The organism is Gemmatimonas sp. (assembly GCF_031426495.1).
Classification (GTDB): domain Bacteria; phylum Gemmatimonadota; class Gemmatimonadetes; order Gemmatimonadales; family Gemmatimonadaceae; genus Gemmatimonas.
Genome location: NZ_JANPLK010000051.1, coordinates 114,239 through 164,533, shown reverse-complemented (window position 1 = coordinate 164,533; position 50,295 = coordinate 114,239). Strand labels below are relative to the sequence as shown.

General features: G+C 65.5%; 43 protein-coding genes (1 of these 43 running past the window's edge). 14 read left to right on the top strand and 29 right to left on the bottom strand.

Annotated features, from left to right (window positions below; translation table 11 throughout):
* Nucleotides 1–288: 288 nt before the first annotated feature.
* The 9 genes from RMP10_RS14235 to RMP10_RS14195 all read right to left on the bottom strand — a co-directional run bounded on the left by RMP10_RS14235 (nt 289) and on the right by RMP10_RS14195 (nt 9,810).
* Nucleotides 289–1,446, bottom strand: a complete 1,158-nt coding sequence (locus RMP10_RS14235; RefSeq protein WP_310570874.1) for a glycine cleavage T C-terminal barrel domain-containing protein — start codon at nt 1,444–1,446, stop codon at nt 289–291.
* A gap of 149 nt (nt 1,447–1,595) precedes the next feature.
* Nucleotides 1,596–2,240: a hypothetical protein gene (locus tag RMP10_RS14230; RefSeq protein WP_309670504.1), complete on the bottom strand. Its 645-nt coding sequence runs from the start codon at nt 2,238–2,240 to the stop codon at nt 1,596–1,598.
* Nucleotides 2,237–3,580, bottom strand: a complete 1,344-nt coding sequence (locus tag RMP10_RS14225; protein WP_310570873.1) for a heterodisulfide reductase-related iron-sulfur binding cluster — start codon at nt 3,578–3,580, stop codon at nt 2,237–2,239. Before RMP10_RS14225 ends, RMP10_RS14230 begins: the two co-directional genes overlap by 4 nt.
* Nucleotides 3,577–4,704, bottom strand: a complete 1,128-nt coding sequence (locus RMP10_RS14220; protein ID WP_310570872.1) for an FAD-binding protein — start codon at nt 4,702–4,704, stop codon at nt 3,577–3,579. Before RMP10_RS14220 ends, RMP10_RS14225 begins: the two co-directional genes overlap by 4 nt.
* Nucleotides 4,705–4,881: 177 nt before the next feature.
* Entirely contained in the window at nt 4,882–6,294 is a 1,413-nt protein-coding gene (locus RMP10_RS14215; protein ID WP_310570871.1) for an FAD-linked oxidase C-terminal domain-containing protein, read from the bottom strand.
* Nucleotides 6,295–6,322: 28 nt separating this feature from the next.
* On the bottom strand, nt 6,323–6,703 hold the full coding sequence (locus RMP10_RS14210) for a response regulator (RefSeq protein WP_310570870.1): 381 nt from the start codon (nt 6,701–6,703) through the stop codon (nt 6,323–6,325).
* A 119-nt stretch (nt 6,704–6,822) separates the two neighbouring features.
* Nucleotides 6,823–7,731 carry an RNA polymerase sigma factor RpoD/SigA gene (locus tag RMP10_RS14205; RefSeq protein ID WP_310570869.1) on the bottom strand — a complete coding sequence of 303 codons (909 nt, stop codon included), beginning with the start codon at nt 7,729–7,731 and terminating at the stop codon, nt 6,823–6,825.
* 427 nt (nt 7,732–8,158) lie between these two features.
* Nucleotides 8,159–9,265: a 3-dehydroquinate synthase gene (gene aroB, locus RMP10_RS14200; protein ID WP_310570868.1), complete on the bottom strand. Its 1,107-nt coding sequence runs from the start codon at nt 9,263–9,265 to the stop codon at nt 8,159–8,161.
* Nucleotides 9,265–9,810: a cob(I)yrinic acid a,c-diamide adenosyltransferase gene (locus RMP10_RS14195; RefSeq protein WP_171225607.1), complete on the bottom strand. Its 546-nt coding sequence runs from the start codon at nt 9,808–9,810 to the stop codon at nt 9,265–9,267. The genes aroB and RMP10_RS14195 overlap by 1 nt, the downstream gene beginning before the upstream one ends.
* Before the next feature lie 247 nt (nt 9,811–10,057).
* Here RMP10_RS14195 and RMP10_RS14190 point away from each other — a divergent pair, with 247 nt between their 5' ends.
* Complete coding sequence (locus RMP10_RS14190; RefSeq protein WP_310570867.1) at nt 10,058–10,507, top strand: hypothetical protein; 450 nt, start codon at nt 10,058–10,060, stop codon at nt 10,505–10,507.
* Here RMP10_RS14190 and RMP10_RS14185 read toward each other — a convergent pair.
* Nucleotides 10,504–11,421, bottom strand: a complete 918-nt coding sequence (locus tag RMP10_RS14185; RefSeq protein WP_310570866.1) for an ABC transporter permease — start codon at nt 11,419–11,421, stop codon at nt 10,504–10,506. The genes RMP10_RS14190 and RMP10_RS14185 overlap by 4 nt on opposite strands.
* A gap of 98 nt (nt 11,422–11,519) precedes the next feature.
* Between RMP10_RS14185 and RMP10_RS14180 the strand changes: the two genes are divergently transcribed.
* Nucleotides 11,520–12,662: a GGDEF domain-containing protein gene (locus RMP10_RS14180; RefSeq protein ID WP_310570865.1), complete on the top strand. Its 1,143-nt coding sequence runs from the start codon at nt 11,520–11,522 to the stop codon at nt 12,660–12,662.
* Nucleotides 12,663–12,746: 84 nt separating this feature from the next.
* On the opposite strand, the gene RMP10_RS14175 is transcribed toward RMP10_RS14180, so the two are convergent.
* Entirely contained in the window at nt 12,747–13,130 is a 384-nt protein-coding gene (locus RMP10_RS14175; protein ID WP_310570864.1) for a four helix bundle protein, read from the bottom strand.
* Between the two features lie 140 nt (nt 13,131–13,270).
* On the bottom strand, nt 13,271–14,905 hold the full coding sequence (locus RMP10_RS14170; protein ID WP_310570863.1) for an ABC transporter substrate-binding protein: 1,635 nt from the start codon (nt 14,903–14,905) through the stop codon (nt 13,271–13,273).
* A gap of 49 nt (nt 14,906–14,954) precedes the next feature.
* Between RMP10_RS14170 and RMP10_RS14165 the strand changes: the two genes are divergently transcribed.
* From RMP10_RS14165 to RMP10_RS14145, 5 genes are all read left to right on the top strand, one after another.
* Nucleotides 14,955–17,195: a BamA/TamA family outer membrane protein gene (locus RMP10_RS14165; protein ID WP_310570862.1), complete on the top strand. Its 2,241-nt coding sequence runs from the start codon at nt 14,955–14,957 to the stop codon at nt 17,193–17,195.
* Nucleotides 17,195–21,922, top strand: a complete 4,728-nt coding sequence (locus tag RMP10_RS14160) for a translocation/assembly module TamB domain-containing protein (RefSeq protein ID WP_310570861.1) — start codon at nt 17,195–17,197, stop codon at nt 21,920–21,922. Before RMP10_RS14165 ends, RMP10_RS14160 begins: the two co-directional genes overlap by 1 nt.
* A 63-nt stretch (nt 21,923–21,985) precedes the next feature.
* Nucleotides 21,986–25,774: a PAS domain S-box protein gene (locus RMP10_RS14155; protein WP_310570860.1), complete on the top strand. Its 3,789-nt coding sequence runs from the start codon at nt 21,986–21,988 to the stop codon at nt 25,772–25,774.
* A gap of 9 nt (nt 25,775–25,783) precedes the next feature.
* A complete protein-coding gene (locus RMP10_RS14150) occupies nt 25,784–26,776 on the top strand; it encodes a P1 family peptidase (protein WP_310570859.1) in 993 nt (330 codons plus the stop codon).
* A gap of 33 nt (nt 26,777–26,809) precedes the next feature.
* Nucleotides 26,810–27,568, top strand: coding sequence for an NlpC/P60 family protein (locus RMP10_RS14145; RefSeq protein WP_310570858.1), 759 nt, complete (start codon nt 26,810–26,812; stop codon nt 27,566–27,568).
* Between the two features lie 188 nt (nt 27,569–27,756).
* Here RMP10_RS14145 and RMP10_RS14140 read toward each other — a convergent pair whose 3' ends face one another.
* The gene (locus RMP10_RS14140; protein ID WP_310570857.1) at nt 27,757–28,182 is read right to left on the bottom strand and encodes a hypothetical protein; all 426 of its coding nucleotides are present in this window, start codon (nt 28,180–28,182) and stop codon (nt 27,757–27,759) included.
* Nucleotides 28,183–28,252: 70 nt separating this feature from the next.
* Here RMP10_RS14140 and RMP10_RS14135 point away from each other — a divergent pair, with 70 nt between their 5' ends.
* From RMP10_RS14135 to RMP10_RS14125, 3 genes are read left to right on the top strand one after another with little or no spacing between them, the layout of a single operon-like run.
* Entirely contained in the window at nt 28,253–29,215 is a 963-nt protein-coding gene (locus RMP10_RS14135) for a DMT family transporter (protein WP_309672234.1), read from the top strand.
* Nucleotides 29,212–29,904, top strand: a complete 693-nt coding sequence (locus RMP10_RS14130) for an HAD hydrolase-like protein (protein WP_310570856.1) — start codon at nt 29,212–29,214, stop codon at nt 29,902–29,904. The genes RMP10_RS14135 and RMP10_RS14130 overlap by 4 nt, the downstream gene beginning before the upstream one ends.
* Entirely contained in the window at nt 29,904–30,608 is a 705-nt protein-coding gene (locus tag RMP10_RS14125) for a hypothetical protein (protein ID WP_309672236.1), read from the top strand. Before RMP10_RS14130 ends, RMP10_RS14125 begins: the two co-directional genes overlap by 1 nt.
* Before the next feature lie 19 nt (nt 30,609–30,627).
* Here RMP10_RS14125 and RMP10_RS14120 read toward each other — a convergent pair whose 3' ends face one another.
* The 16 genes from RMP10_RS14120 to ruvB form a co-directional block, all read right to left on the bottom strand.
* A complete protein-coding gene (locus RMP10_RS14120; protein WP_309672237.1) occupies nt 30,628–30,774 on the bottom strand; it encodes a FeoB-associated Cys-rich membrane protein in 147 nt (48 codons plus the stop codon).
* Nucleotides 30,771–32,972 carry a ferrous iron transport protein B gene (gene feoB / locus RMP10_RS14115; RefSeq protein WP_310570855.1) on the bottom strand — a complete coding sequence of 734 codons (2,202 nt, stop codon included), beginning with the start codon at nt 32,970–32,972 and terminating at the stop codon, nt 30,771–30,773. Before feoB ends, RMP10_RS14120 begins: the two co-directional genes overlap by 4 nt.
* A 57-nt stretch (nt 32,973–33,029) precedes the next feature.
* On the bottom strand, nt 33,030–33,317 hold the full coding sequence (locus RMP10_RS14110) for a FeoA family protein (protein ID WP_309672239.1): 288 nt from the start codon (nt 33,315–33,317) through the stop codon (nt 33,030–33,032).
* A 338-nt stretch (nt 33,318–33,655) separates the two neighbouring features.
* Nucleotides 33,656–34,483 (bottom strand): prolipoprotein diacylglyceryl transferase, encoded by an 828-nt coding sequence (locus RMP10_RS14105; protein ID WP_309672240.1) that lies wholly within the window; start codon nt 34,481–34,483, stop codon nt 33,656–33,658.
* Between the two features lie 52 nt (nt 34,484–34,535).
* Nucleotides 34,536–35,633: a tRNA (adenosine(37)-N6)-threonylcarbamoyltransferase complex transferase subunit TsaD gene (tsaD, locus tag RMP10_RS14100; RefSeq protein ID WP_310570854.1), complete on the bottom strand. Its 1,098-nt coding sequence runs from the start codon at nt 35,631–35,633 to the stop codon at nt 34,536–34,538.
* A gap of 96 nt (nt 35,634–35,729) precedes the next feature.
* The gene (locus RMP10_RS14095) at nt 35,730–36,281 is read right to left on the bottom strand and encodes a TlpA disulfide reductase family protein (protein WP_310570853.1); all 552 of its coding nucleotides are present in this window, start codon (nt 36,279–36,281) and stop codon (nt 35,730–35,732) included.
* Nucleotides 36,278–36,943: a ribulose-phosphate 3-epimerase gene (rpe, locus tag RMP10_RS14090; protein WP_310570852.1), complete on the bottom strand. Its 666-nt coding sequence runs from the start codon at nt 36,941–36,943 to the stop codon at nt 36,278–36,280. Before rpe ends, RMP10_RS14095 begins: the two co-directional genes overlap by 4 nt.
* Nucleotides 36,940–37,503, bottom strand: coding sequence for a PASTA domain-containing protein (locus RMP10_RS14085; RefSeq protein WP_310570851.1), 564 nt, complete (start codon nt 37,501–37,503; stop codon nt 36,940–36,942). The genes rpe and RMP10_RS14085 overlap by 4 nt, the downstream gene beginning before the upstream one ends.
* The gene (gene rsmB / locus RMP10_RS14080) at nt 37,503–38,846 is read right to left on the bottom strand and encodes a 16S rRNA (cytosine(967)-C(5))-methyltransferase RsmB (protein WP_310570850.1); all 1,344 of its coding nucleotides are present in this window, start codon (nt 38,844–38,846) and stop codon (nt 37,503–37,505) included. Before rsmB ends, RMP10_RS14085 begins: the two co-directional genes overlap by 1 nt.
* Nucleotides 38,847–38,865: 19 nt before the next feature.
* Nucleotides 38,866–39,831 carry a methionyl-tRNA formyltransferase gene (gene fmt / locus RMP10_RS14075; RefSeq protein ID WP_309670578.1) on the bottom strand — a complete coding sequence of 322 codons (966 nt, stop codon included), beginning with the start codon at nt 39,829–39,831 and terminating at the stop codon, nt 38,866–38,868.
* Between the two features lie 18 nt (nt 39,832–39,849).
* Nucleotides 39,850–40,416 (bottom strand): peptide deformylase, encoded by a 567-nt coding sequence (gene def, locus RMP10_RS14070; RefSeq protein WP_310570849.1) that lies wholly within the window; start codon nt 40,414–40,416, stop codon nt 39,850–39,852.
* Nucleotides 40,417–40,423: 7 nt separating this feature from the next.
* Complete coding sequence (gene yajC, locus RMP10_RS14065) at nt 40,424–40,774, bottom strand: preprotein translocase subunit YajC (RefSeq protein WP_310570848.1); 351 nt, start codon at nt 40,772–40,774, stop codon at nt 40,424–40,426.
* Nucleotides 40,771–41,928, bottom strand: coding sequence for a tRNA guanosine(34) transglycosylase Tgt (gene tgt / locus RMP10_RS14060; protein WP_310570847.1), 1,158 nt, complete (start codon nt 41,926–41,928; stop codon nt 40,771–40,773). Before tgt ends, yajC begins: the two co-directional genes overlap by 4 nt.
* Nucleotides 41,929–42,061: 133 nt before the next feature.
* Complete coding sequence (gene queA, locus RMP10_RS14055; protein WP_310570846.1) at nt 42,062–43,123, bottom strand: tRNA preQ1(34) S-adenosylmethionine ribosyltransferase-isomerase QueA; 1,062 nt, start codon at nt 43,121–43,123, stop codon at nt 42,062–42,064.
* Between the two features lie 71 nt (nt 43,124–43,194).
* On the bottom strand, nt 43,195–45,474 hold the full coding sequence (locus RMP10_RS14050) for a GWxTD domain-containing protein (protein ID WP_310570845.1): 2,280 nt from the start codon (nt 45,472–45,474) through the stop codon (nt 43,195–43,197).
* 13 nt (nt 45,475–45,487) lie between these two features.
* Nucleotides 45,488–46,516 carry a Holliday junction branch migration DNA helicase RuvB gene (gene ruvB, locus RMP10_RS14045; RefSeq protein WP_309670584.1) on the bottom strand — a complete coding sequence of 343 codons (1,029 nt, stop codon included), beginning with the start codon at nt 46,514–46,516 and terminating at the stop codon, nt 45,488–45,490.
* A 180-nt stretch (nt 46,517–46,696) separates the two neighbouring features.
* Here ruvB and RMP10_RS14040 point away from each other — a divergent pair, with 180 nt between their 5' ends.
* The 4 genes in view from RMP10_RS14040 to RMP10_RS14025 are tightly spaced (at most 37 nt apart) and all read left to right on the top strand, a layout consistent with a single transcriptional unit that may run on beyond the window.
* Nucleotides 46,697–47,236 (top strand): DUF3299 domain-containing protein, encoded by a 540-nt coding sequence (locus RMP10_RS14040; RefSeq protein ID WP_310570844.1) that lies wholly within the window; start codon nt 46,697–46,699, stop codon nt 47,234–47,236.
* A 14-nt stretch (nt 47,237–47,250) separates the two neighbouring features.
* Entirely contained in the window at nt 47,251–47,979 is a 729-nt protein-coding gene (locus tag RMP10_RS14035; protein ID WP_310570843.1) for an ABC transporter ATP-binding protein, read from the top strand.
* 10 nt (nt 47,980–47,989) lie between these two features.
* Entirely contained in the window at nt 47,990–49,609 is a 1,620-nt protein-coding gene (locus RMP10_RS14030) for an FtsX-like permease family protein (protein ID WP_310570842.1), read from the top strand.
* A 37-nt stretch (nt 49,610–49,646) separates the two neighbouring features.
* Nucleotides 49,647–50,295, top strand: the start of a protein-coding gene (locus tag RMP10_RS14025) for a M28 family peptidase (protein ID WP_310570841.1). 977 nt of this gene lie beyond the right edge of the window; only the first 649 of its 1,626 coding nucleotides appear in the window; it begins with the start codon at nt 49,647–49,649; its stop codon lies off the right edge, out of view.

Below are 50,295 nucleotides of genomic sequence, written 5' to 3'. Positions count from 1 at the left end.
AACGACGCTCCCGCCCGATACTGCACCCACACCACGTTCTTCTCCGCCCTCGATAGCCCCGGTCGACCTCGCTCCACCATCTCGTTGCTCCAGTGAGTGTGTGCAACTACGCCCTGTTGCACTCACTGGTTGAATCCGCCGACGTCTGATGTCAGAATTCTGACCACTGAACACTGAACACTGGCGCTTTACCATCGGCCCAGTGGTCAGTGGTCAGAATTCAGGCGTCTGACCGTGTATAGTGGTCAGAGTTCAGCGAACTTCAGTGCTCAGTTCTGAGCTTCGGAACTACTCGGGGAACGGAAGTTCGCGCACTTCGGCGGTGATCGGGCCTTCGGTGCCTTCCACGATCACCGTGTCGCCTTCCTGCACTTCCCGTCGCAGCATCGCGATCGCGATCGGCCCCAGGCGCGGCGAGATCACCGAGCTGCGCACGTCGCCCACCAGTTTGCCGGTGGCGTCCACCACTTGGCCATGCTGCGGCAGTGCTGACGCGCCGAGGAGTCCGCGCAGGCGGCGATTCACGTGTCCGCGGAAGTGGATGCGGGCCACGGTTTCCTGTCCTGTGTAGCAGCCCTTCGTGAATGAAATCGCGCCCAGCGTGTCGAGATTCGCTTCCTGCGGGATCGTGTTGTCGTCCATGTCGAGTCCCCACGCCGGACGTCCGCCTTCCACGCGTGCGGTATTCCACACCGCTCGCGTGGCGTGCCGGTACACCGACTTCTCGAGACGCACGCGCACGACCTCGGCGTCACGGGTATCCGCCATGATGATGAAGCCAGGCAGCGTGCCCATCAGCGGCGCGCGAATGAGCCGTACGTTGACCGGTCCGATATTCCAGAGACCATGCTGCCACAGCTTCCACTCGGCGAGTCCCTGCATCATCACATCGCCCAGATCTTCGACCGTGTGATTGGCGCCGCCGAGCGCGGCCACGGCCTTCAGCGCCTGCGCGCCGTACAGCATCCACGTGCTCCACTTGTCCGATTCGTCGTCGACTTTCGCGAGACGTGGGTTCACGTACTTGCGAGCGGTCGCGAGCCACTGCGGCGCGCACGTGCGCAGCAGCGTGAGCATGAACGTCTCCTCGTCCATGCGGAAGATCAGCATGTCGCAGAGCACCTTACCCTTGGGTGTCAGCGCCACAGCGTGCTGACCCTCGCCGGGGCGAAGCTGCGTGACGTCGTTGGTGACGAGTCCATTGAGCGCCTCGGCGGCCTTCGGGCCGCGGAATGTGCTCCACTGACCAGCCGATTCGAACCACGCCGACTCGCTGCGCAGATCGTTATACGCGGCGGCGTCATGGGCCGACAACGGCTCCGGATACACAAGGACAGGCGCCGCCAGATGCACAGCCTGAGGCACAGCCGGAGGCGCCACCATCGGTGACAGCTCCGGAGGCGTCAGGCTTGTGATGCTCGGGGAGATCGCGTCAGCGTCGGACAACGGCACACCTCAACAAAGACTTCAGCAATAGATCAGCTTGGAAAAGGTATCGGGGACTAACCGCTCGTGGCAACATTCGCGCGGCCTCCATTCGAACTTCGTGATATATGACACGCACTGGGTCATACCATTCCAGGCGCTAGTCGCTCTCAGAGCGCAGTGCGGCTCGTTGCTGAAAACCCCAGAGCAAACGCCGCCGTTCCGTCGGCAACCTCGACTGCGTCACGTTGTTCGCGCGGAAGTCGCTGACGCTCAAGACGGGTGTCGATCGCTTCAAAGCTTGCCCGCAACGACGTGACCCCTGCTCTGTGCGGCAGATCATCGGCGCAGCGCACGAACAACGTGCTGTCTTCGAGACTCGCGAGGCGCAAGATCGGTTCCACTTCCCGGCGGTGAGAATCACTGCGCATGACCACGCGCACCCCACGCGCTACCATGGTCGCGATGCGCAACCCCACTCCTTCACGAAGTGGAATACCGTGCGCGACCGTGGCCGACCACGCGTTCTGCGCGCGCATCGCGATGAGGTCGTGTGCGGTGAGATCATGACGCAGCCGCTCATGCTGCAACACCGGAAGCTCGGTGACCGCGGCCGTTGCGCATTCCTGTAACGTGCGGCCTGGTAGCCGTGGTAGCAGCATCGCCTGAAGTTCGACCGCGCCAACGGTGATGTCGAGTACGGTACACTCGCGCGCTATCGCATCGGCGAGAGCCTTGGCGCGCAGTGGCAGCGTATCGGCGACGATGCCGTCGAATGCGATGATCACGACGCGACCGGCGCCGATCGATGTCACGTCTCGCGCTCGTACGACGCGTCGAGCAGTTCGATGGGATGCACGACACGCGCGCGCGACCCACTGCGCAGCAAGCCCGCGCCGATTTGCATCATGCAGCCGGGATTGCCGGTGGCCACCCAATCGGCACCACTCTCGGCGATGCGCGCCAGCTTGGGTGCGAGTACGGCGTCGGAGGTATCGGGCTCAACCAGGTTGTAAATACCGGCCGACCCGCAGCATTGATCGGCGTCTTCGAGTGGAATGAGCGCGAGTCCGGGAATGGCGCGCAGCACCGCGAGTGGTGGCGACACCACGCGTTGGGCATGCATCTGGTGACAGGGCGGATCGTGCGTGACGCGCAGCGCCACCGATGCCGTGCCGGCGATGGGTCCAACGGTGGCCAGCAACTCCGAGATGTCACGCGTGCGCGCGCTGATGCGCTCGGCCCGTGCTGCCCACGCGGGATCGTCGTGCAGCAGATGTCCGTACTGCTTGAGCATGGCGCCGCAGCCGGCCGAGTTGACCGCGATGACGTCGGCTCCCGATTGCTCGAAGGCGGCCACGTTGATGCGGGCCAGCGCGCGCGCACTTTCGAGATCGCCGGCATGCGCATGCAGGGCGCCGCAGCAGCCCTGGGCGCGCGTGGCTCGCAGCTGAAAGCCGTTGTGCGTGAGCACACGATCCGTTGCGTCGTTCACGTGTGAAAACAGGCCGGACATGACGCAGCCGGTGAGGCAGGTGGCCGACACCGCTGGAGCCAGCGGCGGCGACACCGGCGGCGACACCGGTGTGCGGTTCGACATCGTGCGCTCACCGCATACCGCGCGGGCACGCAGGTTGGCCGGCGTGGTGGACGCGATCATCGCCATGGGGAAGGCGAGTCGCGCCGGCAAGATTTGCGCGAGCAACTGCGGCAACCGCGTGGCGCGGAACAGTCGTGCGCCAAGCAACGCAGAACGCAGGAGCACCGGATGCTTGAACACGGCAAGCACGGCGCGGGCCACGAACGGCACGCCACGCACGGGGGCCATGGTGGCGCGCGTGGCTTCGAGCAAGTCGCCGTACGGGACACCCGACGGACACGCGGTCTCGCAGGCCCGACAGCCCAGACAGCGATCGATATGCTGCGCGGTGGTGGGATCATCGAGCGCGATATCACCTTCGAGCATGCGACGCATGAGCACGAGCCGCCCGCGCGGTGAATCGTTCTCGTCTTCGAGATTCACATACGTGGGGCAGGCTTGCAGGCAGAAGCCGCAATGCACGCAGGCATCGAGCCCTTTGCTGGCCAGGGCTAACGGCGTGCCGGGCAGCGCACACGAAGGCGGAGTCGATGCGCCTGACGTCACGCTGCTCATCGTACGTAGGGTTTAGGCGTGAACGTGGCGCGTCGGCGATTCAGGACGCCATGGGGATCGAAGGCGCGCTTGATTGGCGCGTGGATTGGTGAGGTGTCGTGGCGGGGAGGCGCTCCTTGTTCGGCCACCAGCGAATAGTTCACAGGGGTGCGACCGAACTGCATCTCAAGTTGCTCTACCAGCACGTCATCTTCGTGTCCGGGGTCGGTGATCACGCGAACCGATCCACGCGACGGATTATAGAGCAGCGTGGCCTCGGGAAGGAGTTTGCGCACATGTTCGAGCATCGCATCCCCTCCGGACAGCTCGGTGCGAATGCGGAGCACCAATGCGTGGTCTGGCACATGACGCAGCGCGGTGATCATCGGCACCTGCTCATCGGCGCTGCTGGTGTCGGAAGGCCCGAGCGTAAACGTATTGCGCACGCCGTACGACTGCATGATGCCGCGCAACGCCGACGCCCGCGCACCATTGCCGGTGCAACGCGCAAAGAGTTGCGCCGGTTCATCGGGCGCGAGCCGCACCTGCATCGGCAACGGGGCACGGTTCGCGATGAGACGCGGAACCCAATCCCACGGTGACCCGTCCAGCGTGCCCGTGACCACATGATCCATACTTGGCTTCGCGTGCAACCGCAGGTTGACCTCGGTGATCACACCAAGTGTGCCGAACGCGCCCGTGTTGAGGCGCACGAGGTCAAAGCCTGCCACATTCTTTACTACCTTGCCACCGACGCGCACGATATCACCCGTGCCGGTGACGACGGTGAGGCCGAGCACCAAATCGCGTATGGCGAGGTCATCGTATGCCAACGGCGCCGCGGTAGCGGTTGCGACCACGGCACCGATGGTGGACCGCGGTGAGCCATACGGCGCGATAGCAATCATCTGGCCGCTGGCGGCGCACACCGCCGACAGCTCCTCCAGTGTCGTGCCCGCGTGCACACTGATCACGAGGTCACCCGGGGTGTATTCGATCACGCCGCCGCGAGGCTTCACCACGGTGGCAGTGGCATCGTTCTCCACGGGGCCGCCGTGAAGCCACGTGCCCGAGCCGACCCCACGGACCACTGTACTGCTGGCGATCGCGCTGCGGACGGCGGCGGAGATTTCGGAAGTCTCCATCAGCCGCGGTCGCCACGGTGTGACTTCACGAGGGAAGCTGCTTGGGGGCCAACGTGTGTGGGGCGGGGGGAATCACCGCGGCGAGGAGATCGCACATTTAAGAATGTGTGCATCGTGCCGGAAGCACCGCTTCCGCTCGTCGAATACACGTTCGCCTCTAAATTGCTTCCGGTGTGATTAAGCACGGTTGCCCCCGCGCCATTCTTTGCAGCTATGCACCGGCACGACCTTGCCCGGATTGGCGCGCCGCGCCGGATCGAAGACGTCGCGGATGGTGCACATCGCCGACAGTGATTCGGCGCTGAACAGGCTTTCCATGTACGGCAGCTTGTCGAGACCGACGCCGTGTTCGCCGGTGATGGTGCCGCCGGCGGCAATGCAGGCGAGCATGATCTCCGACATCGCGGCGTGCACGCGGGCCGACGCATCGGCGTCATTCGCGTCGTAGGGAATATTAGGGTGCAGGTTGCCGTCGCCGGCGTGAAATACGTTGCACACCTGCACGTTGTGGCGCGTGGCAATCTCGTGAATCGTTTCGAGCACATCGGGCAAGCGCGTGCGCGGCACGACGGCGTCCTGCACGACCAGCGACGGGGCGATGCGGCCCATGGCGCCGAAGGCTTTCTTGCGTCCTTGCCACAGGCGGACGCGATCGGCTTCGGTGGTGGCCACCAGCACGTTGCGGGCGCCCGATGCCATGCAGCACTCGCGAATGATCGCCACGTCTTCGTCGAGTCCGTCGGCGATGCCATCGACTTCGCATAGCAGTACGGCGGCGGCGTCGGTGGGGTAGCCGGCGGCGTAGATCGAGGCTTCGACGGCGCGAATGGTGGCGTTGTCCATCATCTCGAGCGCGGCAGGCACGATACCGGTGGCCACGATGCGTGACACCGCGCGCGCGGCAGCGTTCACACTCGGGAAGTCGGCGAGCATCGTATGCACGCGGTCGGGCAGTGGTACGAGTCGCACCGTGATTTCGGTCGCGACACCGAAGCAGCCTTCACTGCCGACGAACAGGCCGAGCAGGTCGTATTCATCGGACTCGCCGAAGGCCGAGCCCGCGCGAATGAAACGGCCGTCGGGAAGGATGACCAGACACTCGACGACATGATTGAGCGTGACGCCGTACTTGAGACAGTGCGGTCCGCCGGCATTCTCGGCCACGTTGCCGCCGATCGTGCAGACGCTCTGGCTTGAGGGATCGGGAGCGTACTGCAATCCATACGGCGCCACGGCGCGCGACAACTTTGCGTTCACCACGCCCGGTTCGACCACGGCGATGCGATTTACCGGATCGACGCGGAGAATCTGTGTGAGACGATTGAGGCCGAGCAGTACGACATCGTTGGCTAGTGCACCGCCGGAGAGTCCGGTACCGGCGCCACGCGGCACGAACGACACATTCGCGCTCGCGAGTGCGCGGACAACGGCGGCGACTTCGCCCTGCGTGCCGGGAAAGACGGCGAGGTTGGGCAGCGCACGATATCCCGGGAGCCCGTCGGCGTCATACGCGACGAGTTCGGGCGCGCGTGATTTCACCCAGCGAGGGCCTACGATGGCGGAGAGCGTGGCGAGCAGAGCATCGCGCATGCCGAAAGATAGCGGCCCGCGCGCGGAACTAGCTGACGATGGAGGTGACGAGCGCTTTCAGCGTGTTGAGTTCGAACGGCTTCTGCAACACGTGCGGGTGAATCGCGAGGGCGCTGTCTGGGGCGGCGTCGGAGACGGCATCGCCGGTGGACAGAATCACGCGTGCGGCGATCGCCGGACGGCTGACCATGAGTGTGCGAAGCAGCTCCTCCCCGGACAGCAGCGGGAGGTGCAGATCGCAAATCACGAGGTCAACGCGGCTCTCGCCGGTATCGTCACTCGCCAGCAGTTCGGTAATGGCAGTCTGGCCATCTCCGGCTTCGGAGACAGTCCAGTGTTGACGCTCGAACCAGCGCTTCAATGCGAAGCGGATGCCCGGTTCGTCGTCAACGATCAGGACGCGAGGCAACAGCAGCTCCAGGAAGACCGGGAGAAAAAACGAACGGGTGTTCGTATGAATACGAACACCCGCCGCAAAAGCTACTACTGCACTTGTTAGACCGGCGATTCTGTACTGCGAGTCCTAGTTCAGGCGGCGCCCCAGAATCCGGCAAGGGCGCGTCCATCGGGCGACTCGCGGAGCTTTTCGAAGGCCCGCTCGCGAATCTGGCGGATCCGTTCGCGCGTGACGCCCATGAGGGCGCCGATGCGCTCGAGGGTCATGGCTTCTGCCCCTTCATCGAGTCCGTAATACAGATACAGGATCTTGCGTTCGCGCGGCGTGAGGTACTTCCGGAACACGCGATCGATGAACTCCCGCATGAGGCGAAAGTCGGTGCCTTCTTCGATATCGGTGTGCGTCTCGCCGGCGAAGCGTTCGCCGAGGGTGGACGCCTCGCGATCCTGACGATCGATGGGGGCGTCGAGGGAGACTTCGGTGCTGGTGATCTGGCGGGCATTGCGGATCTGCTCGATGGGCTCCTGGAGGAGCTTGGCCATCTCGGCATCCGTGGGCTCGCGATTGAGCACCTGATTGAGCACCATCTCACCGCGAGCCATGCGGATGAGCTGGGAGTTCTGGTTGAGCGGGATACGGACGCTTCGCGTCTGCTCAGCCAGTGCCTTGAGGACGGCTTGGCGCACCCACCACACGGCGTAGGAGATGAACTTGACGCCCTGATCGGGATCGAACTTCCGGACCGCCTTGAGGAGGCCCTCGTTGCCGATGGCGACGAGTTCGGAGAGATCGAGGCCGTGTCCTTGATACTTCTTCACGTAGCTGATCACGAACCGGAGGTTCGCGGTCACGAGGCGCTCGGCGGCGGCCTCATCTCCCTTTTGGGCGAGCCGAGCGAGCCTACGCTCTTCGGCGGCGTCCGTGATCAGGGGAAGCTTTTGTATGTCGTGGAGGTATTGATCGAAGGCGGTGGAAGGGGAGGAACGGAAAAAGCCCTTGGAGCGGGCCTCGGTGGTCCTGGTCGCGGCAGCTGCCTGCATACGCCCTCGCCGAACATGTGCCTTATCGACCGGGTCCAGACGCGGCCCAGTCAGGGGGTGGGAACGCCACGATAATGGCGGGATACTGAGCGGTCAATGAAAATCTTTGCTAGGCGCGTAATTCTGGCATTTACGTGACAGTTTAAGGACGGCATCGCGCCAGTGTTCGGGTTGAATGTCACGTTCGTGACGGCTATCTCATGGTTTGGAAGGGAGCTGTGCTGTACGGCGTTGCGGCGGCGCCACACACCCCATGGCTGATAGCCCATAGCTGATAGCCCATAGCTGACAGCCCACAGCCCAAAGCCCAAAAGCTCAAAGCCCAAAGCTCCCCTAAAAAGGCCATGGGCCGTGAGCCATGGGCCGTGAGCCGTGGGCCGTGAGCCATGGGCCATGGACCGTGAGCCATGGGCCGTGGGCCATGGGCTTAACTGAGCGCTGAGCCGACCTGTTCGTCGCTCACCGCGACCGCCCATGTGCCCTCGGCGGCTTCCATTTCGCCGATGCCGCGGGGGAGGGAGTAGCGGGCGGAACCTGCGCGCGCCTTCTTGTCGCCGTGGGTGGCCGTGATGATGTCGTCGAGGCTGATGCCGGCGGGGAGGAGGGAGGGGAGACCTGCGCTCTCCACGGCGTCGGCGATGGCGACGGCGAGTCCCGGCCCCGCCAGTCCGATCGACTCGGCGATGCGGGCTTCGGCCACCATCCCCATCGCGACGGCGTCGCCGTGGAGGAGCTCGAAGTTGAGCACCCGCTCCACGGCGTGGGCGATGGTGTGGCCGAAGTTCAGGATCTGACGCAGGCCGCCTTCGCGGGTGTCTTCAGCGACGACTTCCGCCTTGATGCGCACGCTGCCGGTGATCAGTGTCGTGATCGTGGCGGCGAAGTCCGGGGCCTGTGCGCCGTGATCACGGACGGCGCCGGCGAACCGGAGGACGGCGTCGAAGTAGGACGCGTCGGCGATGACGCCGTGCTTGATCATTTCGGCCAGCCCGCTGCGCAGCACGTCGGCGGGGAGCGTAGCGAGCACGTCGGGGTCGATGACCACTGCCGACGGGTTATGGAACGCGCCGACCAGGTTCTTGCCGAAGGGGGTATCGACGGCGGTCTTGCCCCCCACCGACGCGTCGACCATCGCCAGCAGCGTGGTCGGCACCTGCACGACGGGGAGCCCGCGCATGTATGTCGACGCGACGAAGCCGGCGAGGTCGCCGATCACGCCGCCGCCGACGGCGATGACGGTGGTATCGCGTCCCGCGCCCCATTCCAGCAGGGCGTCGGTGAGTTCGGCCCAGCGGGCCCGCGTCTTCTCCTGCTCACCGGGTGGAATGGTGAACAGCCGAGTGCTGTCGGCCGGGAACTGGGCCGCGATGGCTTCACCATGCAGGCGCGCCACGGCGGTGTCGCTGATGACGGCGACGCGATGCGAAGGGGCGGCGAGGCGCGCAATCTCCCCGATGGCCTGCCGCACGCCGGCCCGGCAGTAGACCGGATACGGCAGCGGCAGTTGGAGCGCGTCGGGGGGCGCGCCGCCCACTACCAGGTCACCTCGCCCGCACCCGCACGCTTGTTGGCGACGCGGGCAAGCATGAACAGGAGATCGGACAGGCGGTTGAGATACACCACCACCATGGCCGGCAGTTCGATATCGGCCGCGAGATGCACCACGCGACGCTCGGCCCGCCGACACACGGTGCGCGCCACATGCAGTGCGGCCGCCTTGGGCGTGCCCCCGGGAATGATGAAGCTGCGCAGCGGCTCGAGCTCCGCCTCACAGGCATCGATCGCCCGCTCGAGCTCCTCGATGCGCTGCTCGTCGATGCGAGCCTTGCTGAGCTGCTCCTTCATCTTCTCATGATCGGGAGTCGCCAACAGCGCGCCGATGGCGAAGAGATCGCGCTGCACGGGCACGAGCACTTCGTCGATACGGGGCATCATGTCGATCGATCGCGCCAGACCGAGTGAGGCATTGAGTTCGTCCACGTCGCCGTACGCTTCGACGCGGGGATGGTCCTTGCCAACCTTGCCGCCACCAAAGAGGGCGGTCGCGCCCTCGTCACCTGCTCGGGTGTAGATCTTCATTCCGCATTATACGCGAGATGGACGACAGCGGAGTAGGGAGTAGGGGGTAGGGGGTACGGAGTCGTTCGGTTGTTTGACCCCCTACCCCATACTCCCTACCCCATACTCCGCCGTTATCTCGAACACCTGGGGCAGCGCGTGGTCGGCCTCGAGCACGAGGACGGACACTTGGTGCTGGGCACGGAAACGGACCGTTCCCCGACGCGCGCCGTAGTAATCCCCGCCGGCATCGAATCGCGGTCGGGATGTGCTGATCATCGGTGGTGGTGACTCGGCCTTCGACTGGTGCGCGCAGCTGCGCGACAAGGCCAAGTCGGTCACGCTCGTGCTCCCGATGCTCGGCTACGTATCCGACCTCGGCACGTTGCTGGAGTGGGGCCTCGACATCGAGAAGGACGAGATCAAGGTTAACACGGCCATCGAAACCGGTCGCGCCGGGGCACTCGTCGCACTTGGCGGTGTTCGGGCAGAAGGACGACTGAGTGCCGGCTGGAGTGCTTGCGGGGAGTTTTATTGGTCGTTGAGGGATCGCTGGTTCACGCGAAGCTCGCGAAGAACGCGAAGGCACGCGAAGAACTGCAAAAGCAAAAACGAAAATTGTTTTGCTGTTCTTCGCGCCCTTCGCGCCCTTCGCGAGCTTCGCGTGAACTACGGGCTATCCACACACACGGCGCCTACGGCGGAGCACCCGAACTAGGCCCGCACCCGCGGATCGGCTTTTTGGTACGCGAGATCGGTCACCAGATTGACCAGCACGAACACGACCGACAGAAAGAGCACGGCGCCCTGTACGGCCGGGAGGTCGCGTCGTGCGATCGCCATGACCACGTAGCGGCCGATGCCCGGCCAGCTGAAGATCGTTTCGGTGAGGATGCTGCCGGTGAGGTAGGCGCCGAAGTCGAGACCGATCACCGTGATCACGGGAATCAGCGCGTTGCGCAGGGCGTGGCGGATGATCACGCCGGATTCCGTCAGTCCTTTGGCGCGGGCCGTACGCACGAAGTCGGCGCCCAACACCTCGAGCATCGAGGAACGAGTCACGCGGGCGAGGTAGGCGATGGAGCGCGAGCCCAGCGCCAGCGCCGGGAGGATCAGAAACTCGATGCGACCGTAGCCCGAGGCCGGCAGCCAGCGCAGGGTGACCGCGAAGAGGACGATCAGCAGCAGGCCGATCCAGTACACGGGGAAGGAAATCCCGAGGTACGTCGTGGCGAGCGCGAGGCGGTCGAACCAGCCGTTGGGGCGTACGGCGGCGAGCACGCCGATGGTGACGCCGCTGATCGTGGCCAGCAGCATGGCCGCCGTGGCCAGCAGCAGCGTGCGCGGAAAGCGCTCGGCGATGTCGCTGATGATCGGGCGATTGGTGACGTAGGATCGGCCAAGGTCACCCTGCAGTACGCCGCTGGCATAGTGGAAGAACTGCGCCGGGAGGGGGTCGTCGAGGCGAAGTTCGGCCCGGAGCCGCGCGATCGTGGCCGGGTCGGCGCGTTCCCCGACCATGGCCTGCACCGGGTCCCCCGGCGCGACATAGAGCAGGAGGAACACGACGATCAGCACCCCGGCCAACGTGGGCAGGGAGAGCAAGAGGCGACGGGCGAGCAGCGACAGCATGTCAGCAACATTAATCCCCGTGGGAGTCGGGCCGATACTCTTGACCACTTCCCGCGCCTGTCGCCGGGGACCATCCGATTCACTTCCTCGTCGCCTTCATGCTATTCCGTCGTTCTGCCGCCGATCGCCCAGCTGTCGTCCCGTCACCCGTCGCACCGACGGCCGTCTCAGCGACGGCCGCATCAGCGGTGGCCACCGCCGACGAGGCGTTCGACCTCGCGCCGCTGCTCGACGCCTTCGGGCAGGTGCTGTCGGCGTACGCGCAGGGGAGCTTCGATCTGCCCGACGTGTCGTCGAGCGAGGCGGGGGAAGAGCTCGAGCGGTGGCGTCGCCACACGGTGCTCGGTGTTCCGCTCTCGGCGGGCGAGTCGCGCGGGTCGTTGAGTGCCGCCGAGCGCGATTACCGGGGCGCTGCCCGGGCGCTGACCGACCATCGTCGGCGGGAGAAGCGCTATGTGGAGTCGGCGCTGTCCGATTTGCGTGATGCGCTGTGGGCCTGCGTGGAGCGCGTGCACACGGTGGCGCAGGCCGATCTGCACGCCGATGAAGCCACGTCGGTGCAGATCACCCGCGTGCAAACCGCCATTCATGGCCTCGAGACGCACGCCGTGAAAGACGAAGTGCTGCAGGCGATCTCGGCGATCACCGACATCTCGCGCACCCGCCGCGATACACAGCAGGTCGCGTACGGCATGCTGGCCGAACGTATCGACCAGTTGGGCTCTCAGCTCGAAGAGGCCAAGCGCGAAAGCGAAACCGACCCCCTCACCGGACTCGGCAACCGCAAGCGCTTCGAACGCGCCGCCCAACGCGCGGTGCAGATGCATACGCTCAATCGCGCGCCCGTATCGCTCGTGCTGGTCGATCTCGATCACCTGAAGCAGATCAATGATGGCTACGGGCACTCCGCCGGTGACGCCACGTTGCAGACCACGGCCGACACGTTGACCCGCGTCTTCTTGGGAGATTCCGACGTCATCTGCCGCATCGGCGGCGACGAGTTCGTGGTCATTCTCACGAATACCAACGCCAACGTGGCCGGACGACTGGCGGAACGCCTGGTGCAGAAGATCGCAGAAACAGGCCCTCCGTTCGCTGCTGACGCACCAGCGCTGAGCGCGAGCGTCGGCTACGCCTCGTACCACGGCGGCGAAGGCGTGGAAGCGTGGATGGGAAGAGCGGATGCGGCGTTGTACCGGGCGAAACGGGAGGGGAAAGGGCGCGCGGGTGGGGCGGATTGAACGGCGAACGGCGCTAAAAGTCAAAAGCGCTAAGAGTGAACGGCGCTAAGAATCAGAAGCGCTAAGAATCAACGGCGTGAACTGCTAACTGCGCTCGTTCTTCCGCCGGGCCTCGTCTTCCTCGATTCGGCGGATGAGGGACGCCAGCATCCTTGCGGTGACTAGCGCCTTCGAATCGCAGAGGAAGTACGGCTTGGTTGCCAATCTCGCCTCGTTGCGTGCACGCATGAGATGCGTGCGGGTTTCGTTGGCGGAGCCCAAGGCGATTCGCAACTGATTGAGGAACTGTGGGGCCGTTCCGCGACCGGCGCCTTCCGAGGTATTCGCGGCGATCGAGCCGACCGCGCTGATCAACTGCGCACAAAGCCCAGGCACGCGGCTGCACTCGCAATGATCGAGGGAGTCGATCACGACGGTGCTGAGTTGGCACGCCGCGTCGTACACACGGAGGTCGAAGTGGTTTGGCATAGCGCACGGTAGTGCGCCCATGCCCAACCACCGTCACCAAAAGCCCGCGACCACGCACATCCCAACGCCGTTCGTAGTTTCGCCCCTAATTCTTAGCGCTTCTGACTTTTAGCGCCTGTGACTTTTAGCGCCGTTCACTCTTAGCGCTTCTTATCAGTCCCCATCGTAACCTTCTCCCATCGTTGCCCATTAAAAATGACCGGAACTTCGAATCCTTTGACCCACGGTTGTACCGCGTACACCTCGTTGTAGAAAAACAGGGGCACCATGCCGACTTGTGCATAGCCCACCGAGTCCGCCGCCGCATACAACACCGCGCGCTTGGCCGCGTCGCTCTCGCGCCGTGACGCGTCGACCAATCGATCGAACGTGGCGTCGCTGAAGAACGACACATTGCCGCCGGCGCCGCGGTTCGCGGTGTGCAGCAGCGGATACAGGAAGTTCTCGGCGTCGGGGTAATCGGCGTACCAGTCCTTCACGACCAGGTCTGTTTGTCCGGCGCGGGCGGCGGCGCGCATGGAGCTGGCATCGCGTTGCACGAGCTTGATGCGAACGCCCACCGTGGCGAGATACGCTTGAATGGCCTGCGCGAGGCGCGGCATGGGTGCGGTTTGCGAACTCCACAACTCGAGGTCGATGCCGTTGGCGTAGCCGGCGTCAGCAAGGAGTTTGCGCGCGGCGAGGGTGTCGTACGCGTATGGCTGCCGTGCCTTGTCGAAGCCTTCGAGCGTGGGCGGGATCACGCCGGCGGCGATGGTGCCGCGGCCGGCGAGGAGCTGGGCGAGGAGGGTGGGGACGTCGATGGCGTGGGCGATCGCCTGTCGCACGCGCACGTCTTTCAGCGGGCCGCGCGTGACGTTCACGCCCATGTACCACAAGCGCAGCGCCGGTGCGCTCACGAGCGTGGCCTTCTTCGTGTCGGTCTCTTCCCAGTCGCGCGTCTGGTCTTCCGGCACGTAGAGAATGTCGACCGTGCCGGCTTCGAACTCGGCGACGGCAGTGGACGGCTCGGGGATGATGCGGGCGATCAGGGTGTCGATGGAGGGCGCGCCGCCGAAGTACGTGGCGTTGCGGGCGAACTTGAGATAGTCGTCGTGCTTCCACTCCACGAGCTTCCACGGTCCGGTGCCGATGGGGTGCTCACTGAAGTCGACGCCGACCGAGTCGGGGAGGATCGACGCCACGGGCATGGCGAGCAGCTTCGGGAAGATCGCGAACGGCTCGTCGAGCGTAATGATGACCGTCGTGTCGTTTGGCGTCTCGATGCCGAGTGCGGTGCCCTTGCCGTCAGACTTGCCGTCGGCGAAGGCGCGGGCGCCTTTGATCGGGTAGAGCGGCCACACCGTGCCGCTCTTGGTGGCCGGGTCGAGCACGCGGCGAAACGACTGGGCGACATGGCGCGCGAGCAGCGGCGCGCCGTCATGGAAGCGGACGTCGGCACGCAGGTGGAACGTGTACTGCAGGCCGTCGGGCGAGACGTCCCACGACCGCGCGATCGACGGCTGCACCTGACCAGCGGGGGTGAACTTGGTGAGGCCGTCGAACAGATACGCCACGGCCCGTCCGCTGGGCACGTCAGTGGCCTTGGCCGGATCGAGCGAACGCGGATCGTACCAATCGCGTGAGTCGATGAGCGCGTGACGGTCAGGAGTCGCCTCGCCGGTGCGGCAGCCGGCCAGCGTGCTGACCAGCACGGTGCTCACCAGCATGGTGCAGACCATGGTGTACGGCGAGAGCCGCGAGCAGAACGAACGTGACGGGCGAATCGATGACATGTGCGGTTGACTGAGGGGCGATCCCACGTGAGCTTCAACGCTATAGAACGTGCGACCTCTCGTCCATCTCCTCTTCGCGCTCGCAACACTTTCGGTCGCGCGTCCGGCCGCCGCCCAGGATCTGTCCTGCGATCGCGGCGACCGTGAAGTGCGTGCGCTCCGATTCGCCGGGAATCGCGAATATGCCGCTGTCGCCCTCGCGGCCACGGTGGCCACATCCCCGTCGTCCGTTGCCGGATTACCAGTCATCGGCGAGCGGCGCTGCCTCGACCCAGTGGAGTTCTCGCGGGATGTACAGCGGCTCGAGACCCTGTATCGCCGGCGCGGCTTTCTCGATGTGAAGGTGGACACCACGGTCACCACGGTGAAGCCCGGTGTGATCGAGATCACGTTCACCATTCGCGAAGGCGAGCCGATGCGCATTACGGCGCTCGCGCTGCAGGGGCTCGAGATCCACCCCGACGTACGCGACGCGGCGCGTGATTTCCCGTTGGCCGTTGGTGGCGTGTTCGATCGTGGTGCGCTCGAAGCCGGTCGGGACACCCTCGTGCGACGGCTGCGCAACAAGGGCTGGCCGCAGGCCGAGGCGTTGGTGGCCTATACTACGAACACCGTGTTGCGCACGGCCGATGTCGAAGTGTCGGTGGTGCCTGGTGTACGGGCCAAGCTCGGTCGTATCGCGCTCGAGGTAGACGCCGGCGACGACAACCGGCGCGTCTCCGATGCCACGGTCCGTCGGGCGATGGCACTCAAGACGGGTGACTGGTATTCGGCCCGCGCGATCATCGACGCGCAGCGCAATCTCTATCAGACCGACGCCTTTCAGCGCGTCGATCTGCAGCCCGACAGCATCCAGCCGGCGGGCGACTCGATCGTGAACCTCGTGGTGCGGCTGGTGGAGGGTGATCGCTGGGCGGCGCGCGGCGGATTGGGCTGGGCCACGCTCGATTGCTTCCGCATGCAGGGTTCGCTCACCGATCGTGACTTCCTGCCCTTTGCGCAGCGCTTGGAACTCACCGGTCGTGTGAGCAAGATCGGACTCGGTGATCCGCTCGACGGCGCGCCGAATCTCTGTCAGGGACAGGCGCGCAGCGATCCGTACAGCCGCACGCTGAACTACTACACGTCGATGACCGTGCGACAGCCGGTGCGGGCCAATCAGGCGCGTGTGCCGTCGCTCACGCTGTTCAGCTCCACGCTGTCCGAGTACAAGGCGTTCCTGCGTCGCACGCCGATCGGTGGGGCGCTGTCGGTGACCGATCCGTTTCCGATTGCGCGCGTGCCGAGCACGCTGAGCTATCAGGTGGAGCTGGGTCGTACCGAGGCGGAGCCCGCGTTTTTCTGCGCCGTGTTCAATGCGTGCGACAACGAGTCGCGCACGTTTTTGCAGCGCAACAATCGTTTGGCCGCGTTGGAATACTCGATCGTGCGCGAACGCGTGAACGATCCGTTGCGGCCCACCGGTGGCAGTACGGTGCGGTTGAACGTGCGTCATGCGAGCACGCTCATTGGCTCCGATCGTTCGCAGCAATTCAATCGCGGCACCGGTGACGTGTCGTGGTATCGTGCACTGCGTGGTGGCGCCACGCTGGTCGCGCATCTGCGCGGTGGCGTGGTGTACGGTGGTGGCACGACGCCGCGTACGGGCGGCTTCATTCCGCCACAGGAGCGGTTGTACGCGGGCGGTCCAACCACGGTGCGTGGCTTCCGACAGAACGAACTTGGGCCGGCGGTATACATCGTGAGCCGCTACGACACGAACACCGTCAACGGACAAACGTTGTATCGTGCCGACTCCAGCTCGGTAACTGAGCGCGTGGTGCCGACCGGTGGCAACACGCTCATCGTGGGCAATCTCGAGGCGCAGTTCCCGAGTCCGATCGCGCCGAGGTTGCTGCAGATCGCGGTGTTCGCCGACGCCGGAAAGCTGTGGAATCGTGGCACGACCTCGCGGGCCGCGTCGCTGAGCGACGAAGGGCCGTCGGTGAAGATCACGCCGGGCATGGGCATTCGCATCGCGTCGCCCTTTGGCGCGATTCGCGTGGACCTGGGCTACAACGGTTATCGCTTGCCGGCGGGCGCGGCGTACTACAACGCGCCGCTGCAGGCCGGTGTCGCGCCGCTGTACTGCGTGAGCCCCGGCAACGGGCTGTCGGTGAATGCGTCGGGCACAACTGGCGCGCCGCCGGAGCAGGAAAAGGGCAGCTGTCCCAACAGCTTTCGCCCCACGCGGGGCACCGGGTTCTTGCGGCGCCTGAATCCGAGCATCTGGATCGGGCAGGCGTTCTGATGCGCGACGATCCGACGCCCCACAACGCGATGTCGAATGACGAGTCGCATGACGCGTCGCATGACGAGTCGCATGACGAGCTGAATCACGACGCGTTCGCTGTGCCGATCCCGGAGAAGCGCGGGTCGCGTCGTATCCGGCGACGGACGGTGGTGTTGGCCACAGCCGCCGTGTTGCTCTCGATCGTGGCGCTGATTGTGGGGGGTGTGGCCGCGCTTACGCAAACCGATCGCGGACGCGCGGCCATCATGCGCGTGGTGGTGCCGGCGATTTCGGCGGCCATTCCGGGCAAGATCTACGTGGGCAAGGTGAGCGGGACGCTGTTCACCGACATCACCATCGACTCGATCGACATCCGCAGTGCCGACGGCACGCCGTTCCTGAGCAGTGGTCCCATCCGAGCCAACTACGATCCGCGCGATCTGCTCGATCGGCGCATCGTGATCAAGTCACTCGAGGTCACGCGGCCGTCGATCACGATGATCGACTACGGCAATGACGACTGGAACTGGAAGCGTGCGCTCCGAAGGACCGGTATCCTGTCGTCGAAGTCCAGGAGTCGTTTCGGTGAGTACATCGTCATCGATACGACCACGATCCGCGAGCTGACGTTCACGGCGCGCTTGCCGTGGGTGCTCTCCGATACCCTCAAAGGCGCCAAGCGCGACAGCGCGCTCGCGTTCAATCTCACCCGCCTCGACGGCGAAGTGCGCCGCGACGGTAATCGCTTCGTGCGCGTGTACCGCTTCGTGCGTGGTGGGCTCACGCTGGGCCGATCGCGCTTCGCCGATCCCGATTCGGCGGGTATGAAGCTGGCCATGCGGAAGATGGACGTGGTGTGGATCTATCCGCCGTTCTGGTTCCGCAACATGAAGAGCACCGTGCGCAAAGTCGCCGATTCGCTCTGGATGGACGACGTGAGCTTCAACCTCGCCAACTCTGGCGCGCACGGCAGCGCGAAAGTGGTGTGGGGCAGTGGCCTGCCGGTGCGCTACGATGTGAAGCTCAAGGGCGACAGCGTGGCGATGGCCGACATGTCGTGGATCGATGAGACGCTGCCCTGGAGTGGCGGAGGCAGCACCTTCATCACGATCAAGAACGACCCGAAGAATCTCGCGATCCTCGAGTACGGATTGCGTGACATGGATGCCCGCGCGCTGAAGTCGCGACTCAAGGGCAACATGACGTTCGCCGTGGGTGGACCGGTGCTCAAGGTGAACGATGTCGACCTCGAGCTCTTGCCCGCCAACACGGCGTTGCTGCGCTGGTTCAACGGCGAGCCGTTCCCGTATGACTGGCAGGGTAACGTCACGGGCCGCGTGATCGCGCGCGGCGGGCCGGTCACGAATTGGCAGCTCGACGACGCGCAGCTCACGTTTTCCGACAGCCACGTGCCCGGTGCGGTCTCGCGCGCCCGCGTGCGGGGCATCGTCGATATCTTCACGCCGGCCGAAGCCATTCTCAAGGGCGTCGATCTCGAGTTGCAGCAGCTCGATATGCGCACGCCGCGCTTCGTGAATCCGCTCTTCCCCGAGCTCAATGGTGTCGCGCGCGGCACCATGCGCCTCGATTCTCTCTGGTACGACGCCTACTTCTCGAAGGCCGACATCGAACACGTAGACGGCCCGGGTCTGCCGTCGCGCTTCACCGGCGACGGACATTTCACGCTGCTCACCGAAGGCGTGAAGTTCGATGTGGATATGCAAGCCGTGCCGCTGTCGTACACCACGATGTCACGCTCGTACCCGTCGCTGCCGCTGCGCGGTTCGGCGGTGGGTCGCATCAAGGCCGCCGGCATGGCCGAGAAGTTCGAGGTGCAGACCACACTCGCGGGTGAGGGCGGCGAGATCTCGTTCACCGGTAGCGCTGACGCGCTCGAGCCCGAGATGGGTGCCACCGGACAGTGGCGTGTGCGCGGCGGCAATCTGCAGAATCTGCTGGGCGACAATCGCTTTCCGATCACGTCGCTCAACATACTCGGCACCGTCGACATGAGCGCGGCCACGGTCGAGACACTGCGCGGTTCGTTGCGCGCCTCGGTGGATCAGTTCTCCCGCGTGGCCGATGCGCGGCTGTTCGGCGGAACGGCGGTGGTGCACTTCGACTCCGGTCATGTGCGTGTCGACACGCTCACGATCGAGAGTTCGGCGGTCCGACTCACCGCGCACGGCGGCCTCGGGATCACCAAGGCGCGGCGGGATTCGCTGTCGATCTCGATGGTCGTCGACTCGCTCGGTGGACTGCGGCCGTGGCTTTCGCCGTCGGACTCCACCACGCGCGCGATCGTGCTCGCTGGCGACACGCTGCGCGGATCGATCGAACTGTCGGGTCAGCTTTCCGGATCGATCGATACGACCGACGCCCGTGGACTCGATCTACGCCTCCGGGGCGATGCCCGCGATGTGATCGTGGCCACGTCTCGCACGCAGCGGGCGTCGGTCGATCTCGCCGTGCGCGATGTGTTGCGCGGTGCGAACGGGTCCCTCTCCGCCACGATGGACTCGGCAAATTTCGCCGGCATCGACATCGCGTCAGCGGCGGGGCAGTCCACCCTTCGCGGCGGATTGGCCGAGCGCTTCGGGGTGCAGATGCGCACGCCGTCGGAATCGCGTATCGCGATCGCCGGCGGCCTGGCACGGAACGGCGACTCCAGTGTCGTCACCATCGATACGCTCACGCTGCGCGTGGACAGCGCGTCGGTTCGTCCGCGCGGCTTCGCGCTGGTCGCGCCGGCCATGCTGCGCTTCATGCCCGGTGCAACCGGCACCAACGGCACCAACGGCACGAATGGCACGCTGGGCTCGCTCGATTCGCTGGTGCTCCAGCACACCGACACCGGCCGTATCTCGATGCGCGGCGCGCTGGCGGCGGGCGGTGTGGTGAGCGGCCGTGTGGAGGCGGATCGCGTCGCGCTCGCCGACATCGGTCGTCTGCTCCGCACCTCAGGTCTCTCCCGCGGCACGGCGTCGGCGACGATGGCCTTGAGCGGTACGCGTGAGCAGCCCCGCATCGATGGCACCGTCGACTTGCGCGATGCCGTCGCCGGCCGCGTGCGCTTCGGCGATCTGTTCGCCACGGCCCACTACGATTCGCTGCGCCTCAATGTCCAGGGGGCATTGCGACTGGGTGGAAAGCCCGCGCTGCAGGCCTCGGCCTCGTTGCCGCTGGATCTGGCGCTGTTCAGCAACCGCACGCGTCAGCTGAACGAACCGCTCACTGGCCGCATCGTCACCGAGCAGACCGATCTCACGTTGCTGGAGTCGGTGTTCCCCGACGTCACACGCGCCCGCGGCAGGCTGTTCACCGACGTCGCGCTGACCGGCACGTGGGATCGTCCGCGACTGCGCGGTGAAGTGCGGCTCGACAGTGCGTCGCTGTCGCTCGACAACCTGGGTATCCGTCTCGACAAGGCACGGGCCGATATCGGTTTGTTCGGCGACAGCATTCTGATTCGCCGCATCGGTGCCACGAGTGGCGCGCCGCAGGACTCCATCGGCATCAGCGGCTCGATCGGCATTCGCGAAATCGCGAACCCGACCTTCAATCTGCGTTTGGCGGCGAACGAGTTTCAGGCCGTCGACAAGCCGCGCACCGCGTCGATCGTGATGACCACCACCACGCCGATCACGCTCACCGGATCGCGCGATGCACCGCGCGTGCAGGGGGCCGTGCGGATCGATCGGGGGCGCGTATACATCCGCGCGCTCGCACAGAGGCGCGCGCTCGATCTCACCGACAATCTCGATATCATCGACACCACCCGCTTCGGCGTGAATGGGCTGTTGCCGTCGGCGCCGCGGGCGATCATGCAGAACTTGCAGCTCGACAACGTGCGTGTGAGCATCGGCGACGATGTGTGGCTGCGCTCGCCGGAAGCGAACCTCAAACTTGGCGGTGGGCTGCGCGTCACGCGCGCGCTGTCGCGCGACGGTCAGGTACCGCGTCTCGCGCTGGCCGACTCGCTCACCGTGGACCGCGGCACGTATCAGCTCAACCTCGGCATCGCCCGCCCCGGCTTCGAAGTCGAGCGTGGTCTGGTGCGCTTCTTCGGCGACCCGGATCTCGAGCCCGCGCTCGACATCACGGCGCTGCACACCATTCGCGAGACGCGTCCGAACTCGAACCGGCAGGACGTGCGCATTCGCGTGAACATCGCCGGCACGATCGACCGTCCCTCGCTGGCCCTGTCCAGCGCCGACAACCCGCCGCTCCCCGAGAGCGACATGCTGAGCTACCTGGTGACCGGCGAGCCGGCGTACGCCCTGCTGGGCACGCCCTACGCCGAGCAGGGGGCCACGCTCGCCCTCCGTTTGGCCGGCAGCTATCTGTCGAGCCGACTCGCCGGTGGCCGGTTCGACGTGGTGCAGGTGGAGCCGACCGCGCTCAATCCGGGCGATGCCGCCAACCTCCGGGAGAATGGCTTGGGCATCCTCGCCTCCACCCGGGTTGGCGTGGGCGGTCAAATCGCCCGAAATACGTACTTCACGTTCAGTACTGGGCTGTGCGGGCTGTCCAGCCAGACGTCGGGCGGCGGCGACGCCTTGTCCCTGTTCGCTCAGGGGCTGGGAGTGAAAGTGGAGCGGCGTTTTGAGGGTGGCCTCAGCGTGGCGCTGGGATTGGAGCCGGGCTCCAGTGCCCAAGCCTGTGGACGACTAGGGATAAGCCGCACGTTCCAGCAGACGCCACCGCAGATCGGCATCGACTTTTTTAGGAGCTGGACGTTCTGAGTTCTGGCAGACCGGGCAGTATGTTGTTTCGACCGCCTTTGCCCGTTCGTCTTCACGTGTCAGATGTCACCAACCCTGCCTCCTCCTTCCAGTCTGTCGGCGCTGTCGCTGACGGAGTCTCTCGACGCGATCGATCGCGCCGAGTCGACGGCTGCGCGCGTGCATGTCACGGCGGAGCTGCTGCACGGCATGGGGTTCGACCGGGTGGTGATCTCGTTGCGCGATGGGTCGCTGAACCCGATGTCGGTCGTGCGGGCTGGACTTCCGGAAACGGCATCGCTCACCGAACTCGCCCTCAAGCCGCTGCCGGGTGCCGTATGGCGTCGTCGCCTGTCGCATCTGGAGCGTTTCCGTGTAGGAGACCTGCACCTGCTCGACGGCAGCGATGCGTGGGTCTCCCGCGAGTTCTTCGGGTCCGAGGCACATCCGGCGGGAGACGGTCACACCTGGCTGCCCACCGATCTGATTGTCGCGCTGTTGCGTGGATCCGATGGTGAGTTGCTCGGCATCGTGAAGCTGGCTGGGCCGCGCGATGGCCGTCGCCCCAGCGAGGTCCGTCGGCGTGACATCAGTGCCATCACGCGGCATCTGGCGGCCCGCGTCGCCTACGACGCGCTGCGAGCCTTGGCCGAACAGCGACACGAGCGGTTGCTCCGACTGCAGGAAGCGGGCGCTTCGCTCACGCGATCGCTTGACGAGCACGAGATCATGCGCGAACTCACGCGTCAGGTGCAGCTGGCCGTGCGCACCGATGGCGTGGCCGTGCTGATCCCTGATCTCGATGCCGACATCCTCACCACCGCCCTGCGCATCGTACGCGGGGTCGAACGCGCCCGTGGTCCGGTGCGTCTGGGCGAAGGGATCGTGGCGGAAGTCGCGCGCACGGGGCGTCCGGTGCGCGTGGGAGATCGCGACGCTGATCGCGCTCGCGAACGCGCGGGACTTATCCCGCCGCTGTCGATGTACGATGTGGTCGGGGAATCGGGCGCGGCTACGTCGGTGCTCGCGGTGCCGGTGCGCGTGGGCATTCGCTTGCTCGGCGTGCTGGCCGTGCACTCCACGCACGCCGACGTCTACACCGCGGAAGATGAGGAAGTGCTAGCCACGATGGCCTCGCAGGCGGCGACCGCGATTGCCAACGCGCGTCGATATGCCGAGAGCGAACGCGAACGTCGCACCACCGAGGCGCTGGCCGATGTGGCGCGCGCGGTCGGCGAGTCGCTGCGGCTTGGCGAAGTCCTGCGGCTGATCCTGCGTCATACCGTCTCGCTGCTCGGCGTCGAAGGCGCCTGCGTCGCGCTGCGGAACGGCGAGTATCTGCACATCGTGGCATCGATCGGCACCGCCGACGTGCTCAGTGGAGTGCACCTGCCCGTCACGGGCAGCGTGATCGGGCGCTCCGTGGTATCGAACGAGCTGATCGTGCAGAACGAAGGCAGCACGGAAACGGCGCTCCATCGGATGGTGCAGCACCTCGCGCCGATCCAGCGCATGGTGATCGCCCCGCTCATCACCGGGCGTGGCACGATCGGGTCGATCGCGGTAATGAATCGCGAGCGACCGTTCGATCAGGAGGATGGGAAGGTACTGCAGCGCCTCGCCGACCAGGTGGCGGTAGCCATCGTCAATGCGCGCCTGTTCGAGGAAGTCGAGAAGGCCACGCAGGAGTGGAAGGTGGCGTTCGACAGCACGGCCAGCGGTATCGTGGTGCTCGAAGAGTCGCTGACCGTGAGCCGCTGCAACTCGCGGGCGGCGGAGCTGTGCGGCACGACGATTCCCGCGCTGCTGGGCCGCCGTTTCCGAGATGCGCTGGTGGGTAGCAGCGATACGCTCGACGCGAACGCGGTCGATCGATTCATCTCCCGGGCGTTGGCGGAAGGCGTGCCCACCCGCGAACTCGTGCGCGATGATGCCACTGGACGGTTGTTCTCGCTGCTCGCGGCACCGCACCCTGATGGCGGATGTGTGATCACGTTCGACGACGTGACGGATTCGCATCGGTTGGCCGAGCGGCATCGCAAGGTGCTCGAAACCGTATCGGACGCGATCGTGATCACCGATCTCGAAGGTCGCATCACGTTCGCGAATCCGGCGTCGCACATGCTGTTCTCCCGCCCGAATCTCGAGGGCGAAGCGGTGTCCAACCTCACGCCGCCCGAGTGGATCGAGAGCGTGCGTGGGTTTGAGCGGCTGGCCAGGCACGGGGAGGGACAGCAGTACGAGTGCGAGGTGCTACGCGCCGACGGTGAACGTCGATGGGTGCGCGTGAGCTCGGCGCCGCTGGTCGAGCTGGGTCAGGTCACGGGCACGGTTGCCTGTCTGCACGACATCACCGACCGACGAGCCGAGTCCCGCGCCCGCGAACGGTCGGAATCGCTGAATATGCGACTCGTGGAAGCGGCGACCGATGCCATCTGCACCTGTGATCTGCACGGACACTTCACTTCGGTGAACGCGGGCTTTCTCAAGGAAGCAGGTTTGCAACGCGAGGACGTGATCGGGCAGCACTTCGCGGCGATGGTGCACCCGGCCGACAAGGCGATCGCGCGCACCATGGTAGCCGAGACGCTGGCCGGCCAGCGCCGGCGGCTGCAGCTGCGCTTCGTCGGCGCGAACGGACCTCGCATGGGCATGATCACCACCGCCCCGATTCACGAGAATGGCGAAGTGGTGGGTGCGCTCGGGATTATCCGCGACGTGACGAACGAGGAGATCGCGCGCGAAGCGAACGCGCAACAAGCGCGGATGGCGGCGGTGGGACAGTCGCTGAGCCGCGTGGCCAACGAGCTGAACAATCCACTGGCGACGTTGTTGGCGGTGGCCGAGTTGCACGCCACGTCGCCCACCATGCTGCCGCAGGATCGTCAGGCGATCGAACAGATCTGTGAACAGGCGCGTCGGGCGTCGCGGATCGTATCGCAGCTGCTCGACTCGACCGGCGAGGCGCCGCACACCGCCGGTGAGCGAAGCCTCGTCGATGTGAACGCGCTGATCCGACGCGTCATCGATGTGCACGGCTACGGCTTGCGCGCGCACGACATCGAAGTGGAGTTCAACGCCGCGCAGGACCTGCCGGCGATTTCGGGCGACACGATCCAATTGCAGCAGGCTCTGTCGAATCTGCTCGTGAACGCCGAGCAGGCGCTCGTCGGTCACGATGGTGAGCGTCGCATCCGCGTGCGCACGTGTGAAGGGGACAAGGGCGTGGAGGTGCAGGTGAGTGATACTGGCCCTGGCATCACGTCGCATCATCTTTCACGCATCTTCGAGCCGATGTTCACGACGCGCTCCGAGCAGGGTAACCGCGGCCTCGGCCTCACGATCACGCACGCGATCGTACGCGATCACGGCGGCTCGCTCGAGGCGCACTCGCGCGCGGGTGAGGGCGCGGCGTTCACCCTCTCGTTTCCGGTCATGGCAGCGGTGACCTCACCGGTGACGACCGACGGTTCGGCAACGGCCACTGTGGAGCCGACGTCCACGCGATCGCTGTTGCTGATCGAAGATGAGGTCACGCTACGCAGTGCGATCGGTCGCTTCCTGCGGAATACGGGGTATCTGGTGGACGTGGCCGAGGGCGGTTCCGAGGCGCTCGATCTACTGGCCGATCGCTCGTACGATCTGATTCTGCTCGATCTCCGCATGAAGGGGCTCACCGGCGAGCAGGTGTACGAGATGATCGAGTCGCGGGATCCCGATCAGGCGCGTCGGGTCGTGTTCATGACGGGGGACTTGCACAGCGCCACGGCGTCCCGATTCATCCGCATGACGGGTCGACCGGTACTGGCAAAGCCGTTCACGCTGCTCGAACTCGAGACCCGCGTGGCCCAGCTGATCCAGGAGTCGCGTTAGCTTTCCGGGATGACCCCCTGGGAGCAGCTCGGCCTGGCGATCGGACACGCCACCGATCATGACGGCGCTACCGGATGCAGCGTGATCCGCGGCATCGATACGCCATTCCGCTGCAGCGCCGCGTTGCTGGGACGCGCGAGCGGCACGCGCGAACTCGCCACGTGCGACCCCGACCATCTGGTCGATCGCACCGATGCCATTCTGTTCACCGGTGGTTCGGCCTATGGGCTCGACGCCGCGGCTGGTGTCATGCGCTGGATGGAAGAGCGCGGGCGCGGCTTCCCGGTGGGTGGCGGCGTCGTTCCGATCGTCCCCACAGCCGTGATCTTCGATCTGGCGCCGCTGGGCCGCTTCGATGCGCGCCCTACGGCGGAGATGGCCTACGCGGCCTGCGATCACGCATCGGCCAGGTCGATTGCCGAGGGGTGCGTGGGAGCCGGCACCGGCGCGCTGGTGGGGAAGGCGGTGGGGCCAGCCGCCGCGATGAAGGGTGGGGTGGGCCTCGGTGTAGCCGAGGGTGGCGGTGTGCTGGCCGCGGCCTTCGCGGTGGTGAATGCCTTCGGCGATGTGCGCGATGAACAGGGTCGCATCATTGCCGGGGCGCGAGATGCGCATGGCGGATTTCTCGACGCGGTGCGGTTGCTGCGCGGACAGGATGCGCCGGCGGAGTTCGCGCTGATGGCCTCGGTGCGTCGCAACACCACGCTGGTATTCGTCGCGGTGAGTGCGCCGCTCACCAAAGCGCAGCTGTCGCAGTTGGCCCGCGCCTCGACGGCTGCGATGCATCATCGCATCACGCCGTGCGGTACATCATTCGATGGAGACGTGCTGTTTGCCGCGTCACCGCTGGAGGCCATCTCCGGCTTTGCCGGTGCCGATGACGTCCCGCTGGCGCGCATCGAAGCCGTGGCCGGTGCCGCCGTCGAGCGCGCCATCGAACGCGGTGTCGTCACCGCACATGGTCGCGACGGCATTCCCGGTGTGGCCGATCTTCGTGCATAGCGACGAGTCTTCCCCTTTGCTGAGAGTCCTCCGTTGGGCACTGCACTGACGCTTTCCATCGCCGACCGCTTCACGGTACGATCGGCCATCGCGCCACTCCTCAGTGACGCGCGCATCTCCGCGCCGCTCACGTCGCAACTGCTGGCCGGTGAAGTGCTGCAGTTGGTGGACGGCCGCGGCGACTGGCTGCACGTGCGCGGCGCCGACGACTACGAGGGTTGGACACACGTAGGCTATCTGATGCCGTTCACCGGCACCGAAGCCACGTGGCGTATCTCGCTGGGCTGCGTGGCACGTGACGCCGAGGGACAACGCCGCGCCCTCCCGCTCGGTGCACGCGTGGCGCAGGGGCTCGAGGTGATCGAAGGCGTGGCGATCGATGCCGCTGCTCGCGCCGCACAATTCCCACGCGACCGCGACGCCATCGTGCGCAGCGCACGCTCGCTGTTCACCGGCGCCAGCTACCTGTGGGGAGGCGTCTCGCCGTGGGGCGTGGACTGCTCTGGCTTCGTACAGCGGATCTTCACGCTGCACGGTGTGCCACTGCGTCGCGACGCGTGGCAGCAAGCGGAGGACACGGTCCTGGTGAGCGACGACGTGTCCGCGCCGCACGCTGCGGGAGACCTGCTGTTCTTCTCGGATCGCGACGACAAGCGCATCACGCACGTCGGCATAGCCACGGGCAACGGCGGCATGATCCACAGCTCGCTCGCGCGCGGCGGCGTATGCGTGGAAACCGAGCTGACAGCGAGGCTGAAAGAGCAAGGTATTGGAATACGGCGGGCGGTTTGAACGGCGAACGGCGCTAAGAGTAAAAAGCGCTAAGAGTCAACGTCGCTAAGAGTGAACGGCGCTAAGAATAAACTGCGACGCAGTACTCAGCACCGCGCGGTTCGCTGTTGCGCCGTTGATTCTTAGCGCTTTTGATTCTTCGCGCCGTTCACTCTTAGCGCCGTTGATTCTTAGCGCCGTTAATCAGTTCAGGAGAGCATCCCTGCAGCCGCTCCCGGAACTACCGGCTGCCCTTTCACGTGCAGCAGCGCTTCGCCGCGCTTTTCGTCGCGCAGTTCCACGATCATGCGGTAGTCGCCCGTGAGGTCGAGCGGCAGATCGAGCTGCACGATCACCGGCATGTCGAGTTCGGTGGTGCCGGGCGGTGGCGGCGCGATGGAGAGTTCGGCGTTCGACACCCACAGCTCAGCGCCGCGCGGGTTGACCCAGCGCAGCGTCATGGCGTGATCGCCGGCATCGCTGGGGAGGGCCTTGATGCGGACCACGAAGGTGGCGCGGGGGTGCAAGGCCGGGAGCTGACCCACATGGACGGCATCGAACACGCCCAGGATGTTCAGCTTCCCTTCTTGGGAGATATTCGCCGCGTCGGCAAAGAGCGCAAAGGAGACATGCATGTGCGGAAGGTACCGGCCCCACGGCGGGGATTCCACCCGCTGCGCGCACGGTGCCTAGATTTCGGGGATCATGACTTTGCCTCAGACTCCAGCTGCTGCACCCCGCCAGGGCTTCGGGACCACCGATCTCGGGCTCGTGCTCATGTCGCTGATCTGGGGCGTCAACTACAGCGTGGTGAAGGCCGGACTCCGCACGCTCTCGCCGCTCACGTTCAACGGGCTGCGGGTCTCGATGGCGGCGATCGTGCTGTTCGCGATTGCCGCGTGCGTGCGCGACAAGCTGCCGTCGCGCCGGGACATCATCACGCTAGCGCTGCTTGGCCTGATCGGGAACGGGCTATACCAGCTGTTCTTCATTTTTGGCATGTCGCGCACACGCGCTGGCGTGGCGGCATTGGTGGTCGCGGCCGGACCGGCGTGGATCGCCATCATTTCGCGCATGCTGGGACGTGAACATCTGCCCCTTCGCGGATGGAGCGGCATCGGGTTGCAGCTGCTGGGCGTCGCGTGCGTCGTGGGTAGCGCGCAGGGCTTTGAAGGCGGTCGGGACGTCATGCTGGGCGCGGGACTGATCGCGCTCGGCAGCATCGCCTGGGCGACATTCAGCGTGCTGTTGCAGCCGTACACCAAGACCGCGCACCCACTGCACTTGTCGGCGATCACCATGGCCAGCGGCGCACTTGTGCTGGTGTCCATCGCGCTGCCCGATCTCATCAAGCTCGATTGGGGTGCTGTGTCGCTGGTGGAGTGGGGCGCGGTGACGTATGCCGGCATCGGGGCGCTGGTCGTGGCGTATCTGCTGTTCTATCGCGGGGTACGCGTGCTCGGCGCCACGCGCACCGCCATGTACGGCAACCTCCAGCCTATCGTCGCGATTGCCTTTGCCTGGCTTATGCTGGGCGAGCAGCCCACCGTGTGGCAGATACTCGGTGCCGCGCTCATCATGGCGGGACTGCTGCTGTCGCGCACGGCACACGCGAGACCGCTCGCGGAACGCGCCGCTTCCGTTTCATCCTCAGTCCAGACCTCGTGAAGCTCGTTTTGTTCGATATCGATGGCACGCTGCTCTGGTCCGACGGCGCTGGCCGCCGAGCCATGGAGAACGCCTTGTTGCGCGTGTTCGGCACGACCGGTGATACCAGCTATCGCTACGACGGCAAGACCGACCGGCAGATCGCGCGCGAACAGATGCGCGAGGCCGGCTTCACCGACGCCACGATCTCCAGCCGGCTCGACGACCTGCTCAACGAGTACGTGCACGGACTTAACAGCGAACTCACGCGGGAAGGCGCTACGCCGGCCCGGTTGTGTGAAGGGATTTTACCGCTGCTCGAGGCGCTGCGCGGCACGAGCGATGTCACCCTGGGCTTGCTCACGGGCAACATCGAGCGTGGAGCCCGTGCCAAGCTGAACGCGGTGCAGGTCGACTTCGACCAGTTCCGGGTGAATGCCTTCGGATGCGATCATGAAGAGCGTCCGCAACTGCCCGCGGTCGCGCAGCGTCGCGCCCTCGACCTGCTCGGTCTCGACATCGCCGGTGACCGCATGGTGATCATCGGTGACACGCCCGCGGATATTCACTGCGGACGCTCGCTCGGCGTGCGCGCAATCGGTGTGGCGACTGGTCGATACAGCACAGATGATCTGGCCGCGCACACTCCTGCGGCCGTGTTCACCAACCTCGCCGACACCGACGCCGTCGTGTCCGCGATCCTCGCCTGATGACCTCGGTCATCACGGCGCAGGCGCGCGTCGTCGGCATCGTGCGTGGTCGCGAGATCGACGCGTCGGCCAGTGTCACGCTCGATCAGGAGACGCTCGTGCTGGCTTGGCTGGATGCCTCGCCGTGGCGACTGTCGCTGAGTGGCATCGAGGGCATCGCCGGCGGCGCGTCGTCACTCACCGTGTATCTCGTCAGCAACGACGTGCTGGAGCTCAGCGGCGATGATCAGCTCCGGCCGCTCGGGTTACAGCTGCTCGATCGCGCCTGTGCGATGCCCGAGCTCACGCGCGGACTCAAGTCGCTCGGTTCGTCGCGCGGCACGCCAGTCGCCGCGCATGATCGCTGGTTCGCGCCGTTCCTGGCCGCGCGCCGCTCGGTGGAAGGCGTGAGCGATCCAGCGCGTCAGGTGATGCTGCTCGATGCCCGCACGCTCACCACGGAGATTGAACGGGCCATCGCCGAGATCGCGGCGTCAAAAGCCCCCGGTGATCCAGCCGAGCAGCGCGCCGTGGAAGCGGCCCTCGAAGAGGAAGCAGCGCCCGTGTTTTCCGCCATCGAGATCATGGGACTGGCGGGTGATGCGCTGCGCGGTGGCGCGCTCGACACGCGCATCGCCGACTGGCGGCGATGGGTGGAGACGGTGCGTGGTGTGTTCGCGGCGGCCGATGACGCCTGGACCGGCATCGCCGCCGAACTTCGCTAACGCGTCTTGCCGCGCGACGTTATCCGCAGCCGCAGTCGGATCCGCAGCCGCTCTTTGGTTTGCGCGCCGCAGCCAGCGAGCGCCACGCGCGTCGCCCCACGAAGAACAGCGCGCCGGCCACGATCAGCGCGACGACGATCAGCTGCGTGTTCAGTTCGGGCATCATCGCGAGCCTCCGAGACCCAGTGCCGTTCCGCCCACGTAGACGAGCCACGCGGAGCCCCACGCCAACGCGAGCATGTACGCGAACTGCAGGCCGGCCCACTGCCAACCGATGCGACCGCCGCCGGCTTCACGCACCGTGACCGCGATCGTGCTGATACACATGAGCGCGAACACGTAGAACACCATGAGACCAACCGCAATCAGCGGTGTGTAGGCGCGCTCGCCGGTGACGGCATTGCGCTCTGATTGCAGTCGCTCGGTGAGTGCCTGCTCGCTCTCCGTGCCGACGCCGTAGATCGTGCCCATGGTGGAAACGAACACTTCGCGGGCGGCGAAGCTGGCGGCAATCGAGACGCCGATTTTCCAGTCATACCCCAGAGGGCGCACCAACGGTTCAATGCCGTGACCGATGCGGCCCAGCACCGAATGCTCGAGCTGTTGCTCCTGCTGTGTTTCTGCGGGCAGCGACGAATCCACGGTGGCCTTCGGATAGGTGGCCATCGCCCAGAGTACGATTGAGAGCGCCAGAATCACGGTACCCGCGCGCTGCAGGAACAGCTGGCAGCGTTGCACGACCGACACGCCCAATGACTTGAGACTTGGAAAACGATATGGCGGCAGCTCGAGAATCATGGGGCGCACGGGACCCTTGAGCAGCGTGCGCTTGAAGATCGCGGCCACGGCGAGGGCGACCACGGTGCCGAGCAGATACATGAACAGCATCGTCGCGCCCTGCAGCGTGAGCCCCGGGAAAATCGACGTCGCCGGCACGAAGGCGCCGATGAGCAGCGTGTACACCGGCAGTCGGGCTGAACAGCTCATGAGGGGCACGACCATGATCGTGGCCAAGCGATCTTTCGGATCTTCGATGGTGCGTGTGGCCATGATGCCGGGCACGGCGCAGGCGTACCCCGACAGCATCGGGATGAAGCTTTTCCCGTGCAGGCCCACGCGGCGCATGATGCGATCCATCAGGAACGCGGCGCGGGCCATGTAGCCCGAGTGTTCGAGCAGGCCGATGAACGTGAACAGAATCGCGATCTGCGGCAAGAACACCAGCACCGAGCCGACACCGGCAAACACGCCGTCCACGATGAGCGAACGCAGGTCGCCCTCGGGCAGCGTGTTGCCCACCGCGCCGCCGGCGGCGGCGATGATCGCTTCGATGCCGTCCATTAGTGGCGTGGCCCACGAAAAGACCGCCTGAAAAACGATCATCATGAGCACGAGGAAGATGAGCGGTCCCCAGACGCGGTGGAGGGCAAACCGGTCGATGCGGTCGCTCACGTTGTAGCCGGCCGGCCGTGACCGCGTTACGGTGCGCTCGATAACCTGCGCAATCCAGGCGTAGCGCACTTCCGATTCCAGGCGAGTGGGCACGAACCCAACGCTGCGCAGTTCGTCCGAGGCGGCCGTGATGGCTTCCGCGAGGCCCGGCACGCGATCGAGATGCGGACCGACCCGCTGCATGCCCAACAGTCGTAGCGCTTCCATGCGCGCGGCAACGGCCGAGAGCCCGTCGGACACGAGACAGGCCTCGAGCGGGGCGAGCGCGTCCTGGGCCGGCTCGGGGAGCGAGAACTGTCGCGTGGGAGCCGGCAGTCCCGCGGCGATGACGAGCGCCTTCTTGAGCGGTTCGAGCCCTTCACCGCGCTTGGCCACGGTGGGCACGATCGGCACACCGAGCTGATGGATGAGCTCCGGTATGTCGATCCGCAGTCCCTCCGACTCGGCCACATCAAACTGGTTCAGCGCAATCACGACCGGCACGCCGAGCTCGATGACCTGGCTGGCCAGGAAAAGATTGCGCTCGAGGTGCGACGCGTCGGCGACCACGAGCACGACATCGGGACGCCAGCGGTCGGCATCGCGACCGAGCAGGACCTCCAGAGCCACCTGCTCATCGGGTGAGCCCGCCGACAAGGAATAACTGCCCGGAAGGTCCAGTACGGTCACACGGCGGCCGTCAGGGCCCTTGAACCCGCCTTCGACCCGCTCGACGGTGACGCCGGCAAAATTTCCGACGCGCTGACGTAGCCCGGTGAGGGCGTTGAAGAGCGTGGTCTTGCCGGTATTGGGATTGCCGATGATGGCAACCCGCATCGACTCACGGCCGGCTTCGCTGAGCGCGCTGCCGCCGGCATGTGGGGGGACAATCGCCGAATCGTCGGGCGACAGGGGGCTCTGCAGAGTACTCACCGGATCCTGACGCAGACGCGGCGCACCGGCCGCGTGTCGGGCGCCTCGCCAGTCGCGCTACGAGCGCGCGTTGACGAGCTGAACGGTGATGCCGGCCGTGAGCGCCGAACCGAGCGCGAGGCGGGTACCCCGCACCTCGAGGAGCATGGCATCGCGCGCGTCGATGACGTTGACGCTGGTGCCTTCACAAAAGCCCAGCGCGCGAAGGCGGCAGGCCTCGTCACCTGAGCATTCGATGTCCACGACGGTGACCCGAGTCCCTGCCGGACACGCGTTCAGCGCGCACGTTGTCCGTGCGGCGGAGGTGTTTTGCGACTGCAGGGTAGGGAGCTGAATCTGGGCCACGGCATTAGATGAGAATGGTTCTCAAAGCGTGTGTTGGAGTATACACATCACCCGCCACCGTCCGCAATGGGGAGCACCCGAGTCGGCTTTTACGCCCACGGCTCATGGCCCAAAGCACATTGCCCATTGCCCACAGCCCACAGCCCACAGCCCACAGCCCACAGCCCACAGCCCACAGCCCACAGCCCACAGCCCACAGCCCACAGCCCACAGCCCTAAAAGGCCATTGGCCACGAGCCATGGGCTAAAAGGCGATGGGCTTTGCGCCATGGGCGATGGGCCATGAGCCATGGGCTAAAAGGCCGTGGGGCGATGGGCCATGAGCCATGAGCTAAAAGTCAAGCCGTCGCCAGCGGGCCACTCCGCTTCGTCCTCGCCGCCATCAACGCCACGCCGATCGTCAGAATCGCAATGCCGATGATCTGCGCCGTCGAGAATCCCATCACCAACCGGTCATCCTTCGCACGGAAGAACTCGACGATAAACCGCTCGATGCCGGCCACAATACAGTACAGGCCGAACAGCCAGCCCGGCAGATTTGCGTGCTTCCGGAAGCGCCACAGGATCGCGAACATCACGAAGCCCATGATCGTCTCATACAGCTGCGTGGGATACACCGCGATCACATCCGACATGTTCGTGCCGGCGGGGAACTGGACGCCGAACTGTTGCGACATCACGGCCGCGGTGCTTGGCGGGGCGCCCTCGGGAAACTGCGTGGCGAAGAAGCCGTTGAACGGGCGACCGTAGTCATCCCCCACCGCCCAGCAGCCAGTGCGACCCACGGCGTAGCCGGCGGCGATGCCGATCCCGCAGACGTCGGCGATCTTCAGGAAGCTCAGCTTCTTGTACTTGATCGTCGCGTAGCACAGACCGACGGCACCGATAAAGCCGCCCCAGAACACGAAGCCGCCGCGGCTGAAGAAGGCCGACGGGTCGCCGGTGAGCACCACGTAGTACGTCTTCGCTCCGATGAGCGTGCCGATCAGTGCCGCCAGCACAATGTCCGGCATCGCCTCCGCTTCCGCATTCTGTCCACGGCGCCAGAACTCGCGCTGGCAGACGATCTGCGCGATCACGAACGCCATAAGGACGGCGAGTCCGAATCCGGTCAGTTCGAGAAAGCCGAACTTGAAGACCGTGGGGTGGTGGATGATGGGATGCACAGAGGAGTAAGGGGTAGGGAGTAGGGGGTAGGGAGTGCGGATACCTACCGGCTTACGAAAAGATACCGGGAATTGGCAGCGATGCTTGTGCGGTCATCGTGGAATCGGCCCGCTCGCCGGCCTCGAACCGGAACAGCCCAGCGGCGGCGATCATGGCGGCGTTGTCAGTGGCCAGTCGTGGCATGGGCGCGAACACGGTGCCGCGCGGTGCGACCCGCTCGCGGATCGCCTCCTGCAGCGCCTGGTTGCACGCCACACCGCCGCCCAGCACCACCCGGGTGCGACGATAGCGACGCGCGGCGCGCGCCACCTTTTCGGCGAGTGTTTCGATCAGCGCATCCTGAAAGCCGCGCGCGATGCTGGCGCGTTGCTCGTCGAGTACACCCGCTTTCTCGGCGTCACGCACGGCGTACATCGCCGCGGTCTTCAGACCGCTGAACGAACAGTCGTAGTAATCGTCGTCGCCCGGCTCGGCCGACTTGCGCAGCATCGGTCGCGGGAAGCGATGTGGATGCTTGTGCACGGGCGAATCGGCGGTGCGCGCCAATTCTTCGAGCGGGCGACCACCCGGGTACGGCAGGCCGAGCAGCTTGGCGACTTTGTCGAATGCTTCACCGGCGGCGTCGTCGCGCGTCTGGCCGAGCAAACGATAGCGGCCCCAGGCTTCCACATCGAGCAGCAGTGTGTGCCCGCCACTCACCAGCAACGCCGTGAACGGCGGCTTGGCCTCGGGGTGTTCGAGCAGCGTCGCGAACAGATGCCCCTCGAGATGGTGCACCGGCACGACCGGTGTGTTGTGCGTGTAGCCCAATGCCTTGGCGTAGCTCGTGCCCACCAGCAGTGCTCCCACGAGTCCCGGCGCGTGCGTGACCGCGATCGCGTCGAGATCATCAAACGACACGTTGGCGTCGGACATCGCGGTGCGTACGGCGGGCACGATGCCGGTGAGATGCTGACGACTCGCGATCTCCGGCACCACGCCGCCGAACAGCCGATGCACGTCCTGCGAGAGAATCACCAGCGACTCGAGCCGCATGTCGGTTGGCGTACCGAACACCACGGCCGCGGACGTCTCATCGCACGACGTCTCGATGCCGAGCACGCGGCGCGGCGCGCTATCACAGGCGATACCAGACGCGATGTCAGACATGCACGGCATGCACGTACAGCCACAGCGCCACCGCGAGTACGATGGCGGAGAGCGCCCGCACGACGTTCGGCCACGCCACGCGACTGACCTGACTCACTACGGCTTGGGTTCGGCCAGCAACGACGAGAGCAGTCGCTGATTGCCTTCGGAGTTCCAGTCTTCCGCACCGATCATCTTCCTGCGGATCACACCGTCACGACCGATCACGAACGTTTCGGGAACGCCCGTGGTTCGGTAAATGCTCTGGATCGAACCGTCCGGATCGTGCAACATCTCGAAGGTCAGTTTGAACTCCTTCGCGAAATCGAGGATCTTCTGCTGCTCGCCTTCGTTGTCGACGCTCACGGCCACGACCTTCAGTCCCTTGGGTCCGAGCGCCTGATGCACGGCTTCGATGCTGGGCATCTCGGTGCGGCACGGAATGCACCACGTAGCCCAGATATTCAGCAGCACGACGTCGCCGCGATAATCGGTAAGCGTCTTCATGGCCGGCGTGGCCGTGAGCGTCTTCGCAGCAAAGCCCGGCGCGTCGGAGCCGATCGAAACGCTGGTGAGTTCGTCCTTCAGAAAGTGCGAGGCGGTGAATGCGCCGCCCACCAGCACGGCCACGATACCGAGCACCACGAGCCACTGTTGTTTGGCCGTCATACCTGCTCCACACAGAGACTGCGCAGTACTTCAATTTCCGCCTGCGGATTCGCCGCGCCGAAGATTGCGTTGCCGGCCACGAATGTGTCGGCGCCCGCTTCCCAGCAGCGATGAATCGTATCGCGCGAAATGCCGCCGTCGACTTCGAGCACGGCGTTGCTGTTGGCCTGATCGAGCAACAGGCGCGCGCGCGCGATCTTGTCGACAGAGTACTCGATGAACTGCTGCCCGCCGTAGCCCGGATTCACGCTCATGATGAGCACCAGGTCCACCATGTGCGCGACTTCCTCGATCACCGACAGCGGTGTGGCGGGATTGAGTGCGACGCCGGCCTTGCACCCCAGCGACTTGATACGCGAAATCTGCCGGTCAAGATGCGGGGCGGCTTCGGCGTGAATGGTGAGCACATCGGCGCCCGCCTTCACGTAGTCGTCGAAATAGTTCTCCGGCTCGACGACCATGAGATGCACGTCGATGACCTTGGAGCTGGAACGACGCGCCGCTTCGATCACCTTCACGCCGAACGACAGGCTCGGCACGAAGCGACCGTCCATCACGTCGACGTGAATCCAGTCGGCACCGCCGGCGTCGCACATGGCGATTTCCTGCCCAAGTTTGCGGAAATCGGCGCTGAGTACGGAGGGGGCAATGCGAACGGTCATGGAGCGGGATGACGCTGAGGGGTGAACAGCGTGTCAGCGGGGGAACGTCCATCGCTGATCACGAGTGAAACGGTGCCGCTCGATGCGAGCAAACTGCCGCCGGGCGGCGTCGTGGCGAGCACGATACCGGCTGGACTGCTGCTGGCACGGAACTGCACATCGCCCACGAGCAGCCCGGCTTCGAGCAGCTTGTCGCGGGCCGGGCCTTCTTCGAGCCCGACGACATCTGGGACTGGCAGCAGCACCTCTTCCTTGACGGCGCTGTCGCCCGTTTGTGCGGCTTGTGACGCACTGTCAGCCTGACGCTTCGACTCCACGTCGCGTTCCGCGGCCGTGGGCTCGGGGATCGTGCCGCGGGCGATGCTGTCCAGCACCGCCTGCACCGAGTCCACCGCGTTGGCGCGTCCCGGTTCGAGCGTGCGCACGGTGACCACGCCGCCGGCACCGCCGAGGATGAGACCCGCGAGGGCCGCCACGGCACCTCGAATGAGCCACGTGCGCGTTGTCTTCGACATCGGTCCGCGCGTTGTACGCGTACCGGGCTTCTTCGCCGAGGCCATTACAGCGCTCTCCGCAACCGCGCCGCAAAGGCGCCGTCGGTGCCGTGCTGCTGCGGCAATACGCGGAGGAGTCCGTTGTCCAACACCTCCTCCGGTACCGTGCCGGCCGGCGGTGGTTCCAACGTGAACTCCTTGTGCGTCGCCAGAAACGACTCGATCTGGTCGTCGTTCTCCTCGAGTTCGAGCGAGCAGGTGCTATACACCAGCAATCCGCCCGGCTTCACCATCGCGGCGGCCGCGAGCAGAATTTCGCGCTGCAGCGCCGGCAACACGGCGAAGTCGGACATGCGCAGCCGCCAGCGCGCGTCGGGGTGCCGGCGGAAGGTGCCGGTGCCGGTGCACGGCACATCGATCACCACCACATCGGCCTCGCCGATGGCGGGCTGGCGGGCGTCGCACACGATGGGGACAAGGTTTGTGGCGTCGAGTCGGCCAAAGCCGGTCAGCATGCGTTCCACGCGCGCCATCTTGGCGTCGGCCGCGAACACCAGCCGCGCGCGACGTGACAGCTCGAGCGCCTTGCCCCCCGGCGCCGCGCAGAGGTCGACCACGACGCCGCCTTCGGGCACAAAGGCGTAGGTGGCCACCAGCGTGGCGGCCGGATCCTGCACGAAGAACGCGCCCTGCTTGAATGCGCCAAGCTCGGTGAGCGCCACCCCCGGTCCGAGGCGGATAGAGTCGGGTACGAGCGGCACGTCGTGCGTGGTGACGCCGGCACCGGTGAGCATGCCGTCGAGTTGCACGCGATCCACGCCGTACGCTCGCACGGTGATCGACGAGGGCTCGTTATTCACCGCCAACAGCCGCTCGGTGTCTTCCATGCCCCAGCGATCAACCCACCGCGAAATCACCCAGCGCGGATGCGAATAGCGCTGCGCCAGCGCTTCCAGCGGTTCGTTCGGCACTGGCGGCTCGATCGTCTCGCGTTCGCGATCGATGCGACGCAGCACGGCGTTCACCAGTTTGCTGGCGCCGATGCCATGCCGACGCTTGGTGAGCTCGACCGTCTGTCCGATGGCAGCATAGGCCGGCACGCTGCCCATGCTGAGCAGCTGATAGGCGCCGAGCCGCAGCAGATCGGCCACATCGACATCGATTTTGGCGATACCGCCGCGCACGCGCTCGGCGAGAATCGCGTCGAGGCGATTGCGCGTGCGCAGCATGCCCCAGAGCAGCTCCTGCACCCAGCGACGATCGCGCGCATCGAGCGGAGCGACGTAGCGTTCGAAGGCGGCATCGAGCATGGCGCCATTGCGCAGGTCGGCCAGCACCATGGCCGCTGACGCACGCGACTCGGTGATGCCAAGCATGTTGTGTGGCTTCTTCTTCACGACGGCCATCATACGGTGTTCACGCGGTTTCTCACGCGGGCTCGAGCAGATCGCCCGCCGACACGCCACGGCCACGCGCCAACGAGGCGGCGGTCATGCGTGGCTTGCCGCTGGGTTGGACATCCATGAATCGCACGGCGCCTTCGCCGCAGCGGACCAGCAGCCCGTCGTCGGTTGCCGAGCGTACCGTGCCTGGCGGGCTCGCCAACGTGGGCTCGTCGAGTTCGTCGTTCGTACCGTCTCCGACCACGCGTACGCTGAACAGCTTGGTCTCCACGCCGCGCAGGCTGGCAAAGGCGCCCGGTCGCGGATCAAAGGCGCGCGTCACGCGCGACACGTGCTCGGCCGACCAGGTGAAATCCAGACGCGCCATATCGCGATCGATCTTCGACGCGTAGGTCGACTGCGCGTCGTCCTGCGCGATCGGCTGCACGATCTGCGCGTCGATCATGGCCAACGCCTGTACGATGGCCAGAGCACCGAGTTCGGAGAGTCGGTCGTGCAGCTCGCCGTACGTCTCGTCGGACTGGATGGGCGTGCGGAGCACGTGCAGCATGTCGCCGGCATCGAGCGCGGGCACCATCTGCATGATCGTGATGCCCGTTTCTGTGAGGCCTTCGAGAATCGCCGCCTGAATGGGCGCCGCGCCGCGCAGCGCGGGCAGGATGGACCCGTGAATGTTGAGCGTGCCGAGGGCGGGCAGGTCGATCGCGGCCTTGGGCAGGATACAGCCGTAGGCGACGACCACCGACACATCGGGCGCGAGGGCCCGCATGGCGTCGAGAAACTCATCCCCGCGCGGCTTCTCGGGCTGTAGCACGGGAATGCCTTCTTCGAGCGCGACACGTTTGACCGGCGACGGGTCGAGCTGCGTGCGCGACCGGCCGCGCGGCTTGTCGGGCTGCGTGACGACGCCGACCACGTCGTGTCCTTCGCCAATCAGCGCGCGGAGCGGCGGAACGGCGAAATCGGGAGTGCCCCAGAAGAGAATGCGCACGGGTGGGGCGGTCTCCGGTTATGTCTTCGAGTCGGATGTCGTGGCGTCGCGCTCTTTCGGCAGATCGCCGACGGGGAGCACGCGCAGGAGCTTCGGGTACTTCGCCTTCTGGTACTCCCACTCGCGCATCGCGGCGCGACGCTTGAGCAGGCTGAGTCGATCGGTGAACAACCGGCCGTGCAGGTGGTCGATTTCGTGCTGCAGGCATCGTCCCAGCAGTTCGGTGCCCTCCACTTCGTACCAGACGCCGTCGATGTCCTGCGCCCGCACGATCACGCGCGAGAACCGGTCTACGTCGGCGTACACTTCGGGAATCGAGAGACAGCCTTCCTCGCCGCGCACCGAGCCTTCCTTCAGGATGATCTCGGGGTTGATGACGACCAGCCGCTCGTCGTCCACCTCGACCACCGCCAGCCGTTCACGACGCCCGACTTGTGGCGCCGCGAGACCGACACCCTTGGCCTTGTCCATCGTGTCGAACATGTCGTCAGCCAGCCGCCGCAACTCCGGCGTGAACTGCTCGACGCGTTCTGTGTCCTGGCGGAGTATCGGCGAACCCAGGACGTGAATATCGAGCAACGACACGGATACCTCAGGCCGCCGGGGTGGAGGAGCCGACGCGCGAAATGCGGCCACGCTCGACGACCACCTTCGACTCACCCGTCTTGATCGTGATGCGGTCTTCCATGCTCACCGCACCATCTTTGTTCACCGGATTGATGTGCACGACTTCGCCCACGAGTCCGCCGGCGGTGACGATCTCATCACCCTTCTTGAGCGTCTGCACGAGCTCGTTGTGCGCCTTCCGTTGCCGCTGCTGCGGGCGGATGAGCACGAAGTAGAAGATCGCGAAGATCGCACCATACATGAAAATCATGGAAGCGATCTGACTGCTGCCACCCAACTGCAGGGCGGCGAAGCTGGCAAGGACGGAGAAGCTCATGAAGGCGTCGATCGTGAGTGATAGCGGGCGAGCCAGTCACGGCTCCAGCCCTGGAACGTGCCGGCCTGAACAGCGGCGCGTGCGTCGCGCATCAGCGCAACAAGGAAATGTACATTGTGGAGGCTCAGGAGGCGCAGTCCGAGGATCTCTTCCGACACGAACAGGTGCCGGATATAGGCCTTGGAGAAGCGGCTGCAGGCCGCGCAGGTGCACTCGTCGTCCAGCGGCCCCGGGTCGAGGCGCCAGGCGGCGTTCTTGATGCTCCGGCGGCCCGTCGTCGTGAAAAAGGCACCCGTCCGCCCCATCCGCGTGGGGGCGACGCAGTCGAACAGGTCGACCCCGCGGGCCACCCCTTCTACCAGATCCTCCGGGAAGCCGACGCCCATGAGATACCGGGGCCGATCGGTCGGGAGCGCCTCGTTGACCACGTCGAGCATGGCGTACATGTCGGGCTTGGCTTCGCCCACCGACAGGCCGCCGATGCCGAGTCCGACCCAGTCGGCGGCGTTCCGGATGGCCGTCGCCGATTCCCGCCGCAGGTCGGCGTGGATGCCGCCCTGCACAATGGGAAAGAGGGCCTGCACCGGCGTCGGGGCCTCGGCGTCTTCCCGCAGCAGCCGCTCGAATTCCACCCGGCACCGCTCCAGCCACCGGATGCTGCGCTCCATCGCGACGCGGGCCAGTCCCGCCTCCGTTTGGCCCGGCACGACGTGATCGAACTGCATGATCACGTCGGCGCCCAGGTTGCGCTCGATGCGCATGACGGATTCCGGCGTGAACTGCTGCAGCGACCCATCCAGGTGGCTGCGGAACTCGACGCCCTGTTCGTTGATCGTGCGCAGCCCTTCCAGCGAAAACACCTGGAAGCCACCGGAATCGGTGAGTATCGGGCCGTCCCAATGCATGAAGCGATGCAAGCCGCCCATGGTGCGGATCATCTCGTCGCCGGGCCGGAGGCGCAGGTGATACGCGTTGGCCAGGATCATGGTCGCGCCAAGGCGCTGCAGATCCTCGGGGTCGAGCGCCTTGACCGACGCCAGCGTGCCGACCGGCATGAACTGCGGCGTGTTCATCATGCCGTGCGGCGTCGTGAACACGCCGGCGCGGGCCTGGCCGTCGGTGGCGGTGAGTTCGAAAGAGAAGGGGGCGGTCACTAAGGGGCTTCGCGGGAGGTCGGGGGCATCGTTGGCTCTGCTGAACCGATCACACAGGGGAAAAGAGAAAAAGAGAAAAGGAGTTCTCTTTTTCTCCTTTTCTCCTTGTCTCTGTGTGATCAGTTCTTGAACTCTAAATAACGCACATCGCGTCGCCGTACGAATAGAACCGGTACTTGTCGGCCACGGCGGTGCGGTACGCCTGCATCGTAAGGTCGTAACCCGCGAAGGCGGCCACGAGCATGATGAGCGTGGATTTCGGTAGGTGGAAGTTCGTGACCAGCCGGTCGATGCCGCGAATCGTTGCGGGCGGACGAATAAAAATATTGGTCTCGCCGCTGAACGGATGAATCACGCCGTGCACATCGGTAGCGGTTTCGAGCGTGCGGACACTGGTGGTGCCGATCGCCCACACGTGATTGCCACGCGCCCGCACGGCGTTCAACTGGTGCGCCGTATCGCTGGTGACTTCGCACCATTCCTCGTGCATCACGTGCTGTGACGGATCCTCGTCGCTCACCGGGCGAAACGTGCCGGCGCCGACATGCAACAGCACATTCGCCATCTCGACGCCGCGCGCGCGCAGCGCGTCGAGCAGGTCGGGGGTGAAATGCAGACCTGCCGTGGGAGCCGCGACCGACCCGACCGTTTCGGCGTACACCGTTTGGTAGCGGGCGATGTCGCCCGACTCGTCGGCGCGCTCGATGTACGGTGGCAGGGGGACATGTCCGTACTTCTCGATCGTACCGGCCACATCACCGTTGGTGTGCAGGCGCACAATGCGCGTGCGACGCGGCGTCGTGTCCACGATTTCGACGCGGAAGTCGGGAGCGATCGTGACCACGCGACCCGGACGCAGCTTGCCGCCCGGATGAATCATCGCTTCGTAGTGATCATCGTTGACCGGGCGGAGCAGCAGGATCTCCGCCGGTCCGCCGCTTTCCCGATGCCCAAGTAGTCGCGCCCGGAACACCTTGGTCGTGTTCACCACGATGGCGTCGCCTGACGGAATCAAGTCGGCGATATCGCGGAACGTGCGATGGGCAATACTGCCGTCTCGCCGGTCGACCACAAGCAAACGGCTCGCATCGCGCGGCTCGACGGGACGCTGCGCGATGCGCTCCTCAGGGAGCTCGTAGTCATAATCGGACGTGCGGGTTCCCTGATGGGGAATCGCGTCGACGGAGTCAGGCATTGCGGTCATGGAAGCGCAGAAAGACAATCGAATCGGCGCCTCAGCGCAACAGTCCGGACCGTTTTGGTGCGTCAGCGTATCCTGAATTCCGTATTACGAGCCGTTTTCTTCTGATTGGCGAGGTCGGTGACTTCGACGCGCAAGCGGTAGCCGCCGGTTGGCGCCTGCGTCATGTCGAGCGAGAGGTACTCCACCAGTACCGGCAGCGCGCCGCCTTGCCGGTCGAATGAGATCGTGAAGCGATCGCGGGATTGCTGCGCGCGACCCACCGCCCGACCGAGATTGTCGAGCACGCGCAGTGTGAATCCGGCCACGCCGTCGCGATCCGCGCGCTCCACGGTGATCGCCACGCGGTACTTCGTCTGTCCCTCCTTCGGCACGAGATCGTACATCTCCCAGAGCAAACCGAGCGAACTGCCGCGCGCGTAACTGCCGGCGCTCGGTGTGATGGCGATGTCGCGCCACCGTGACGGCGTGACGACACCACTGTGGAGTTCCGGTTTATTGCCGAGCAGCACGTCGCTCATGCCGAAGCCGACGTTCGTGGAAGGGTCGAGGCGCGTCATCGCGCGCGCGCCGCGCTTGCTGTCGGCCTGCAGCGCTTCGACGCGCACCACGTTGATGCCGGGCCCCACCCGACGCGTCCATGTGCGGTCGAGCGGCGCGTTGCTGCTGTCGCGCGCGAAGGTCACTTGGTCGGACTCCAAGCCGCGGATCTTCACGAATTGGTCGAAGATGCGTAGATCGATATCGACCGGAACGCGATCGAGCGTGTTGGCGCGCACCAGCGAATCGATCGGCACGCTGGCTGCGATCACGGCGTCGCTGGAATCCGCACCCGACCGGAAGCGCACAATGCGAATCGGAATGGTATCGAGCAATCGCGTGACGGGCACGTTGGCGAAGGACACCGGCGCGGCGTCGCGAAGTGCAGCGATGTAGTTGCGATCAAACAACGACACGCGTCCAGTGGCGAATCCGGGCTGGAGGTCAAAGAAAAACGTGAGCTTGGCATCGTAGTCCCATACCAACGTGACGCCACCATCGAGGCGCGTGCGGCTGTCGGTGGTGCTCCCCGGAATCGTCATCTCGAAATCGGGTGGACCGTACCGCACATAGACATCGCCACGATCGGTATCGGCACCACGCAGCTCCATTTCGTCGATCGTCCAGCGGAAATCGGCGAACACGACCCGCGCGAGGAACTCGAGACGGAACTCATTCTCCTGCGTGAGCGCCAACGGATCGCTCATCATCCAAAACATCGATTCCAGGCCTTGACGCTGCAGCGCGGGCAGCTTGGCCCAGCTGGCCGAGTCGCCGATCTGTCCGTTCTGCTCCTTGGACGCGCGCGGTCGCAAAATGCGCGACAGGTTCTTGAGACGGTTCGCCTCCCCCTCGTCCATCAGCACGAAGGCGCTGTCGAACGCGTGCGTCGCGTCCTTCTCGTTCGCGAGGCGATGATACGCGAGGCCGAGCGCCAGCTGCGCCTGGAAATCGAGTGGAAACTGACCCGCGCGACGGGAGGCCACCGCGGCCAGATCCTGCCACTTCTTCCGCTCCGCGTACGCCATGTACAGATGACGGCTGTAGCGGAGATTGCTGGAATCGGCCGCGACGGCGCGCGAAAAATAGTCGAGCGCGGCCGCATGATCGTTGTCGCCCGTGGGCGGTTGGATCTTGGTGGCGATCGAATTCACGTAGTCGCGCGCGTTTTTGCGATTCCAGTAGTTGTTGTTCTCCAGCTGCACCTTCGACATGCCGCTGGGCAGCCCACGGTTCGCCAACGCATCATAGCTGCGCCACGCAGCCATACCGGCCATATCGGCCGCCTCGGCGAGCAACAGCTTCTCCCCAGATCGCTCAGCCGCCGACATGCCATCGCGCGCCTGCGCGCTCGACGCGAAGCGCATGGTAGACACACCCGACTGAATGTTGAAGCGGCTGAGACTCAGCCAGTAGCGCGCGCTGTCCGGCGCGAGTTTGGTGGCCAGACGAAGCGCCGTGTCGGCCGCGATCAGCATGCGGATCTTCTTCTGATCCTTCATGAAATTCGGGTCGCGTGCGCTACGAGCTTGATTCCACTGGAGCAAGCCAAGCTGATGCCATGCCGCCGCATCACGCTTGTCGCGACGGACCGCCGAATCGAGTAGCGCGACCGCCCGTGCGGTGTCCCCGTTTGCCGCCAACGAGTCGGCGATCCGCGCGATGGATGGCCGGACTGGCTGCGGCGCCATCGGTTGCGCGGCGAGAGGCGAACCGACCGCCAGATATGCCGCGAGTGTTACGGGCAGGAGCAATACGTGTGCGAGCCGCGAGGCGCGCACCGAGGTGCCAAACATTGTGATCATTTTTACCGAGAGCTTAGAACAGGGTGGGTTGCTCGAATGCGCCAATGGGCGGCACGTAGCCAAGATGGCGATAGGCATGCGCCGTGGCAACGCGTCCGCGCGGAGTCCGCTGAAGAAATCCGTGCTGAACCAGGAACGGTTCATAGACCTCTTCAATTGTCCCGGGATCCTCGCCGATCGCTGCCGCAATCGTACCGAGCCCAACCGGACCGCCGTCGAACTTCTCGATGATCGACTTCAGCAGGCGCGCATCCATGTCGTCGAGTCCGAAATGGTCGACGTTGTTCAACTCGAGCGCCGCCTGCGCCACCTCGAGCGTGATGCGCCCGTCGGCGCACACCTGCGCGTAATCGCGCACGCGTCGCAGGAGCCGATTGGCCACCCGCGGCGTGCCACGGGAGCGCTTGGCAATTTCAAGGGCGCCCAGCGGGTCCATCTCCACCTTCAAGACTTCGCCGGTACGGCGCACGATCACTTCGAGTTCGTCCACCGGATAGAAGCCCAGCTGCTGCACGATGCCGAAGCGCGCACGCAGCGGCGCCGTGAGCATGCCCAGTCGCGTCGTGGCGCCGACCAGCGTGAACTTCTCGATGTTCATCGTGACCGTCTGCGCCTTCGGGCCATCGGATAGCCGGATGTCGATCCGGTAGTCCTCCATCGCCGGATAGAGAAACTCCTCGATGATCGGCCGCATGCGGTGGATCTCGTCGATGAACAGCACATCGCCCTCACGCAAATTGGTGAGGGGGCCGACGAGATCGGCCGGCTTCTCGAGCGCGGGACCGGAGGTCGTGGTGAGGTTGACCCCAAGCTCGCGGGCCATCAGATCGGCCAGCGTGGTCTTCCCGAGCCCTGGCGGTCCGAAGAAGAGGGTGTGGTCGAGCGGTTCCTTGCGCGCGCGGGCCGCGGCGATGGCGATGCCGAGGCTGTCCTTGACCTTCTTCTGGCCGATGAACTCGACGAGGCGCTGGGGGCGAAGGGACAATTCGACGACGCTTTCGTCGGCGAGGGCTTCCGGCGTGGTGATTTCGGCGCGGCTCATGAGACGGAATATACCGTGCCGTCTGGGCACGAGCCGACGACTGGGGGGTACTTTCAGGGACGGCGGTAGCGCTCCAGCTTCCGCTTCCTACAGCGTTCTCGCTCGGATTGCGTAAATTTCCGGGAGTGACCCGCGACGTCGTCGCGTCGGCTCCCGTTTGTCCTGCTCCCAGGATTCGCCATGCCCCGCCGTTCACCTGTGCTTTCGTTGGCTGGAATCTCCGTCGTGCTCTTGGCGACGACGGCGTTTACCACGCCGGCGCGCCCCGTGCGCTCCACGCCGCCAGCCCGCGTCGCGGTTGCCCCTGCCGTGTCCAAGGCGCCGACGACTCGCAAGGCGCTCGTGGAAGAAGCGGTGAACATCGACTGGCGCGTGTTGGCTGGTCTCGACTACACGAACGGCAAGTCGACTGACACGCTGAAGAAGCTCGAGGGCAAGCTGGTCCGGATTCCGGGCTTCGTCGTGCCGCTCGACGACTTCCAGGAGGAGGGCGCCGAGTTCCTGCTGGTGCCGTACTACGGCGCGTGCGTGCACACGCCGCCGCCGCCGCCGAATCAGATCGTGATGGTGGAGATGGGCGGCAAGAAGGCCGTCAAGCTCAACCTCTTCGACGCGGTGTGGATGTCGGGACGTCTCAAGATCGCGTCGGTGGAAAGCCCGTACGGCACCGTGGGCTATCAGCTGGAAGGACTCAAGGTCGAACCCTACTCGTCGAAATGAGTGATGGGGCTGCCGTGGCAGCTCTCGCCGGCACTGGTCCCCACGGGACCCCGGCGGTCGAGCTGTCCGCGTTGCGCTTTTCGTACAAGAAAGGGCGCGACGTGCTGTCGATTGATTCGCTGACGATCGACCGCGGGGAGACGGTGTTTCTGCATGGGCCGAGTGGCAGTGGAAAGACCACGCTCCTCGGCCTTCTTGCAGGCGTGCTCCAGGCGACCAGCGGCAGCGTGCGCATTCTTGGGCAGGACTTCTCGACCATGTCGGGCGGTGCGCGCGATGCGTTTCGGGCGCGACATCTGGGATACGTGTTCCAGATGTTCAACCTCATTCCGTACCTCCCGGTGCGGGAGAACATTCTGCTGCCGGTTCGACTCGAGCCAGCGCGTCGTGAGCGACTGGGCGGCCGATCGCTCGACGACGCGGTGCGCGATATCGCGTCGCAACTCGACATCGAACAGTATCTCGACTCGCCGATCGCGGAGCTGAGTGTGGGCCAGCAGCAGCGCGTGGCCGCCGCGCGGGCGCTGATGGGCAGCCCTGAAGTGGTGATCGCCGACGAGCCCACCAGCGCGCTCGATACCGATCGCCGTGAACGCTTCCTCAAGCTGTTGTTCGCGTCGTGCGAGAAGGCCAAGGCCACGCTCGTGTTCGTGAGCCACGATCACACGCTGATGCCGCTGTTCTCTCGCACGGTGGAACTGATGGAGATCAATCGCGCGGCCAAGGTCGGAGCAGACGCGTGAGGGCATCGCGATGATGATGATTCTGCGTCTGGCGCTGACGTCGCTGCGAAGCCGCCTGCTGACGACGTCGCTCACGGTCGCGTCGATCGCGCTCAGCGTGACGCTGCTGGTGGGCATCGAGAATGTGCGGGCCGGCGTGCGCGATAGCTTTGCCGGCACGATTCGCGGTGTCGACCTGATCGTCGGTGCGCGCGGTGGCACCTTGCAAGTCTTGTTGAGCGCGGTGTTCGGCATCGGCTCGCCCTCCGGTTCGGTGAAGCTGTCCACGATGGAGCGGTGGAAGGCGCATCCTGCCGTGAAGTGGGTGGTCCCGTACTCCCTCGGCGACAGTCATCGCGGCTTCCGCGTGGTCGGTACCACGCCCGAGTTCTACGAGCGCTATCGATTCCGCAAAGATGGCCGGATCGTGTTCGTGTCCGGACGCGCCGCGGTCGCGGATACGGAAGTGGTGATCGGCAGCGACGTGGCGGAGAAGCTGGGCTACACGATCGGGTCGCCGGTGGTGGTGGTGCACGGGCTCCGCGACATCGGTACGTCGAGTCATGAGGCGCACCCGTTCCATGTGGTCGGGATTCTCGGGCGCACGTTCACGCCGATCGATCGCTCGGTGTACGTGACGCTTGGCGGGATTGAGGCGATGCATGAGCCGGAGGCTGGGGCTGAGATCGCTGGGTCGTCGATGGCGTCGGCGGAGGGAGCAGGAGGGAGGGTATCAGGGGGGAGTGGGCAGGGGGGGGCGGCGCAACCGCGAACTGCGCGAAAGCCGATTGCGGCAAAGCGCGCGAAGGCTTCGGCGATCATTGCGGCGAACAAACAGCGGGCGGCGGCGATGACACCGCCTGCTGGGACGCCCATGGTCATGCCGGGGGCGGAGCCGCCGCCGGGGACGCCATTGGTGATGCCGGGGGCGAGTCCGCCGCCGGGGACGCCGTTGGTGATGCCGGGCGCGGAGCCGCCACCGAGTGCGCTGCCGGAGGTGAAGGCGGCAGCGGTGGCGCAGAAGGTGGCGGAGCAGAAGGCCACGAAGCCGGCCGAGAGGAGCTCGGTCGCGGCTGAGCCGGCGCACGATCATGGCGACGATCAGATTACGGCGTTCTTCGTCGGGACGAAGAACCGCTTCGAAGCGCTGATGTTACAGCGTGAGATGAATACCGACTTGGAGGAGCCGCTCACGGCGGTGATTCCCGGCGTAGCGCTGGGCGAGTTGTGGCAGAACATCGGCAGCGCCGAAGTCGGGTTGCGCGTGATCGCGATCTTCGCGGTGGCGATCGGCCTCACCGGCATGCTGGTGGCGCTCTACTCGTCGCTCGAAGCCAGGCGTCGCGAGATGGCGATTCTGCGTGCGGTGGGTGCGGGTCCGCGCATGATCATCTCGCTGCTCGTGCTGGAGAGTGGACTCCTGGCGTTGCTCGGGTGCCTCATCGGCGTGGCCGCCGTGTACCTCGGCTTGTTCGTGGCGCAGGGTCCTATTGAACAACGTTTCGGGTTGCATCTCGCCTTGCATCCGCTGCGCTCAACGGAGTGGACCTATCTCGCCGTTGTTATGGGTGCGGGCCTTGTGATCGGCTTCGTGCCGGCGTGGAAGGCCTATCGCACGTCGCTCGTGGACGGATTGAGTCCGCGGGCCTGACGCACAACACTTCATTCACCGAATCCCCGAACACCGCATGCGTACCTCTGCTGCACTTGCTCTGATGCTGGCGACGGCCGGCTCTGCCGCCGCACAGCCCGGTCGCGGCCCGTCACCGGTCGCCAAGAACATTCAGGCGCTGCCGGTTGATCCGGCGCCGTCATACGTTCGCAAGGACGCGCCCACTGATCCCGTGATCCTGAAGCTGTGGGAAGAGGGGATGCAGCGGTCGCAGGCGGGCACGCTGGCGCAGCAGCTGCTCGACTCCGTCGGCCCGCGTCTCACGGGTTCGCCCAACATGAATCGCGCGCAGGATTGGCTGCTGGCGACGTACAAGCAGTTCGGCGTGACGGCGCGCAAGGAGCAGTATGGCACGTGGAATTCGTGGAAGCGTGGGGCGGCGTTCGCGCAGCTCACGGCGCCGCGAGTGAAGTCGCTCGAAGTCAACATGCTGTCGTGGAGCGGCAACACCTCGGGCAAGTGGGCTGGCGGTGACGTGGTCGTGGTCAAGCCGTATCAGTCGCCGGAAGAGTTCAAGGCGTGGTTGCCGAGTGTGAAGGGCAAGATCGTGCTGGCGTCGGCGCCGCGTCTCACCTGCCGTCCGGCGTCGCAGCTCGCCGAGTTCGCGATGCCGAGCACACAGTCGTCGCTCGACTCGATGCAGCGCGATCTGTCGGCCACGTATC

Coding starts and splice junctions, on each gene's coding strand:
- RMP10_RS14225 (WP_310570873.1), bottom strand. CDS start 3,580: ATGAGCAGCGTGACGTCAGGCGCATCGACTCCGCCTTCGTGTGCGCTG.
- RMP10_RS14220 (WP_310570872.1), bottom strand. CDS start 4,704: ATGGAGACTTCCGAAATCTCCGCCGCCGTCCGCAGCGCGATCGCCAGC.
- RMP10_RS14215 (WP_310570871.1), bottom strand. CDS start 6,294: ATGCGCGATGCTCTGCTCGCCACGCTCTCCGCCATCGTAGGCCCTCGC.
- RMP10_RS14205 (WP_310570869.1), bottom strand. CDS start 7,731: ATGCAGGCAGCTGCCGCGACCAGGACCACCGAGGCCCGCTCCAAGGGC.
- RMP10_RS14195 (WP_171225607.1), bottom strand. CDS start 9,810: ATGAAGATCTACACCCGAGCAGGTGACGAGGGCGCGACCGCCCTCTTT.
- RMP10_RS14185 (WP_310570866.1), bottom strand. CDS start 11,421: ATGCTGTCGCTGCTCGCCCGTCGCCTCTTGCTCTCCCTGCCCACGTTG.
- RMP10_RS14180 (WP_310570865.1), top strand. CDS start 11,520: ATGCTATTCCGTCGTTCTGCCGCCGATCGCCCAGCTGTCGTCCCGTCA.
- RMP10_RS14175 (WP_310570864.1), bottom strand. CDS start 13,130: ATGCCAAACCACTTCGACCTCCGTGTGTACGACGCGGCGTGCCAACTC.
- RMP10_RS14170 (WP_310570863.1), bottom strand. CDS start 14,905: ATGTCATCGATTCGCCCGTCACGTTCGTTCTGCTCGCGGCTCTCGCCG.
- RMP10_RS14160 (WP_310570861.1), top strand. CDS start 17,195: ATGCGCGACGATCCGACGCCCCACAACGCGATGTCGAATGACGAGTCG.
- RMP10_RS14155 (WP_310570860.1), top strand. CDS start 21,986: ATGTCACCAACCCTGCCTCCTCCTTCCAGTCTGTCGGCGCTGTCGCTG.
- RMP10_RS14150 (WP_310570859.1), top strand. CDS start 25,784: ATGACCCCCTGGGAGCAGCTCGGCCTGGCGATCGGACACGCCACCGAT.
- RMP10_RS14140 (WP_310570857.1), bottom strand. CDS start 28,182: ATGCATGTCTCCTTTGCGCTCTTTGCCGACGCGGCGAATATCTCCCAA.
- RMP10_RS14135 (WP_309672234.1), top strand. CDS start 28,253: ATGACTTTGCCTCAGACTCCAGCTGCTGCACCCCGCCAGGGCTTCGGG.
- RMP10_RS14125 (WP_309672236.1), top strand. CDS start 29,904: ATGACCTCGGTCATCACGGCGCAGGCGCGCGTCGTCGGCATCGTGCGT.
- RMP10_RS14120 (WP_309672237.1), bottom strand. CDS start 30,774: ATGATGCCCGAACTGAACACGCAGCTGATCGTCGTCGCGCTGATCGTG.
- tsaD (WP_310570854.1), bottom strand. CDS start 35,633: ATGTCTGACATCGCGTCTGGTATCGCCTGTGATAGCGCGCCGCGCCGC.
- RMP10_RS14095 (WP_310570853.1), bottom strand. CDS start 36,281: ATGACGGCCAAACAACAGTGGCTCGTGGTGCTCGGTATCGTGGCCGTG.
- rpe (WP_310570852.1), bottom strand. CDS start 36,943: ATGACCGTTCGCATTGCCCCCTCCGTACTCAGCGCCGATTTCCGCAAA.
- RMP10_RS14085 (WP_310570851.1), bottom strand. CDS start 37,503: ATGGCCTCGGCGAAGAAGCCCGGTACGCGTACAACGCGCGGACCGATG.
- rsmB (WP_310570850.1), bottom strand. CDS start 38,846: ATGATGGCCGTCGTGAAGAAGAAGCCACACAACATGCTTGGCATCACC.
- yajC (WP_310570848.1), bottom strand. CDS start 40,774: ATGAGCTTCTCCGTCCTTGCCAGCTTCGCCGCCCTGCAGTTGGGTGGC.
- queA (WP_310570846.1), bottom strand. CDS start 43,123: ATGCCTGACTCCGTCGACGCGATTCCCCATCAGGGAACCCGCACGTCC.
- RMP10_RS14050 (WP_310570845.1), bottom strand. CDS start 45,474: ATGATCACAATGTTTGGCACCTCGGTGCGCGCCTCGCGGCTCGCACAC.
- ruvB (WP_309670584.1), bottom strand. CDS start 46,516: ATGAGCCGCGCCGAAATCACCACGCCGGAAGCCCTCGCCGACGAAAGC.
- RMP10_RS14040 (WP_310570844.1), top strand. CDS start 46,697: ATGCCCCGCCGTTCACCTGTGCTTTCGTTGGCTGGAATCTCCGTCGTG.
- RMP10_RS14030 (WP_310570842.1), top strand. CDS start 47,990: ATGATGATGATTCTGCGTCTGGCGCTGACGTCGCTGCGAAGCCGCCTG.